Below are 57,671 nucleotides of genomic sequence, written 5' to 3' on the forward strand. Positions count from 1 at the left end.
GGGACTGCGACGAACCGTTCGACGGCGACATCGCCCCCATCGGCCGGCCCATCGACGGCGTCGACTGCCACGTACTCGACGAGACGATGCAGCCCGTGCCGGCCGGGGAGACCGGCGAACTGTGGATCGGCGGTGTCGCCGTGGGCGGCGGCTACCTCGACGACGCCCCGCTCACCGCCGAGCGCTTCCGGCCCGACCCCTTCACCGGCACCGGCCGCATCTACCGCACCGGCGACCTCGTCCGGCTCCTCGACACCGGCAGCCTGGAGTTCCGGGGCCGCCTGGACGACCAGGTCAAGGTGCGCGGAGTCCGCGTCGAACCCGGCGAGGTCGACAGTGTCCTGCGCGGCCACCCGATGGTCCAGGACGCCTCCGTGATCGCAGTCCCCGACGAGGCGGACGGAGTACGGCTCGTCGCGTACATCGCAGCCAAGCGCGCCCACGCGCCCGTCGTCGACGGCCTCCAGAGGATCCAGCTGCCCCAGGGCATCGCGGTCGCCACCGCTTCTCCGGACGAGGCGCTCTTCCTCCACCGGCAGATCTTCGAGCAGGACGAGTACGCGCGCTTCGGCGTGTGCCTCGGCAAGGACGACGTGGTCGTCGACATCGGAGCGAACATCGGGCTGTTCGGCCTCTGGGCGCACCGCCAGGCCCCGGGCATCCGCCTGGTCGCCGTCGAGCCCAACCCGGACACCCTTCCCTACCTGCGAGTGAACCTCGAACTGGGTGGTGTGACCGCAGACGTCGTCCCCGCGGCCGTCACGGACCGCGTCGGATCCGAGACGCTGACCTCCTTCCCCCGGCTCAGCTACCTGTCCGGGCTCGGGAAGCACCGTCAGGACGAGGCGGTGGAGCTGGTCCAGTCCCACTACCGCCAGTCGGGCGGCGCGGGAGCCGGTACCGAGGAGGAGACCGCCAGCCTGCTCCACGACGCCGAGGAACGGCTCCGGGCCAGCCTCCACGAGGTCGACACCACGGACCTGTCCAGCCTGCTGGACCGCATGGAGATCGACCGGGTCGACCTCCTCAAGATCAACACCGAGGGTGCCGAGCTGAGCGTCCTGCGCGGCATCCGCCCCGACCACTGGAAGAGCATCCGCCAGGTCTGTCTCGAGGTCGAACGCAGCAGCGTCGTCGGTGCCGAGATCCGTAGCATCCTCGAAGGCGCGGGCTTCACCGTGCACTCCGTCGAGGACTGGAGCGTCGGTACCGAAGCCGACGTCACCTACGTGTACGCCACCCGCGACACCGCTGGGGCCGCCGAGCCCGCGACAGCCCCGGCCGCCGAGCCCGACCGGATCGTGCTGACCGCCCGCGAGCTGCGCCGGCACGCCGCCGAGCGGCTGCCCGCAGCCATGCAGCCCAGCCAGTTCGTCTTCGTGGAGGAACTGCCCCGGCTGCCCAACGGCAAGCTGGCCCGCCGCGAGCTCCCTGCGCCGCCGACCGTCACGGGAACGGCCGGCACCGCGGACGGTGACGGCGCCGACACCGCCGTCGAGCGAATGCGCGAGATCTGGCGGGAGGTCCTCGCCGTCGATGAGGTCATGGACGACGACGACTTCGTCAGCCTCGGAGGCCACTCGCTGCTGGCCCTGCGCGTCAGCGCCCGGACCCGCAGGCTCGTCGGCACCGAGGTCTCGCCCGGCTCCTGCCTGCGCGCGCCGAGCTTCGCGGCCTGGGTCGCGGCGATCTCGCAGCCCGGCGCGGCCGCCGGAAAGGGGTAACCGGCCATGGACCCCATCCTGCCCCTCTCCGACATGCAGCAGTCCATGCTCGTCCACGAGGCGCTCGGCGACCGGCCCATGTATGCCATGCCGCTCTGCTTCCGCATCACCGGGGAGCTCGACACCGGACGGCTGGAGCAGGCCCTGCACCACGTCATCCGGCGCCACCCCGTGCTGTGCGCCACCTACGACGACGCCCATGCCGTACCGCTCCCGTCGACCGCACCACTGCCGGCGCTGCGCACGGCGACGGACGGCAGCGGCGGCCCCGGCGACGCGCACATGCCGGCAGAGCTCGCCGAGCTCTGGGAGGTCCCCTTCGACCTGTACGAGGAGCCACCCGTGCGTGCGGGTGTCATATCCCGCTCCGCCACGGAGCACTGGTTCGCCCTGGCCGTGCACCATGTGGCGGGCGACAGCTGGTCCCTGTCCCTGATGGTGCGGGAGATCGGTCTCGCCTACGCCGCGCTGGCACGGGGCGGCCCGGCCGGGCCCGCCGACGAGGCTTCGGGCTTCTTCGCCGACGCCGCGGCCGAACAGGACCGCGACCACGACCGCGACAACGCCTGGTGGCGTGGCCGGCTGGCGGGCGTACAGCCGCAGCCCTACCCGCGCCGCACCCCGCCCTGCGAAGATGAACGCGGAGCGTTCCTGGCGCTGCCCCTGGGCCTCGGCGCCGCAGAGACCCAGGGCATCCGCGGACTCGCCCGTTCGACCCGGGTCTCCCCGGCCGTGGTGCTGTTCACCGCAGTGAGCGCCGCCGTGGCCGCAGGCGGCCCGCCGTACGACACCACCGTCGGCATGCCCGCCGCGCGGCGCGACACCGAGGAACTCCAGGCCGCCATGGGTCCGCTCCTCAACACCCTGCCAGTACGTACCACTTGGACCGACCCGATGTCCCCGGCGGCCGTGGTGCTCCGCCACGCCGAGGCGATCGAAGAGAGCCTGGCGCACAAGGAGCTGCCGTACTCGCGGATCCTGCGCGCAGCCGGAATCCAGCGGCTCCCCGGCGGCGACCCGCTCTTCCTCCACCTCGTCAACATCGACACCGAGGTCCCGCGGCTGCCGCTGCCGGGCCTGCGGACTTCGACGGTGCCGATCCCGCCGCGCTGGGCCAATTTCCCGGCCCTGTGGGAATTCGGCTGGGGGAGCGTCGGCAACATCCACGGCACCCTGCGGGCCTCGGCCGACGCCTTCACCGAGGCGGACGCGCAGCACCTTCGGCAGGGCTTCCAAAGCACCCTGCGTCGGCTTCTCGACGCCGACCGCACCTGATCCAAGACCGCACCAGCACACGCTTTTCGCACCGTTCGCGACGAAGGGGATTCCTGTGTCTTCCTCAGCCTCCACGGGCTCCGCGCCCCGCACCCCGCGGGAAGAGATCCTGTGCGGCCTGTTCGCCGAGCTCCTGGGGGTACCGAGGATCGGCGTCGACGGAAACTTCTTCGAGGAGGGCGGCGACTCGCTCCTGGCGATGCGGCTGATCAGCCGCATCCGGGCCGTCTTCGGAACCCGCATCCACATCCGCAAGCTGTTCGAGAGCCCCACCGTCGCCGGTCTGGCCCGAACCCTGGAACAGGCCGACCAGCCCACCACCGCAGCCCCGACCACCGTGGCCCTGCAGGACGTGGTGGTCCCCGACCGGATCCCGCTGTCGCCCGCCCAGCGGCGGCTGTGGCTCGTCGCCCAGGTCGAAGGCCCCAACCCTCGCTACAACATGCCGCTGGGCGTCCGCCTGCACGGCCCGGTCGACCCTGCGGCCCTGGAAGCGGCCCTCGCCGACGTGGTGACCCGCCACGAACCCCTGCGGACTGTCTTCCCCGAGGACGACGGCATCCCGTACCAGCGGGTGCTGGACCCCGCCGACGCCCATGCGGCTCTCACCACAGCCGCCGTCCGCCGCGAGGACCTGGACCGGACCCTGTCGGAGGCGGCCGTCAGCCTCTCCTTCGACATCACCACCGATGCCCCGCTGCGTGCCTGGCTCTTCACCACCGAGGAGTCCGGCGGCACCGAGCACGTGCTGCTGATCCTCATGCACCACATCGCCGGCGACGGCTGGTCCCTGCGCCCCCTGCTGCGCGACCTGGCCGAGGCCTACGAGGCTCGCCTGGCCGGAGCAGAACCCGGTTTCACGCCCCTCGCCGTACGCTACGCGCAGTACAGCGTGCAGCAGCACGACGTCGCCGCCACCGCGGCCACCGACGGATCCGGTGCGGACGCCACGCCCGACGCCCAGCTGGAGTTCTGGCGCCAGGCCCTCGCCGGCGCCCCGGAGCAGCTGCCGTTGCCCTTCGACCGGCCACGCCCCGCCACCCGCTCGTTCCGCGGCGCAGGCGTCGACTTCGCCATCGACGCCGACCTCCACGCCCGGCTCGCCGGCTTGGCCCGAGCAACCGGCAGCACCCTGTTCATGGTGCTCCAGGCAGCCCTGGCCACCGTGCTCACCCGGTACGGCGCCGGAGAGGACATCCCCATCGGCACCCCGGTCGCGGGCCGCGCCGAAGAGAGCCTCGACGACGTGGTCGGCTTCTTCGTCAACACCCTGGTGCTGCGCACCGACACCTCCGGGGACCCGGCGTTCACCGCGCTGCTCGACCGGGTGAGAGCCGGCGCCCTCGCCGCGTACGCCCACCAGGACGTGCTCTTCGACCGGGTGGTCGAGGCCCTCAACCCCGAGCGCTCGCTCGCCTGGAGCCCCCTGTTCCAGGTGTCCCTCGCGTTCAACGGCAGCGCCGTTGCCGCCGGCGACCTGCCCTCCCTGCCCGGCGCCCGCATTCACGAGGTCCCGACCTCCGTCTCCAAGTTCGAGCTGGGCTTCAACATCCGCGAGCTGGAGGCGGCCGAAGGCGAACCCCAGGGCCTTGCCGGCTTCGCCGAGTTCGCCACCGACCTGTTCGACCGGTCCACCGTGGAGCGGCTCGTCGCCTCGCTGCTGCGGGTGCTGGAGCAGCTGCCCGATGGCTCCGGCCTGCGCCTGAGCGAGCTCGAACTGCTGCCTGCGGGCACCCCTGACTCCCTGCCCGAGCGGGGCGTCGGCGCCCCTACCGCCCCCGCCGCACCCTCGGTACCGGAGCTGTTCGCCCGCCAGGCCGCAGCGACCCCGGAGGCGGTCGCCCTGGTCTGCGGGCAGCGTGAGGTCACCTACCGCGAACTCGACGCGCGGGCCGACGCCCTGGCCGCCCGGCTCGTCGGCCAGGACGGGATCGCTGCGGAAGCCCCCGTGGCGATCCTGATGGACCGCTCCGTGGAACTCGTCGTTGCCGAATTGGCCGTACTGAAGGCCGGCGCGGCCTACGTGCCCCTCGACCGCCGCTACCCGCCCTCGCGGATCGAGGCGATCACCGCCGCGACCGGGGCCCGGTTCCTGCTGACCGACCGCGGCGATGTGGCCGCCCTCGGCCTCGACCCCCGCATCCGCGTGGTCCGCGCCGACGCCGCCGACGGACCGGTCCCCGTCCTGGACGGGCCCCTTCCGCCGGTGACCGCGCACCCCGACCGGCTCGCGTACATCATGTTCACCTCCGGCTCCACCGGTACGCCCAAGGGCGTCATGGCCACCCACGCCGGCATCACCGCGCTCGCCGCCGACAGCGCCTTCGCCGCAGCAGCCCACCGGCGGGTCCTGCTCCACTCCTCACCGGCCTTCGACGCCGCCACCTACGAGCTGTGGGTGCCACTGCTGAACGGTGGCTGCTGCGTCCTCGCGCCCCCTGGGGACCTCGACACCGAAACGCTCGCCGCCGCCCTCACCGGCCACCGGGTGGAAGCCGCCTGGCTCACCGCCGCCCTCTTCCACCACATGGTGGAAGCGGCCCCCGACGCCCTCGGCTCGCTCAAGGAGATCTGGGCGGGCGGCGAGGCAGTCTCCGCCACTGCCGTACGCCGGCTCCGCGACGCTCACCCCGGCGTACGGGTCGTCAACGGCTACGGCCCCACCGAGACCACCACCTTCGCCACCCGGTTCGCGGTACCCGCCGACGGCCCCGTCCCCGAACCGCTGCCCATCGGCGGCCCGCTCGACGGCATGCGCGCCATGGTCCTCGACCCCCGCCTGAAGCCGGCACCCCACGGCGCGACCGGCGAACTGTACCTGGCGGGGCCCGGGGTCGCCCGCGGCTACCTCGGCATGCCCGCGGCCACCGCCGAGCGGTTCGTCGCCGACCCCTACGGCCCGCCCGGCAGCCGCATGTACCGCACCGGTGACCTCGCCCGCTGGAACACTGCCGGAGAACTCGAATGCGTAGGACGGACCGACGACCAGGTCAAGATCCGCGGCCTGCGCATCGAACCCGGTGAGGTACGGGCCGTACTGGCCGAGCACCCCTCGGTCGCCGAAGCCGCCGCCGTCGTCCGCGAGGACCGCCCCGGGGACAAGCGCCTCGTCGCCTACGTAGTCCCCGCCGAACGCGGCCGGAGCGTGGACCCCGCCGCCCTCACCGACCTCGCCCGGCGCACCCTGCCGGACTACATGGTGCCCTCGTCCGTCATCGTGCTGGACTCCCTCCCGCTCACCGTCAACGGCAAGCTCGACCGCAAGGCCCTGCCCGCCCCGCATGCCGCCACCGCCTCCGCGGGCGCTCCCCGCACCGCCCGCGAAGAAATCCTGTGCGCGCTGTTCGCCGAGGTCCTGGACCTTTCCCGGGTCGGTGCCGACGACGACTTCTTCGGCCTCGGCGGCCACTCCATGCTCGCCATGCGACTGGTCTCCCGCGCCCGCACGGCGCTCGGGGTCCGCATCAGCATCGGCGACCTCTTCCAGGCGCCCACCGCATCCGCGCTGGCCGCGCTCCTCGCCGCGGACGACGGCACCACCACCCCCGCCGGCCCCCCGACGGCCGTCGCGGACCGGCCGGAGCACATCCCGCTGTCGTACGCACAGCAGCGGCTGTGGTTCCTCGGCCAGGTCGACGGCCCCAGCCCCACGTACAACATCCCCCTCGCGCTGCGGCTCACCGGCCGTGTCGACGCCTCCGCACTGCGGGCTGCGCTGGGTGACGTACTCGGCCGCCACGAGGCACTGCGGACCCTTTTCCCCGCACCCGACGGCGAGCCCCACCAGCTGATTCTGCCCGCCGGGCAGGCCGAGCCCTCCCTGGTCGAACTCCGGGTGCCCGCAGCCGCGCTCGACGAAGAGGTCGCCCGAGCCGCCCGCCACAGCTTCGACGTGACCACCGAGATCCCGCTGCGCGCCTGGCTGTTCGAGGCTGCCGGCACCGATGGGCAAGAGGGCACGGGCGAGTACGTGCTGCTCATCCTGCTCCACCACATCGCCGGCGACGGCCTGTCGATGCGCCCGCTCCTGCGCGACCTCACCCTCGCCTATGAGGCCCGGCTGGCCGGCGCCGCCCCCGCGTTCACCCTCCTGCCCGTCCAGTACGCCGACTACGCCCTGTGGCAGCGGCGCACCCAGGAGGGGCCGGGCCGCGAGGCCCACGAGCGCTCGCTCGCCCACTGGCGCCGGGCCCTGGACGGGCTGCCCCCGCAAATCGAGCTGCCGTGGGACCGCCCCCGCCCGGCCGTCGCCGGACACCTCGGTGCCACCGTCGAGCTCGACCTGCCCGCGGAGCTCCACCAGCAGGTCCTGGATCTGGCCCGGACCACCGGATCCACTCTTTTCATGGTCCTGCAGGCCGCCGTCGCCGCCGTCCTGACCCGCTCGGGCGCCGGCGAGGACATCCCGCTCGGTACCGTCGTCGCCGGGCGCGCCGAGGAGAGCCTCGACGACGTGGTTGGGTTCTTCGTCAACACCCTCGTGCTGCGCACCGACACCTCCGGCAACCCTGGCTTCGCCGATCTGCTGGCACGGGTACGCGAAGCCGACCTGGCCGCGTACGCACACCAGGACGTCTCCTTCGACCGCCTGGTGGAAGAAGTCAACCCCGAGCGCTCGCTCGCCTGGCACCCGCTGTTCCAGGTACTGGTGGCCCTCGACGACGGATTCCTCGGAGGAGACCTCCGCTTCCCCGGCGCCCGTGTGCGTATGCAGCCCCTTGGCACCGACACCGCCAAGTTCGACCTGTCGGTGGACTTCGAGGACCGGCGCGACGGGACCGGCCGCCCGGCCGGGCTGCGGACCGTACTCGAATACGCCACGGAACTGTTCGACCACGCCACCGTCGTCGCACTCGGACAGCGCCTGGTCCGCCTGCTCGAGGCAGCCGTCGCCGACCCGCACCGCCCGATCGGCCAACTGGACCTGCTGTCCGCGCAGGAACGGCAGCGCCTGCTGACCGACTGGAACGGCCCCGCCGTCGCCGAGAGTCCCATCGACCTGCCCGCCCGCATCCGGACCCTGGCCGCCGAGCGGCCGGACGCGCCCGCCGTCTCCGACGCGCACGGCAGCAGCAGCTACGCCGAGCTCGCCCGCGATGCCGCCGCCGTGACGGCGGCCCTCGCCGCCGCAGGCGCGGGACCGGACGAGCTCACCGCGGTCCTGTCCGAACGCAGCCCATGGTTCGTCACCGCGGTGGTCGGCGCCCTGGGCACCGCGGGCGGCTACATGCCGCTCGATCCCGGCACGCCCGTTCGCCGCGCCGCCCAGATGCTCGCCGACGCCGAGGTGCGCTACCTGCTGGCCGCGCCCGCACTCGCCGATCGCGCCCGGGAGATCGCGGCCGCCTGCGCCGGAGCGCCGGTCACCGTGGTCCTGCCCGACATGGCGCCGGCCCCGGCCGCTGCCCCGGTCGCCGCCCCGGTCCCCTCTCCCGAGGCCATCGCCTACTCGGTGTTCACCTCCGGCTCCACCGGCCGCCCCAAGGGCGTACTGGTCCCCCACCGCGGACTCTCCAACCACCTGCGCGCGGTGATCGACCTCTACGGACTCGACGAGGCCGACACCATCGCCTTCAACGCCCCGCTGACCTTCGACGTCTCCATCTGGCAGACGCTCACCCTGCTCCTCGCCGGCGGCCGAGTACACGTCTTCGACGAGGACACCGCCCGCGACCCGCAGGCCATGGTCGAGGCGGTGGCGGCCCACGGAGTGACCGTCATCCAGATCGTGCCGGCCGTCCTGCGCGCCATCCTCGACCTGTGGGACGCCGACGACCGCACCGCCGAGCACTGCGCCGGGCTGCGCTGGATGCTCGTCCACGGAGAGGAACTCCCGCCGGACCTCGTCACCCGCTGGTACAAGCGGTTCCCCGACGTCCCGCTCGCCAACGTCTACGGTCCCGCCGAGTGCTCCGACGACGTGTCCATCTCGGTCATCCGTCCCGAATCCCTGCCCTCAGGCGGCCGCGCCCCCATCGGTCGGCTCCTGTGGAACACCCGGGCGTACGTACTGGACGCACGGCTGGAGACCGTCCCAGTCGGCGTCCCCGGTGAGCTGTACGTCGCCGGAGCCGGCCTCGCCCGCGGCTACGCGCAGCGGCCCGCGCTGACGGCGGAACGCTTCGTCGCCGACCCGTACGGGGAGCCGGGCACCCGCATGTACCGCACCGGCGACCTGGCTCGCTGGAACGCCGCCGGCGAACTGGAGTTCCTCGGCCGCGTCGACCACCAGACGAAGATCCGCGGCTTCCGCGTGGAGCCCGGCGAGGTCCAGGCAGTGATCGAGGCCCACGACACCGTGGGGCAGGCCGCCGTGCTCGTACGAGAGGACAGGCCCGGCGACAAGCGGCTCGTGGCCTACGTCGTGCCCGCCACCCCGGCCACCGGCGCCGATCCGGCGGCTGTGCGCGCCCACGTGGCGGCCGCCCTCCCCGAGTACATGGTCCCCTCCTCCTTCGTTGTCCTGGATGAGATGCCGCTCACCGTCAACGGCAAGCTCGACCGCAAGGCCCTTCCCACCCCGCAGACCGCTGTCACCACCTCGGCCGGCGCTCCGCGCACCCCGCGCGAGGAAGCCCTGTGCGCCCTGTTCGCCGAGGTGCTCGGGCTGCCCGAGGTCGGGGTCGACGACGACTTCTTCGCCCTCGGCGGCCACTCCATGCTCGCCATGCGGCTGGTGTCCCGGGTCCGCACGGAGCTCGGCACCCGCCTCGCCGTGAGCGACCTGTTCCGCCACCCCACCCCGGGCCGGCTCCTCGAAGCCCAGGGCGGCGAAGCATCCGACTACGAGGTCCTGCTGCCGCTGCACACCCCGGCCCGCGCCACGAACGGCGGTGAACGCCCGCTGTTCTGCGTGCACCCCGCCACCGGACTGGCATGGAGCTACGCGCCGCTCGCCCGGGACCTGCCCGAGGAACTGCCCGTGTACGGCATCCAGGCACCCGGACTCACCGCCGGCGCGCCCGTACCGGAGGACTTCGCCACGCTCATCGACCTGATCGCCCGGCAGATCCGCACCGTACAGCCCGAAGGCCCCTACCGGCTGCTCGGCTGGTCCCTGGGCGGCAACATCGCCCAGGCCCTTGCCGCCCGCTTCCGGGCGTCCGGCGACACGGTCGAACTGCTCGCGCTCGTCGACTCCTACCCCGGGCAGGCCTGGCCCTACCCGGACTACGCCGACGAGGCCCAGTGGGACGCGTACGCCCTGCTGGCCACCCTCGCCGGAGAAGCCCTGGATCCGGCGGGCCACAGCGACGACTTCGGCAGCTGGCTCGCAGACCTGCACGAGGACGCCGCCGGCCGCCTGCCGATGCCGCGTGAGCAGTTCGACCGCATGGTCGACATCGGCGTCAACAGCAGCAGGCTCGCAGCCGCCTGGGACCCCGAGACCTTCGATGGTACGGCCCTGTTCTTCACCGCCACCGAGGGCCGCGACGCCGACGGCCCCACCCCCGAGACATGGCTGCCGCACGTCTCCCGGCTGGACACGATCCCGCTTGCCTGTGCCCACGAGGAGGCCATGGCGGACCAGCCTCGCGCGGTGATCGCACAGACCCTCATCGACTTCCTCGAAGCCGCCGCCCCCGCACCCAGGGGTACAGACGTAGACACGCAAGGAGCCAAGTGACACCCATGCACACGGAAACCCTTCCCACCTCCCTACCCGGCCACTGGCTGGCCCCTGAGGACCCCGGCTACGACGAGGCGCGCCGCATCTGGAACGGCATGCACGACAGGCGTCCGGCTCTCATCGCACGCTGTCGTGACACGGGCGAGGTCTCCCTGGCCCTGCGCCACGCGGCCGTGACGGGCCTGGACGTCACCGTCCGGGGCGGGGGCCACAACGTGGCCGGGACCGCGCTCGCGGACGGTGCCGTGCTGATCGACCTCGGCCCCCTGTCGGACGTCGAAGTGGACCCCGTTGCCGGGATCGCCCTGGCGGGGGGCGGAGCTCTGCTGCGCGACGTGGACGCCGCGACCACCCCGTACGGGCTGGCCTGCCCTGCGGGCGTCGTCTCGCACACCGGCCTGGGCGGGCTCGCCCTCGGCGGAGGATACGGCTGGCTCGCCCGCAAGTGGGGACTGACCTGCGACCACATCCTGGCCGCCGAGGTGGTCCTGGCCGACGGGACGGTCGTCGAGACCGACGAGGACAACCACCCCGAGCTGCTGTGGGCCCTCCGGGGCGGCGGCGGGAACTTCGGCATCGTCACGCGGTTCACGCTCCGGCTCAGGCCGGTGGGCCCGGTGCACCACCATGTCGGTGTCTACCCGCTGGACCAGGCCGTGCAGGCGCTGGCCGCCTACCGCGGGTTCGCCGAGCGGCAAGGGCCCGACCTGCACGCCGTCGGATGCCTGAAGTTCGCCGGCGACCAGGAGTGGATCCCCGTCGCACTACGCGGTGAGCGCGCCCTCTTCCTGACGGCGACCTGGTTCGGTGACCCGGCCGAGGGGCCGTCCCGCACCGCTTCCCTGTTCGCTGACGTCCGGCCCGCGGCCGAACTCACCCGTCTGTTGTCCTACGCGGAGCTCCAGGCCCTTGGCGATCACGGTGAGCCGCACGGCAACCGGTACTTCACCAAGTCCTGCTACCTCGCCGAGCTCTCCCCGAAGGAAGCGGAGGAGTTCGCGGGGATCGCGCTCGACATGCCCTCCCGCCTGTCCTCCGTCGACTTCGAGTACCTCCGCGGAGCGATCACCGACGTTCCCGACGAGGAATCGGCCTTCCCCAGCCGGGAAGCCCCGTACATCTGCACGGTCTCCTCACAGTGGACCGACCCGGGCCAGGACGCCGTGAACACGGACTGGCCGCGCCGCGCCATCGAGCGCCTCGCTCCCCTCAGCACCGGCGGGGCGTACGTGAACTACCTCCAAGACGAGCACGCCGGCCGGGTGCGCGAGGTGTACGGCGCGGCCCGCCACGCCCGCCTCGCGGCGGTGAAGAACACCTACGACCCCGGCAACGTGTTGCACCGCAATCAGAACATCCCGCCGACGGCGGACGAACAGCACAACCGCAGCAAGGAGTCCTGAACATGTCGATCCTGCAGCCGCCGTCCATCCACGGCAGCAACGAGCCGGACGCTTTCGTGCGCGCACTGCGCTCTCCGTGGTACGCCCTGGTCGCCGATCTGTTCCACACCGTGCGCACCGCGACCGCCGACTACGCGAACGGCAGGGGCCTGCGCAACCTTCCCTTCCCGCTGACCACCCGGACCGTCACCTGCCCCACGGCTCTCGGCAGCGACTCCGAGCCGGTCCCCGTCTCCGTCCTCGGCGTCGACACCTATCTGCCCGACTCCATGCAGTTCGCGCTCGAGTACGGCTGCCGACTTGCCCCCGGCGGCTGCTGGGACATCCAGCCCTCCTACCGGGGCGAGACGCCCGACGAAACCCACCTGAACCAGTACACGCACAGCGAGGCCGAGATACCCGGCGGCCTTGAGGAGATGACCGACTACGTCGACGGCTACGTGAAGGCCCTCGCCGCCGCCGTCCTGGACCAGCACGGCGATCGTCTGGCCACCGCCCGCGGCAACGTCTCCCACCTGGAACGCATGGCCGGCCACGGCGCCCCGTTCGAGCAGCTCACCTTCGCCGAGGCCGTCCGCATCGTCGGTGACACCGAAGGGTGCGTACACGACGCGGGTACCTGGCGAAGCCTCACCCGCAAGGGCGAGCGGCTGCTGATGGAACGGGTCAGCGAGTTCGTGTGGGTGCACCACTTCGACTCCCTGGCGGTTCCGTTCTACCAGGCCTTCGGGGACGAGAACGGGCAGACCGCCCGAAACGCCGACCTGTTCTTCGGCCTGGGCGAGATCGTGGGGGGCGGAGAGCGTCACTCTGACGTGGAACTCCTGCGGAAGTCCATGGTCATGCACGATGTCAACGAGCAGGAGTACGCCTGGTACGTGAGCATGCGCGAGCAGTTCCCCATGCGTACTGCGGGATTCGGCATGGGCGTGGAGCGCTTCCTGATGTGGGTGCTCGGCCACGGCGACATCCGCGATATCCCCCTGATCGACCGGATCGGCGAGACCCCTGCCTTCCCGGCCGCGGTGATCCGTCCCTAACGGCACAAGATAGGTTCATGAACACGACATTGCGTGGCTCGGTGCTGCGAATACGGGACTACCGGCTCCTGTGGTTCGGTGAGACCGCCAGGACGCTCGGAAACAGCGTGACCTCCGTGACCCTGCCGTTGATCGCGGTCACGGTGCTGGACACAGGTGCCACGGCGGTGGGCGCCCTGGCGGCTGTGGTCTGGTTGCCCTGGTTGCTGATCGGCCTGCCGGTAGGCGCCTGGGTGGACCGCATGCGCCGACGCCCCGTGATGATCGTCTGCAACACGGTGTCCGCGGTGCTCTGCGCCAGTGTCCCGCTCGCGGCCTGGCTGGACGCCCTGACCTTCGCGCAGCTGCTGATCGTCGCGCTGGCCCTGGGCACCAGCGCGGTGTTCTTCAACACCGCCAACCACGCCTACCTGCCCACCGTCCTGACGGAGGGAGATCTGCTCGAAGGCAACTCCAAGCTTCAGGCGAGTGAGTCGGCGACCAACGTGGCGGGCCCCGGACTCGCCGGCCTGATCACCCAGTTCATCGGTGCGGTCGCCGGACTGCTCCTCGACGCGTTCACCTTTCTGGTCTCCACGCTGTGTCTCACCTCGATCCGGGCCACGGAGCCGCCGCCGGCGCCTGATGCCCCGGCGGAGAGCCTGCGGAGCAGGATCGGTGAGGGGCTGCGGTTCGTCCTCCGTGACCGCTATCTGCGTCCCATGGTCATATACGGCGCCCTGGTCAACCTGGCCCTGATGGGCTACCAGGCGGTCCAAGTGGTCTTCCTGGTACGCACGGTGGGGGTCAACTCCGCCACCGTCGGAATGCTGCTGACCTCCGGGAGCATCGGCGGCATCGTGGGGGCCGTCGTCGCCGAAGCCGTCGGACGCCGCTTCGGCACCGGTCGCGGCATGCTGCTGATGCAACTCCTCACCTGCCCCTTCGCGCTGCTGATGCCCCTGGCCACCGAAGGGGCCGGCCTGGTCCTCTACGCGGGCGGAGCGTTCGTGATCGGCGTCGGGATTACGTCGTGCAACGTCGTCCTCGGCAGCTTCCGCCAGACGTACTGCCCGCCCGGGCTGCTGGGACGTGTCGTGGCCACCACCATGGTGCTCAATCACAGCACCATCCCCCTCGGCTCGCTGCTCGGCGGATTCATCGGCGACGCACTCGGGCCGCGCGCCGCCATGTGGATCATGACGGGACTCCTGGCACCCTGCTGGGTCATCCTGGCCTTCGGTCCGATGAGGCGGCAGCGCGACCTCCCCACCAGCCATCGGTCCGCCGGTATCCCAGAGAAGGACAGAACGTGACGACAGACGACACCTCCACCGCTTCCACGGTCCAGTACTACGACGAACTCGGATGCTGGGTGGTGTGGGGCCGGCAGGCGGCCCAGGCCGCTCTGGAGGACCCCCACCTCTCCTCGGAGACCCTTGAGGCTGCCAATCTCAGCTACCTGCCAACCGACATGCACGAGGAGTGCTCGCATCTCATCGAGACGATGCGCCGGTGGTTCGTCCTGCTCGACGGCAGCCGGCACACCACCGCCCGCCGTGCGGTCCAGCCGCTCTTCTCCCCGCGCCGCATCCGCAGGCTGGAGGAGACCATCGAGGTCATCGTCGACGAGGAACTCGACGCGTACGCAGCCTCGGAGAGTCACGACGCCGTTGCCGAACTCGCCGACCGGATCTCGGCCCGGACCATCGGCCTGCTGCTCGGCCTGCCCGGGAGCGACCACCTGAGCCTGCACCGCTGGGCCAAGGCGCTCACGGACTTCCTCGGCACTTCCTACCGCCGGGACTGCGCCGTCGGCGCCCAGGACGCGCTCCGGGAGATGGGGGAGTTCATCAAGAACGCCCCCGACGAGGACAGCATCTGGAGCCGGGCCAGCGGCAGCGAATGGGACCGTCTGGCTACCTCCTCCATGGTGATGTTCGGGGGGCTCGAGACCACGGTCGGCCTGATCGGCTTCTCCCTCTGGCACATGCTGGGCAACGGCCTGGCCCCCCGGATCGCCGCAGCGGACACTGACGAAGCGGCGAAGGAAGTGGTCGAGCGGGCCCTGGAGGTCTATGCACCGCTCGGCCACGTCGCCCGCATCGCCACGTCCACCACTGAACTGGGCGGCAGGACCGTCATGGAGGGAGACCTCGTACTGGTGTCCCTCACCGGCCGTGACCTCTTCGACACACCGCAGCTGCCGACCGCCCCCACCACGCATCACCAGGGAGCGGACCGTTCCGACCACGTCGCCTTCGGTTTCGGCATGCACTACTGCGTCGGAGCTCCCCTCGCCCGGATCACGGTCGCCCAGCTCCTCACCGGGTTTGCCAGGCGGTTCCCCGACGCGACGGTGAAGGAGGTCGCCTGGCGCAAGAACCGGACCTTCCGCGGATTCGACCGTCTGGTGCTCGACCTCGACGGCGCCTCCCGGTAGCAGCCGCCCCCTCCCCACCCGGACCCCAAGCAGAGGTACCCATGCAATCCATCGAGCCCACCGTCCTGGTCTGTCTCCCGTTCGCCGGAGCCGGAGCTTCCTTCTTCCGCAAGTGGCAGCCTCTCGCCGCTGATGGTCTGCGCATAGCCGCCGTCCAGCTGCCCGGCCGCGAGGAACGGTTCCTCGACGAGACCCACACCGACGCCTCCTCGGCGATGGACGAGGCCTGGGCGTGGCTGGAGCCCCAGCTGGACGGCGCGGAGCGCATCGTGGTCTTCGGCCACAGCCTCGGCGCAGTCCTCGCGTACGAACTGGCGCACCGGATCGGCGACCTGGGCGGGCTGCCGGTGGAGCGGCTCGTGGTCAGCGGATCGGCGGGCCCGTGGAAGCCCCGGGCCCGCCGTGCCACCGGGCTGAGCGACGAGCAGTTCCTGACCCGCGTGCAGGGCTTCGCCGGATACACGCACCAAGCCATGCAGGACGAAGAGATGCTCGAACTGCTGGTCCCGTTGCTCCGAGCCGACGTGGAGATGCATGAGAACTACCGCCCCTCGTACCAGGACCCCCTGAACGCGCCCATCACGGCGCTGCGCGGCGCCGACGACGATCTGGTCAGTGCAATGGAATGTGCCCAGTGGGTGGAGGCCACGACCGGCGGCTTCGTCAGCACCGAGCTCCCGGGCGGCCACATGTATCTCACCGAGAGCGCGGGGGACGTGCTCCGGATCGTCACCGAGGCCCTCCTGGAAGGTCCGGTGACGGCACGATGACCGGCCGCCTGGCAGGCAGGACCGCCTTGATCACCGGCGCGGCACGCGGCCTCGGCCGCGCCACGGCCGTTGCCTTCGCGAGGGAGGGAGCCGACCTGATCCTTCTCGACGTGGCGTCCGACCTGGCCGGCGTCCCGTATCCACTCGGCTCGGCCAGTCAGCTGGACCACACGGCAGCGCTGTGCAGGGAAGCCGGAGCGGCCGTGCTGGTGGCTGAGGCCGATGTCCGGCACAGTACCGAGGTCGAGGCCGCGGTCCGTACCGCGCTCGACCGGTTCGGACAGATCGACGTGCTGGTCAACAACGCGGGAATCGCCGCACCGTCGGGACGCCCCGTCCACGAGATCGACGAGCCGGAATGGCAGCTGATGCTGGATGTGGACCTGACGGGCGCGTGGCGGTTGATCCGCGCCGTCGGCGGCCACATGGTCCGCCAGAAATCGGGCAGCATCATCAACATAGCCTCCACCGCCGGCCTGGTCGGATACCGCCACTTCGCGGGGTATGTTGCCGCCAAGCACGGCCTGGTGGGTCTGACGAAGGCGGCAGCCCTGGACTATGCCCCGCACAAGGTGCGGGTCAACGCCGTCTGCCCGGGCTCGGTCCGGGACGACGATCACGCCGAAGGGCGCATGCTGGCCGAGATCGCACGCTCCCTCGACGTACCGGTCGCGGAACACGAGGAGATCTTCGTCGGTTCCCAGCCGATGAACGCCCTGATGGAACCGGAGGACGTCGCCTCGGCCGCTCTGTGGCTGGCCGCGGACGAATCTCGCCGCGTCACCGGCAGTGTGGTGACAGTGGACGGGGGCTTCACCGCCTACTGAGTCCGAGATGGGTGAGGTAGGCACGGGGCCAGGTGCCGGTGTGGTGGGTCAAGCGGTGGCGCGGGGGCCTGGCGGGCTTGGGGCTGGGGCGGTGGGCTGGTGTTTTCTCTGGTTTGCCGAGTTTGCTCCTTCCCACAGGGGCTGGTCGAGCAGGTCTATGGAGTGGCTGATTCGCTGTAGGAGCAGGCGGGCGGCGTCAGCGGTGCGTCCCTGGTGCGCGCCGCGCAGTTGAAGCTGACGTTTGACGTCCGACGGGCAGCATTCAGCAGCTCGGGCGCGAGGGTCCCGTCACGCCATGCAGTGATGAGATCCAGGTCGTGGACCAGGAAGTGGAGTTGCACGTCGTCTATGGAGTCTGTCCACAGGGGCTCGGTGGGCTTCGGCGACGAGTTCGGGGTGGTGGTCGAAGCCTGGCCACGGAAGGACGGGGTGGTCGTTCTTCTCGCCGAACTGCCGGACCTGGTCGATGTCGCCCAGGGCTGCGTGCGGCAGTGACTCGTTCGTCCAGGATCACAGCCGGGACTGCTGGGCGAGGCGCTGCCGATCATGGCGAGCTGACCGGTGAGGAACACCTTTCCCTCACGTGACCAGCTGATCCGCGCGTCGTCCAGTGACCAGTCGTACTGCACGTCGCCCGACAGTCCGAGGCGTTCGACCATCAGGGGCCGGAGAGTGCTGCCACGCTCGCGGGCCGCGAGCACGACTCCCTCCCATACGGAGTGGTCGTGCTTCGAGCGGTCGTTCACTCTGCTCCGCTGCTGGGCAGCCTCTCGACCGTCAACCGGATCACGGTGCCCTCAGTGACCGGCAACGGGCCCTCGTGGTCACCCCGTGCGGCTCGCCGATTCAGCCAGGGGTGGAGCCGGTCCCACGCCTGCGCGGTCGCCGCCGCCCCCAGAACCTCCACGGGCAGGTCGGCCAAGGGGTGGGAAATGCGGGGCGCGCCATGGCCCGCGTCCAGCACGACCAGGATGGGCGGGTCGTCCACTCGCCACTGTCCGGCGTCCACCAGAAGGGCCAGGGCCCGGCGCAACAGGGCCATCTCGATCCTGCCCCGGATCATGGGAATGGTCGAGCATGAGGTTCAAGGAGACGCGTTCACGGTGGTGGCGGAGTTCCCGTCGGAGTTATAGGCCTGCCTGCCTGCGCGGAGCGATGTCCTGTTCGAGTTGCACGACGCGCCGTTGTGCACCGACGGTCCGGTGCGGACCCTCGTGGACCTGGCGCTGGCTCCTGAGCATAGGCGCGGGCACGGAGCGTTGTACTCTGGGATCAACCGCGGCCGGATCGACTTCGCCCGGCTACGGCGGGCGCTGACCAGTGTCCCGCTTCCCCGAGCCGGCGGCGGTCGGCTTGCGCTGGCGGCAGACGTCTCCCCGTGGCTGCGGCCGGACGCCGACACCTGGCGGTTTCGAGTGATCGTGTCCGGTCTCCGAGGGTGAGGCGGGGCGTTCGTTGAGCTCGCGTTCGCCTTGCACGAGGGGTGTAGCGGGCGAGGCCGGTGTACTTCGGGGAAGCACGCGCGCAGGAGTCTGTTCGTGTTCTCGTTGGCCCCGTGTGCCTGCTTCAGCGGATGTTCTTGCTACCCGTCACGCTGGACACCGCCTGGATCACCGCCCGGTCCCCCAAGGGTGAGGTCGCCGCTTGGGCGTGGGCGGCCGGCTGGGCTGGGCCATGTCGGCCGCGCTGATCGACAGCACCGTCTCCGCCACCCAGGTCCTGATGCACATCGTGCCCCCGATCCCGGCTACGCCGGGGCCCTGTTTGGCCTGCACCTCTACACGTGGGCCCTGATCGCCTTCCTGGCCGCCGCGGTTGCCCTGTTCCTGACCCCTCGGGCCGAGCCCCTGGACGCTGGCCTCGCTTCCCCCGCCCTGCGCCGGGCGGGCGCCGTCACCCCGGCGTTCTCCCCGCCTTCGCCGCCAGCAACCTGATCGCCGCCTGCTGCTTCCTCCAGGCTTCCCGCACGGTGAGCTGCCCCTTCGCCGTCCGGCCATCAAGCCGGAGAAGGCCGCCGCTGTCCGCGCGGCCGTCGCCGATCTCATACCCGAGCACACCGAGGCCGGCCACGAAGACACCCCATTCCGGAGCCGCCGGTCACCCCCGACACGCCGGGCAAGGTCGCCAACCACCCGCTGCCAGCTCCTCGACGGCACCCACGGCACCACAACCCGCCTCGCATCAGACGTTTGGCTTTGTACTGAGGTTTTCAGGTTGTCGTCGGGTAGTGACGGTTGATGATCCCTGCGGTATGCCGGTGAGGTGAGGTATCCAGAGGGTGGGGGCCTGACTGCTGAGCGTCGGGCGTTTCGTGAGGGGATCCGGCTTCAGGCCGGCGAGCGGTTCGCGGCGGGTGAAGAGACCGCGGTGATCGCGAGGGACCTGCGGGTGAGTGCGCGGTCGGTGGAACGATGGCGCCGCGCCTGGCGCGACGGTGGCATGGCGGCCCTGCGCTCGACGGGTCCGGCGAACTCCCCAACCGTCACCGATGCCCAGTTCGCCGTGCTCGAGGAGGAACTCGGCAAGGGTCCGTCAGCGCATGGCATCGACGATGAACGCTGGACTCTGGTTCGGGTCCAGACGGTGATCCGCCGCCGACTGAGGCTGACCCTGTCGGTGGCGACGGTGTGGCGGCTGCTGGAACGGCACGGCTGGTCGTGGCAGGCACCTGCCCGCAGAGCCCTCGAACGCGACGAGCACGCGGTAGAGCGGTGGAAGCAGGAGGTGTGGCCCCAGGTAAAAGGCTCGCGGCGGCGTATGGCAGCTGGATCGTCTTCGAGGACGAAGCCGGATTTTCCATGACGCCGCCCCGCGCCCGCACTTGGGGCCGGCGCGGAAACACCCCCGAAATCAGGGTGAGAGGCAGGCCCCGCCGTCGCACCTCGATTGCGGCCCTGTGCTGCTACAAACCCGGCGAAAGGAGCCGTCTCATCCACCGGCCCCGCACCCATCTCCTGCTCAAGGGCGCCCGCAGGAGCTTCTCCTGGAAGGACTACCGCGACCTGCTCGTTCGTGCCCACATCCAGCTCGGCGGCCCAATCGTGGTGGTCTGTGACAATCTCAACACCCATCTGACCGCCGGGCTGAAGCAGTACGAGGCCGACCACGACTGGCTCACCACTGTCCGGTTGTCGCCCTATGCACCCGACCTGAACCCCGTCGAGGCCATCTGGTCACTCGTGCGCAGGGCCATGGCCAACACTGCCTTCGACGCACCCGATGATCTCGACCACAAGCTCCGCCGTGAGTTTCGCAGGATCCAACTCCGGCCCCACCTGATCGACGGCTGCCTCACCGCCACCGGCCTGACCCTCACATCGCCAACCCCACCCTGCACACCTCCGTAACTCAGGGAAGGGCACCGACTGCTTCGCCGTATGAACCCGGGGCGAGTGCGAGGCTGCCCTCTGGGACAGCCGGGATTGAGGCGGTCGCAGACCTGAAGCGTCGACAAGCGCGTACGGCTGGACTGGCGAAAGTGTCGGCGACTGCGGAGCGCGCCGGGTGTGCCGTGACGCCGGAGTGGGCCTCGCATGTCATCGTTTTGGCCCTGACGGCTTCGAAAGGGACGTGCATGCTGACGCTGTCACTCGCGACCATCCTCGAAGAGGCCGCCTCGGACAAGAACAAGCATCTTGAGGGCAACGTCAAAGACATCCAGGAGCTCCTGAAGCCGGAGAACCTTGCCGCGTTGCAGGAGGTCGCCAAGGTCTTCGCATTCCTGGCTTTCCACCCGGTGGCCGATACCGCGGTCGCCGACTACGTGCGGTCTGGCACGCTCGCCGACGACAGCGGACCGGACGTCCTCGCCTTGTTCACCCTCGATGAGCCCGCGCCGACCCCCGTGGCCGTCGACGACCGGTCCTTCTCCTCATGGCTTCACCTGGGAAAGGGTGTCCACCCGGCTTACCAGATGGTGCGCACGCTCTTCGAAGGCACGTACGTTCCTCCCCTGCCCGGTGTGCTGTTCTTCCACCACGACTGGGCGAGCCACGCCGGCGCCGTATACGTGCCGTTGAACACGGCCACGGAACAACACGAGGTACGCGTCCTCCTGCGCAAGGTCTTCGCCCTGGCCGCACACGAGGCCAACCCGACGGACGCCAAGGGAGCGCTGGACCGGCTCTGCGTTGCGTTGCTCAAAGAGCGCATCGAGTACGACAAGACGCGGGGAACATCGATGCAGGAGTGGCTGATCACCAGCTTCCGACTGGTTGCAGAGCACAGTGGGGACATCGTCAGTGTCGTGGGGTTGGCTCTGTGAACGTCACCAGGCTCCTGACGGCCGACCTAGCAGGCGAGGCCGAACCGCTGCTGGATCTGGTGAACGCCTACTTCCAGGAGGCAATGCTCTTCGGGCGGATGTGCCGGACCGACGAGTGGGACTTCGACGGCGGTAAGCAGCATTCCCGTGTGCGGTATTACTGCGAGGCCCGTGAGATTCCCTTCCTCAAGGTCACAGCGGTCTTGGAAGACACTATCGGTCTGCAGTTCACGGACGCCGCAGCACAGATTCCTTACCGCCATGTCGGCGCGACCTGGCCGCCTGGATGCCCGTTGGCCGGTCACGTCACCGTACCCTCCAAGCTGTCACCCTTCACCTGGCTGAGTACATTCCTCGTTCACTGGAATCTGGTTCCGGACGACGACTCCGCCCGGGAGGGCGAGTACTTTCGCGTGCTCCGGTCCACCCTTTGGATCTGCCACGAATCCGGGCTGCGCGCCGCTGTGGACTATGTGGCCGACCTGGTGGAGACCGGGCAGGTGGCGAGCGTGTTCTCCGCGATCATGGTGGTCGCCCAACTGATCATCGTCAGCGCGCGCACCAACTCCCCTCAGGAACTAGTGGCCTCTCTCATGGAGGGAAGGCTGCCGAGGAAGCCGGGCGAATGGCTGGTCTTCTATCCCACTCTGGAGAATGCCGAGCCTGTCCGCCTCACGGCGGACGGACGCGCGGCTGTTGAGTCGCTCGTCGTACGTGGCTGGAGCCAGGTCGAGAAGACACGCGCAGCGAGCAGTCTCGACGAGTGGCTGTCCTCTGTGGCCGCGTTGCAGGGATTGCTTACGCTGGTCATGCACAGCGTGGCGATGGCTGTGGCGAACCCGTCCACTGCTTTGCGTGCGGTTGTGTCCCAGTTCGAGGAGATGTCAGCGGACATCTCTGCTGCCACGGTCGACATGGAGGTCGGCCTTGAGGGCAACGCTGGCCTCCCACAGTTCCTCAGCTACCAACGCGACCTCGAGAAGCGTTTCCTGAACCGAGGAGATACGTCCGGACGGAGATTCCGGCGGGAGCGGCTCCTACTTCCCCTACCCATCTACGGATCCTCCGACAAACTTCCACCAGACTGGGGCGAACCCAGCTGGCGGATCGCACTCCCCTGGAAGTCATGCCACAGCTTCGTCGACGAACTACTTGCTGGGCCGGACCCAGCAGGCCCCCTTCCGCGGGGCAGCTGGGCCCGGCCACTGAAGGGCGATGCCCTACGGCAGGCGCTCACCCTCCATCCGGAGCATCCCCCGTATTGGAAAGCACTCGCGCAGGAACTGCGTTCGGTCGGCCGCCCGCGCGCCGCCAAGGCCGCCCTTCTTGTGTCCAAGCGAATGTCCCAGCGCACCGTCGAACAGGGCTGGGAGCCACGCTCATAGGAAGCAGCCTGTGCGGCTGTCTCCCCGGCTGTCCGATCCTGGTGCTACTCGTCATCCAGTGGGTCCTCGGCCATGAGCCGTGACACTCACCCGCAGGTCCCTCGCGATCACCGCGGTCTTCTCACCCGCCGCGAACCGCTCGCCGGCCTGAAGCCGGATCCCCTCACGAAACGTCCGACGCTCAGCAGTCAGGCCCCCACCCTCTGGATACCTCACCTCACCGGCATACCGCAGGGATCATCAACCGTCACTACCCGACGACAACCTGAAAACCTCAGTAACGCGGATGTCCTCACCTGGCCGAATCAGTTCATCGAGAGCGCCCTCTCCGTAGCCCGCCAGATCCTCGGGAGCCAGCCATGACCCAGCGGCCCGCCCCGCGCGCCGTCGACACAAGCGGCTGCACCGCCCGCCGAGCGAGCATCACCCACCTCCTCGACCGAGCCGGCCGCAGCGTCCTCAGCGTGAGCGAGGCCGAACTGCGCGTCGCCGAGCAGCGCGCCGGAGGTAACCGCCCCGGGCCGGGCAGCGTTACGGCGTCTCCATGCCCCACGGCGCCGGCCAGGTGTCGGGCCCACCGCCCCGCCATTCGATCATCGGCGACGTGGCGATTGCGGCGCTGCGGTCAGTCCAGCACCCCGAGCGCGGTATCGGGCCGACAGTGGGTGCAGGCCTCGATGCCCTCGGCGAGTGCCCGCCGGGCCTGATCCGCAGAGGCAGGCCTGCAGCGGGTCCGGGTGTCCCAGCAGCCGCCGACGTGCACGCGGACCTGGGGCCTGCCGGTACCGATGCCGCCTTCGATGAGCCAGTCCGGGGCAGGCGGCGGGGGGCGCCGGGCTTCCTCCAGGGCGAGGCGCTGCTCTTCTTCGGCGGTTCACCCGCGGGTCCGCTCCAGGTCGCGTAGCTGCACTTTCTCTAGGAACTGGAGCAGCTCAAGACGCGCAGCGGATAGATCGGACACATGTTCGAGTCTATCTCTCCAGCCCTCTCTACAACCAACCGAGCCAACCAGACGGCGGCCGCGCCAGCCACGCAGGTCAGGCGGGCGGCTCCGGGCTCCACACGGTGGGACCGCGGCCCTTCCACTCCATCCAGGGCGGCCACGAGTCCGGATCGGGCCGGCCCGCCCGGCGCACGAACTCGATGGCATCGTCGGGCCCGAGGACCGCCTGGGCGCGCTTTGGTGGTGTTTCGCCAGCTCAATCGGCTGTCGACCTGCGGTTGCCGCACCAGGATGCGCGCGGAATCATGTTTATCGGGGGTCTTACTCGGGGGGCATGACTGTGACTATCTCGGATGATGGAAAGCGTGTCGCCATGCCCGATGTGACAGAAAATAAAGACGCGTGTCCATTCTGCAAGCGCTACCCGGAACGAGGCGGCCTGAGCGGCCTCGCCGAGCATCTCCAGAAAGACTGCACGTCACTCACCCGGGACAGCGAAGACAATTCCCCTCCCGTCCTGTTTGGTGGGTGTGCCCTAATTGCTGTCGCTTTGGCGCCTGGAGGCGGCGGGTTCGGCGTATACGTATTCGTAGGCCAGGACGCCGACGGCAACTGTCTCTACGCATACGCCGGCTCGCCGCCGGGCTGATTGAACTTGGTGCGCTCCCTGGCCCCGCCGGTGACCGAACCGATCACCCGCGGCGAGTACGCGCTCCGGCTCCGCGCCGCCATCCGGGAGGCGTCATGATCGAGGACGCCGACGCTACCGCCGCCGAACTCCTCGCCCGCGCTGCCGAGGACTACCGCGCCGCGGCACCCGCCCGCGAGGCCACAGTGACCTAAACCTTCGCCGAGACCTACCTTGCCGCCCGCGCTTACCGCGTCGGCCAACGGGCCCTTGTGCTGGCCCTCGCCGCCGGACCCGCCGCAACCAACGAGGCCACCAGAGCTGGCCGCGCTGCCGTCTTCTGGCCCCGGACGATCAGCGAATGGCCAGTCGCGACGGACTGCCGACCTCCTGAGGGAGGGCGGGGCTGTCGTCTCTGGGCGCCTGCGCCCGCCTTCTGGAGCGGGTGCGCGGCCGGACTACAGGGCTCGTCGCTCGGCTGGGGTGGCCTGGCCGGGTCAACGGCGACGGCGCTTGACGAGCACCGTGATGCCGAGGCCCATGCTCACGGCGGCGACGGCTCCGAGTGCCGGCCACTTCCAGGGGATTGTCCCGGATTCCGCAGCCGCGGATTCGGCCCGGCGTGGTGCCGTAGCTGTTTGTGCAGCGCTGGGGGCGGGGGCCTTCACGGGAGCTGGGCTGGCCAGGGGGTCAATGTCAGGGGCGCCTGGGTTTCCCTCGTGATCGAGTAGCACCTTGCGGGGGCGGACGACTCCGTAGCCGATCTTGTCGGTGCGCTTGGAGCCGTCGAGGGGGGCGCCGGCGGTCTGGATGAGAACTCGGGCCACCTGGTTTGCGGTCCAGTCAGGGTGAGCAGACCAGATGAGCGCGGCTGAGGCGGAGGCCAGAGCGGTGGCGTACGAGGTTCCTCCGTCTCCCTCACACCAGCCGGTGTTGTTGGTGCAGCGCTTCACGACTGTGTTGCCGACGGAGGAAACGTCCGTGTCAGGCCCGTAGGAGGAGAACCCCATGGGGGCAGCGTCGTCGTCGACGGCCCCCACACCGATGACTCCAGGCAAGGCAGCGATGGGGTTGTTCAAGTTGTGAGCCTCCTCCGCTTCATTTCCCATGGCCGTGAAGATAAGTACACCCTTGCTCTGGGCGTACTCGACAGCCGGCCTGACCAGCTTCATGTCCGGCCCTTCCCAAACACCGAGGGACAGGTTGATGATCTTGGCTCCGTGGTCGGCCGCGTACCGAAGCCCCTTGGCCATTTCCCCGCCTACGGCAAAGGCCATGGGTGTGCCGATGCTGGTGCGGATCGGCAGGACCTTGGCGCCGGGAGCCAGGCCCTGCGGGCCGCCTGCCGAGCCGTCGCCGACGATCGCTGCGGTCATCGTGGTTCCGTGCCCGACGAAATCCTCGTGCGGCGGGTAGGAATGATCCGGTTACTCGAAAGGCGGTTCCATGAACGAAATGCCTGGAAGGACTCTCCCTTCCAGCCCTGGAACGTCTTTGACGCCGCTGTCGATGACGGCCACCGTGACGCCGCTGCCGTCCGCGACCTTCCACATCTCGCGGGCCTTCATCTTCGTGAGATAGCCCCGCGGGTCAGTATCGGCGGCCGCTGGCAGCACCGTGCCCGCGCTGACCGCCCACGCCGCGACGATCACGCCCACCGCCCACCGCCACGACCCATGCCGACGTATGGTGCCCTGCAATTTCTGCCCCCTTTTGTGTCCATGCGCTGCAATCTCGCACGGACCCACCCCATCACACTGTCCGTCCAGGACAGCACCTGACCTTCCGTGAACTCCGGCACAGACAGAAGCAGAAGGGGCTACCGGGCCGAGCCTCAGACATTCTTCCGGACGGCCTGCGGGGCTTACCCCTCGGCGTTCGAAAGTGCGGCCATCCCCTCCGTCTGGAGGAGGTGGCCGCGTTTTCGTACCGTCCGGCGCTGGGCGGTCCAGGCGGCCGTGGAACTGGCCGTCGAAGCAGGGCAGATGGCGGTGGACGCGTGGGCGCCGCAGTGGTCGGGCGCGGCATGAGCCCTGAGCAAGGCCGTGTGCCTTGCCGCGCACCGCCGCAAGCACCGGAGCCACCGCCCCACAGCTCCTGGTGCTGCGGAAGGTGATCCCCCGGACCATGTTGCCCTTGGCGACATCCAGCGGCGGTACGGGCGGTTCAGCACCCGTACTCGGCGAGCACTGCCTGGGTCGCCTTGTCAAGCGGGCGCAGCGGATGGGTGCTGCCGTCCTCGGCTGGGCCCAGGCGCAGCGTCGCCCCGCCGGCCACCGGGGTGACGGTCAGGACACCGTCGTCGGCCGTGGCCTGAACGGTGTCGTGCCGGTAGGGGCTGGCGGCGAGGCATCCGTTCGCGTACTCCCGGTCATGGCGGTCATATGGGCCGGCGAAGTAGTAGTCGGCCACAGGTGCTTGCCCATGCCACACTGCGAACGCCATCAAGCCAGAGAGGAGCCCGGGCACTACAGCCTGAGGGCCGGGTGCGGTGATCAGCTTTGGTCCGTGCCGGACGACCAGACCGATACCGGTGCAGGCGATGAGGCCGGCTGCACGAACACCAGAATGAAAGTTCTTCGTCGGCCTGCACCATCGCAACGGCCCGGCACCCGCCCCCTGCACAGCGCGGAGGACGACGGGGACCGCCACGCAAGCCGCCGCCCGCGCCGGCCTGGCGGCCCAGTGCCGACTGGAGTCAGCTGCCGCTGTTCGAGCAAATCCCGCGTGATTACAGCCGCCTCGACCCGACAGCCGTCGACCTGGCCAGCCCGTGGCTGGCCTGGGCGAAGTACCTCGCCCACCAGATCGCCGAGGCGCGGGGATGGGGGCGCAACATCCGCTTTGCCGTGAACCGCGGCCTGGCCCTGGTCCTCACCGAGCACGTCGAGGGCGATGTCATCCGTCACAGCGAGATCTTCACCCCGCTCCGGGCCCGCGACCTGCCAGTCGGGCATACCGTCACGGTCCTGGAGGAGATGGGGATCTTCCTGGACGACAAAGAGCCCTCCTTCGAGAACTGGCTCACCGAGCGCCTGGAAGGACTTTCGCCAGGCATCAGCGCGGAGGCCGAGCGCTGGACCCGGACCCTCCGCGACGGTGGCCCCCGCAGCCTGCCCCGGCGGCAAGGCACGGTTTGGCTCTACCTCAACCATGTCCGCCCAGCACTTCTGGAGTGGTCGAACCGCTACGACCACCTGCGAGAAGTCACTCGCGACGATGTCCTCGCTCACACCAGAACGCTGCATGGCCACCATCGCAGCGACCAGCTCGTCGCCCTTCGCTCACTGTTCGCCTGGGCCAAACGGGCAGGTCTCATCTTCCGCAACCCCACGAGCCGGATCAAGGTCGGTCAGTACGAGTACGGCGTGCTTCAACCGCTCCTCCCCGCCCAGATTGGCCGGTCCGTCGCGGCAGCCACCACCCCAGCGGCACGGCTCATCCTCGCTCTCTCCGCGGTTCACGCCGCCAGGGTGGCTCAGATCGGCACCCTCATGCTCGACGACCTCGACATCGGCAACTGCCGAATGACAATCGCAGGACGAGCACGCCCGCTCGACGACCTCACCCTGAAACTGCTGCTGGACTGGCTGGAGCACAGGCGCAGCCGGTGGCCCAACACGGCGAACCTCCATTTACTGATCAACAACCAGACCGCCACGAAGACTGGCCGTGCCAGTAACCACTGGATCAGCACCGCGATGCGCGGGCAGGGCGCGACGCTGGAGCGTCTCCGCGTCGACCGGCAACTCGAAGAGGCCCTCACCCACGGGCCCGATCCGCTCCACCTCGCCCAGGTGTTCGGGCTGGATGAGAAGACCGCAATGCGTTATGCAGACTCCGCGCGGGCGCTGCTGGAGCAAGCTGCCGAGCAGAAGCACCAGTGAAACCTGTTCGACCGGGACCCGAGATTGAAGCGAACATGGGCGGATGCCGTCGACCGAAGCAGCAGCCAGCGAACTACAGGACCGCGCCACTCTCTGGAGCGTGGGCGAGATCCCCGCAAGCGATGTCGTCAGCGCGGCCTGTGACGCGCTCGTCGCTGGCCTAGACAGCCCCGGACTTCGGGTGCTGGCAGCCTGCACACGCGCCGAGGCGGACTACGACGTGCACGACTTGCTCCCCGAAGCGCTCGATGAGCTCGGCCTCATCTTCTATCCAGCCGCCAGCGAGGCCGGCCAAGAAGCCGCCGCGCGAGCGCTCGCACGACGCATGCTGGCCGGCGAGCTGAAACCTTGGGAGCTCACTTTCCGGATCAACCAGCGTTACGGGCATGAGCTGCCCCTGACAGCACGGCTCGCCGCACTCGATGACGAGTACGCCTTCCTCGAATACGGCGACGACAAAGCAGTAGCGCAGATCGATGCTGAGGTCACAGCCGAAGCCCGCCGCCTCGCCACAGTCCACCCCTGCGTTCCCGCCGAACCCACGGACATCCCCACCTGATGCACACGGACCGACCCGCGAGTTCCCACTGAACAGGCTTCAGTTTCCCTGAACCCACGGGGCTCTCCGGCCTTGGGACTGGTGGGCTCGCATGTTGAGGTGTCGCGTATTCGTAGCTGACGTCGTCAGCCCCATGACGCTGAGTGAGCCGTCAGGGGCTGCCGATCGCGGTGGGATGATCGCGTGGTGAGTGATGCGAGGGTGTTGGCCGCGGAGGCCGTTGAGTCACATGTCCGGGCGTTCTTCGAAGGGCACTCCGTGGAGGTCGTCGACTACGACCTCGGGCCGGAACGGCGAGAGGTGGTGCCCGAGCTGCGAGTTCTCGTTGTGGGGCCCGGTCCCCGCAGCGACAGCTGGGCCTATGTGACCGCCGGGTGCTGGGTCGCGATGGAGAAGGACGGTCACGGCCTTGAGTTCGTCATGACCGCCCACGTCCGCGACCAGCGGTTCATCGAACTCATGGCGATGATCGCCTACTGCCACTGCGGAGGACATCAGCTCGACCTGGAGCACAGCATGCCGATCGGGGAACCGTGGGTGCCGGGGTCAGCCTGCGATCACCTGCTGATCAGCCTGCCCTATCTCCACGGACCAGACCTTGAACACTGCCCCGTTCCCGGGGGCCACGCCCGCATCCTGTGGACCCTGCCCCTGACGACAGCCGAGATCGAGTTCCGCAGGCGTCACGGGCACGAGGCGTTGGAGCAGCTCTTCGACGAGGCAGAGATCATCCCCACCGATCCTTTCAGGGCGTCGGTTGCCTGAGTTTCCATCCGCCGGCGGTCACCGATTGTGGTCGCCAGGGGCGTATCGGCTCCAGGTTCCGCCAGCTTCGGTGATCAGCCGGGTGGCGGTCTTGTCGTGATAGCCGAGTGCCTTCGCGATGACGGGGCCGGGGCCTGCAGGACGAGCTGACGGATCGCGGAGGCTCTGCCGCGCTGTGGCGGGACGCCGATCTCACGCAGATGGGTTTGGAGGCTGACCGGGTTCATCGGCTGTCCGGGTTGGCGGCCGGGGAAGAGCCAGTGGGAGCTTCTGCTGCTGGCGTAGGGCAGATGCTGGCGGGACAGGATGTACGCCCGCATCAGCTCGGCGACGGGCTCCGGCAGCGGGGACGGTGGGTCTCCTAACTGGACGGTGACGGTGGTCTGGTCGTCGGTGACGTCGTTGATTGTGAGGCGGCCGATGCGGCTGACGGGTTGCGCATAGAGGAGAACGAGCGCGGCGGCGACCCTGGCACGCAGGGGCAAGGAGTCGTCATTGAGATCGTTCCATCCTGATTCCGCAGGTCACAGGGCTGGTGTGGGCCGGGAGTGACGGGCTCGCACCGGTCAGGAGCGTGATCGTTGCGGGGAGATCATCGGTCACCTCTGGACTTCGGTGTTGGCGAGGACGAGGAGGGCTCGCTGGGGGATTTGAGTGCAGTTCCAGGAGCATGCGGCCTGGGAGCGGAGTCGGAGCTGGCGGTGGCGTGAGCGCTTTGCCTCCCCCCCCCTGATCACTCCGGTGTGGCTAGGTGCATGATGTGCCTGGACATGGGGGGACGCATGACGCAGACCACGCCGCCGAGATGGGGGCTGACATCGCCGGGGGCTCCTGGGAATCCGGGTGTGCCGCCGCAGGGGTTCATGCCCGTGCGGCCCCCGGACGGCGGGAACGGTGCGGTGTTCACCGTCGGGGCTGTGGCAATCGGGGCCGAGGCCGTGATCGCCGCGCTGGTCGCCGTCCTGATCATCTTGCAGTTCGAGTCCCACGGAGGCGAAGGCGGCCTCGGATGGCTGTTCGGCACCGTATTCGCGCTCGTGCTGTTGGCAGTCATGTCGGTGATCGCAGGGCTGGCCGGTTCGGCGATGGCGGTGCTGCCTCTCGTCCTCCTCGGGCGTGCGGTGGCCCGCCGTACGGGTCGGCGCGACAGCTGGCAGCTCACCCTGGCCACTGTGGCGGTCGTTGCCGTCACTCTGGCGCTACTCATCGGCTCCTGCACGCTTCTGGTCGGCTTCGGCGGCCTGCTCGTTTATCCCGTCCTTGCCCTCAGCCTCATCGTCGGGCTGGTACCCGCGACCCTGTGCGCCCGGGCGGCGGGGAATCCCGGAAAGCCCGGGGCCCGATGGCGGGTGCTCGGGGGCGTGGCGCTGGGCGGTCTGGGGCTGCTCGCGGTGACGCTTGCGGTCGGGGTCGCGGCGTACAGCTCGGGGATCCTCAAGATCTACGAACCGCCCCGGCTCACTGAAGCCGACATGGTCGGCACCTGGACGGACGGCGGCGGCGGAAGCCTCCGCTTCGAGGCGGGTGGCACGGTGACGGCAAAGGGCGTCAAGGAGTACGAGGCCACAGGTGAGCAGTCCGGTGCCTCCAACTGCACCGGGAAATGGCAGCTGACCGAGAACGAGGGTGTCGGCCGGCCGTTCGAGCTCAGCATCGCGGACTGCGAGAGCCTGTCCTTCGGCTGGGACATCGGCGGTACGGAGGAACACCCGACGGTCTTCACCTGGATCGGCGAGCCGGATTCGGGTGAGCGGTACATCCTTACGCGGCAGCGGTAAGCCATCCGGTGCTGAGGTCTCGGGCCTGGCCGGGTGTCGGTGTGCGGTCATGCCGCCCTCGATCCGTGGCCTCCACCGCCACATGGGTCCCAGCCGACTGCCCCGAAGCTACGCCGTAAGCACCACGCAGTACGCCAGGAACGTGGGAAACGATCTCCACCAACGTGGGATGGCCCTAGCTGTACCAGCTCTGTCACCGCTCATCAGCGACTTCCGTCGGTGTCCCACCGGGCTGTCTGCTCGAAACGAAACGCCCGGGCCCGTTGGGCTCGCGCTGCCCGACCTTGCTCTCCTCAGATGGCGGCGGCCTCAATGATCAAGTTTCATTCTGAAGTCGCAGGTCACGGGCCTGGCGTGGGCTGTGGCTGGCGAGCTCGGGCTGGCCGGGGGGCGAGATCGTTAGCACGTGATCGTCCGTCACGGGTGAGGTCTGGCGTTCCGGGGCGGGCTCGGCGGCCGGCCGCGTAGGTTCCGCGGCATGGCAGATGTGCTGACGTGGACGGTTCAGCAGCGGCTTGAGCTGGAGGAACGTGCAGAGGTGTTGCGCAAGGAGCTGGCCGAGGTCGAGGGGAGACTGGTTCGGCTTGAGGCCGCCGAGGCGGTTTTCGGGGAGTGGGCCGAGGCGACGGACGGCGGACGGAGGTCTTCGGGCATCGTGGACCCGGACCCGGACCCGGACCCGGACCCGGAGCCTGTGGCGGTGACGCCGGGTGCGGCCGGGATGCGGCTGGTCCCCGAGCGTGTGGACGGGATGGGGATGGAGGTTCTGACCTCGGACTATCGACGGATCATGGAGATCGTCGCCGACGCAGACGGTCCAGTGATGGCCAAGGACGTCGCGCGTGCGCTGGGCCGCGAACTCACCCCGGCGAAGGTCGAGCCGGTCCGGGGCCAGCTGCGCAAACTCGCCGACCGGGGGTGGCTGTCACGGACCGGAGCGGGCCGGTACTTGCCACGCTGACCTGCCGGAGCAGAGCGGAAGGACCGATTCTTTTTCCGTAACGCGAGCGCCCCCGGCGGGAGTTGGGTCGTGTGTGAAGACAAACCAGCCCGCCGAGGGCTCTCGCGATGCTGTCTACCAGGTCCGGCTCCCGTTGTCGAAGTCGACCATCGATCTTGTCGCCGGTCTCATACGGCAGCGCCGCAACCGGCTCGGCACCCGATGGCGCAAGCTCGATCCCGGCAGCCAGGCGATCGTCGTCCTGGCCGTCCTGCGTCACGACCAGCGGCTCGTGGACATGGCCGGCGGCAACGCCGTCTCGGCCCCCACCGTGCGCCGCTGGGTCGAGGAAGCGGTCAACCTGCTCTCCGCGCGGGCTCCGCGCCTGGACCGCACCCTGAAGAAGATCGCCAAGAAGGGCGGGGTGGTCGTCCTCCTGGACGGAACCCTGGTCCGCACCCGCCGCCGCACCGGGAGAGACAACAGGATGAACTACAGCGGGAAACACAAGGCCCACGGCCTGCTGTTCCTCGCGCTGACCGACGTCAAGGGCAACCTGATCTGGATCTCCCCGGCCCGGCCCGGACGCTCCAGCGAGATCACCGCTGCCCGCCACGACAAGATCACCGCCCGCCTCCGCGAGGCCGGACTCGGCGCCCTGGCCGACCTCGGCTTCGTTGGCCTGGACGACCAGCCCGAGACCGACCCGGTAATCATCACCGGCCGCAAGGCCACGAAGAACCACAAGCTCACCGACGCGGAGAAGGAAGCGAACCGCCTGCTCAACCGCGAACGCGCCGCCGTCGAGCACGGCTTCGCCAACCTCAAGTCCTGGCGCATCCTCACCAAGGTCCGCATGAACGCCCGCCACGCGACCACCCTCCTGCGGGCCCTCCTGGTCCTCACCAACACCGAAGTCCAGAGGTGACCGACGATCTCCCCGCAACGATCACCCTCCTGACCGGCACGAGCACGTCACTCCCGGCCCACGCCAGCCCCGTGACCTGCGAATTCAGGATGAAACGATCTCAGTTGGGCAAGCCGAAGTGGGCTCCTTGAGGGGGCACTTCGGAGTCTCCTTCGGTACCCACTTGGGTGCCCGGCACCTGCCAGGGTGGGAAACATGCAGGTCAGCGTGCGAATCGGCGTGAAATCCGCGCCGTCACACCCCTCTTCTCCCCCTCTTGTTGTCCGTATGGGAGGAGATCATCGGGTTCCAGGGGGCCCGGCGCCCTCCACGACTGGACTGGTCCGGCTCGCAGCCGACCCGTGTAGCTGGTCGCGAGTGGCGAAGGGGTGGAGCTGATGGCGGGCAGGCGGCTGACGAATCCGGCGGGTTCTTCGAACGATCTGCGCGGGGATGTGCTGCGGGTGCTCGGTGTGCTGAAGGTGGCCACGGCCGACCAGATCCAGCGGATCGCCTCACCGCACCTGACCTACCGGCACACCACGAAGCCGACCGCCTCCGAGCGGAAGACCGCCCGTACCGCCTCGCACGCGGGCGCGCTCTCCGATCTGCGCAAGCACGGTCTCGCCGAGAACGGCGGCACCACCCGGGCGGGGGAGTCGCTGCGCAACCTGACCACCAAGGGCCTGGAAGCCGCCTCCTACGAGCTCGGGCGCCCGCTGACGGAGATGGGCTCTACCGCTCGCGGTGCGGGCTCCAGCGGGGCCACACACCCCATGGCCGTCAACGAGACCGTCATCGCGCTGCTCCGCCCCAAGCCCGACCTCCGGCTGCTCACCGCCGAGCCGGCCGAAGCCAAGGCGGCCGCGCAGGCCGCCGTCGACGCCCCGGCCGGTGTCGGCACGATCGCCTCGTACGCGACGGAGGTCCCGCTGCCCGCCACCGGGACGTGGGGTGCGCCGGGCAAGGGCGGCGCCCAGGCCGACATCGTGCTCACCGCCCCCCAGGACGGGATCCCGCTGTTGTTCATCGAGGTCGACAACTGCCACGAGACCGCCGAGGAGATCGCGGCCAAGCTGCTGAAGTACGCCAGGTTCTTCAAGCGGCAGATGAAGGACACCGACGGCAAGGACAAACCGATGTGGCGCACCCGCTGGATGGCCCGCGTCGCCGAGCGAGGCGAGGCCCCGCACCCACCCGTACTGATCGTCTTCAACCACATCGGCGCCCGCGACCCCAACCGCACTGTCCCGCGGCTGCAGGAGCTGACCCGGCCGCTGTGGGCGGGCGAGCCGGCCGACGGGTTCAGCAGCTACGACCGCAAGATCCCGATCATCGCGACCGGCCTGCGCAACCTGTGCGAGCACGGCCCCAACGGCCCGCTCTTCCTTCGATTCGGCCGCACCCACATGCAGCCGCTGCGCGACGCGATCGGCAACCCGCGCCGCGATGCGGTCCTCGCGCTCCGGGCGGAGCGGGCCCTGGTGCAGCACGCCGAGTACCAGGAGCAGCTGCGCCGCGCGGCCGAGCAGAAGAGGGCCGAGCATGAGGCCGGCCGCCCCGTCTGCGCCGGCTGCGGGACGAAGTTCGACAACGACCGATGGGAGAACACCCGCCTCTCCCCGGAGCCGGGCCACCGGTGGCACCCGACGCTGTGCGAGCCGTGCGAGGCCAAAACGGTCGCGGCAGAGGACCAGGCCGAACGCGACCGCCCGGAGCAGGAGGCCGCCATCGCCGAGACGGCCGAGAAGGCCCGCGGCTGGCGCGCCCGCTTCCGCCCTGGGCAAGCCCCCTGACGCCCCGGGCAAGCCCCTTGGCGCCCTGGGCAAGCCTCCCGCTGACAGCGTGGGCAAGCCTTAGGTGACCCTGGGCAAGCCGGTTTGGCAGTGTTGCAGCGCCGGGTCCCTCCGGTCGAGCTCAAGCCGAGGGAGGCGGCGGGCTTCCCTCCGTCCGATACCTGAGAAGGGGCCCTGGGCCGGCTGCCCTGCGGCCCGGGACCGCGGGGGAGAGGTACCCCCGTTCGCGGGCTGCTTTGATCCAGTCCGCGATGGTGGGCTCCGGGCGTTCGAAGAGATCCGCCAGGCGCCGGTGGAGTCCAGGCCCGTTACCGGCCTCGCGGAGGTAGGCGTGGGCCAGCTCGTGAAGGAGGGCTCCCTCCAACGGGGGCCGGCCGCGCTTTGCCGGCTGCGCGAGGGCTCCTGCGTTTTCCAGGGCCCGCACGGACGCCGGGGCGAGGTCGCCTGGCTGACGGTCTGCAGCAGGCGCGATCCCGATAGTGGTTACGCCCTCGTCCTTCCAGGAATGGCTGGCCAGTTCGGCTTGGGCCCGGGCGACGATCTGACCCAGTGGGATGCGCCGCAGGACGTCGCCCGTGATCGGCACGGCAACGGCTGTCGAAGCTTCTTCGCCGGCAGGTCCGACGAAGTCTCCGAAGTCGTCCCAGTACCCCCAGTCCGGGCGCCACAGCTCGAGCTCGATCACACCGAGGCCGGCCCCCTGGTTCACCAGGACGCCGTGCACGGTGACGGGCAGGTCGGTTGCCTTGTAGAGGAAGTCGGCTACGTACCCCGCCCCGCGCGGCCGCTCCTTGACGAACAGGGTCATGGAAGGGCCGGGCACGGCGCCCTCGGGGATCTCTGAGAGGTCAGGGTAGGCGTCCCACGGCTCCGTCACAGTGGCGATGAGGGACCCCTTCCACAGATCCATTGCCTGCCTGCCTCGCGAGCGCTCGTAGGAGAGGTCTCGGACGCGGGGGGGGGGGCCTGAGGTGGCGCTCGTCCTCAGGGGCCTCGGGGTTGATGAAGTCGTCGTCGCGGAACTCAGGCTGCGGCATGTCCTCAGGCTAAAGACCGCCGGTTTGCAAGCGGGAGGGAAAAAGCGGATGAGAAGCGGCGCGAGACAAGTCACCCTCCGACGCCATCAGCTGCCCGAGGATCTTGGGACCCGATCCTCGACGGCGCCCGCGTCGATGGCCGAGCTCGTGCGGCTCGGCGCCGGGGGCCGCCCCACCCAGCCCGGCCCTGGCCGACTTCGTACAGGAGACGCTCGACTTCGGCTGACGACGGCGGGGCCGGACAGGATTACCTTGTCCGGTCCCGCGGTGGCTATTGCGTGTTCAGGCGCTGCTTCCACGCCGGCCTCGACAGCCGCCTTGCCGATCGCCTGGCGAGGGCGGCCTGGGCGCGGGGAAGGTCGCCTCCGAAGGCGCTGGCCTCGGCTTCCTCCTCGGCCGCCCCCTCGCCCTGGTCCGCACCCGCCTCACCATGGACCTGCGCGGACCCCTGCGCACCGATGTGAGCTGGCAGAACCTGTTCGAGCCGCCGGCCTCCGAGCTGCCCACCTATCCGTGGGCGATCCGCCTCGGCGAAGCCCAGCAGAGCGATGACGGCCTCGTCGGCTACGTCCTGGACGACGACTACGACCATTTCGAGACCATCGTCGCCCCCGCACCGGGCGCAGGCGACTACCTGCGGCCCATCGGCAACAACCCGGGCCTCGAACTGGACTTCGGCATGCACAACACCGCCGTCGCCACGGTGCTCCTGGACGCGCGCGCCGCCGTCCACGCCACCACCGACATCCTCGCCACGAAGAAGGTCTTCGTGCCCCAGCAGTTCACCGACCAGGCGATCACCCGGATGACGGTCAATTTCCGTACCGGCCCGCTCCTGGCCGCCACCACCCACCTGCGCGGCGACCAGGGAGAGAGCGAAGAGACCATCCTCATGCCGACCCCGGCCAGTGGACTCGGCACCTGGACCTGGACCGAGCCCCACGGCGACACGTGGCAGAACCTGCCCATCCTCAGCCCCGACCAGTACGACCTGCCGCCGGCCGAACCGGAGGTCCGCTCCGGCTTCCTCAGTCTCGACAACGCCGTCGCCCACACCCGCAGCCACCACTGACCCCCCCCGTCCGGCCCCGTCCAACCCCGCCCCGGGGCGGGGCGGGCCCGCACCCGAAGGAGCCCTACATGAGTGTGGTCGTGCAGACCCAGAGCGTGGAGACCACCGCCGCCGCGGTCGATGATCCGTTGCTGTCCTACAGCATCACCACCACGCCGAGCCCGCTGAAGGCATCACCGGAGAACGAGGACTACCCCGAGGAGACGGGGGAGGTGATCATCGCGGTGGCCCGGCAGAGCGGCACCCCGGCCAACGTCGAGTGGATCAAGGTGAAGGTACCGGCCGGGGACAGGGCACCCGACCTCGCCACCGACCTCAACAAGATCACCTACCGGATCAGCCTCGACGGCTGGACCTCGCGCCTGGACGCCGCAGCCAAGGAATTCGTCTTCACACCCCGCAGCACCGCACCCATCGGTCCGGATGACGGATTCACCATCCAGCTCTCCGGCATCCCCATGAACCGCACCGTCGGCACCGCGCCCATCACCATCACCGAACGCTCCCACACCGGAAACGCCGCGCCCCAGAACCGGCCCACCGTCTTCAACCTCGGCAAATTCCCCGCCGACTTCTACCTGCGCAACTTCCTGTGCGAACCCTCCGTCATCCAAAACGGCGGCGACGTGCGCCTCACTTGGGAACGCTCCGCCAACGCCACCTACGAACTCCTCTACGGCGACGTCAACATCTGTGTCACCGACCGAAGCACCCACAATGTCGAGGGCATCAAATCGGACACCACCTTCTACCTCCGCGCCACCGCAGGCGACGCCACCAACCCCGTCGTCCGGATCGTCTCCGCCCAGGTCACCGTCAACAAACCCGACCTGGAAATCGGCAACCTCACCGTGCACGGCGAGGTCCTCGGCCCCCTACGCGTCGGGTCCGTCTACGCCAAATCCGTCTCCGGCAGTCTGCGTCCCGATGCGGACAGTTCCCTGTTTAGCCGGGCGAGTGTCATCACGACCAACGTTCCCTACGAGAGGGTGGCGCCCTCCGCCGGACTCCTGGTCGGCCACAACATCGGCGGCGACGGCAGCGACGGCATGCTGAACATCGAAGTCGGCAAATCCGACAAGATGAGGCGCACCGAACTCGGACCCGATCAGAGTGCCACCATCTATGTCAGCAGCGGCGACACCATCAAATTCACCTTCACCGGTCGCGTCACCCACGAGACCATCTGGTACGCCGCTGGCGGTGGGGGACTCTGACACCGGCACCCCCCCCGGAAACCGGCCCCACGATCTGCCGCAGCCCCCGCTGTCGTACGGGTCCAGCGACCCCAGAGCGGAGCGCCCGCGGTTCTGTGTCCTGCGTCAGGCGGACGCAGTGTCAGTGACAGCGGGACGGCCGCTTCGCGATGGGGCTCGTCCCTCCTGCCCGGGGCGGTCGATTGCTACAACACGGCCGGGGTGTTGGCGACGGCCGGGGGCGCGGTGGGGAGGATGGGCAGGACTGCGAGGGCGAGCGCGGGCAGGCCGTTGCGGAGCAGTTTGTTGATCATGCTTCGGCTTGTAGCCGGATCTGCTGTGGGTCTGGAAGGGGGTGTCGGGGCAACTCGCCCGGCCGGGCGGGTTGATTCACCGGGGAAACGGATCTTCTTCCCGGCGTTCAGGCAGAGCTCCGTCGGCACAGCAGGACCAAGACATGTACCTGTCGTGTCGGGGGCCTCCGGGGCCGGAAAGGGTCTCGGAGGCCGTCCTGGAGGGACTACTGGGGCTGTTCCTTCTCGGGGGGCTATGGCCCGTCCGGCTTGATCGGAGAGGGCTGCTCCGGGGTGATATTCGCCCGCATGGCCCTGTCGGGCCGGTGGCCTGCTGCCCGGTAGTCGGCTTCGTCGGGATGAAGCTGTACCCGGGTCTGGCGCCAGGCCACGTCGAAGGAAACGTCCCCGCCAGAGGCCCGTACCGCGCGCCAGGCGTGCCAGCTGGTCCGCGGCGACAGCAACCACCGCCACAACGTCGTACTCACGGGCACCACCGGCCGTCTGGAGGTGAGGCTAGCCGTCTGTTCACGAGCCACCTGCCGGAGCCGGTTCGAGACTGCCGGCGAGCGCCTCCACGCGGTCTGCGTGGTCGTGCCGGTCCAAGGCGCGCATGCCACCGGCCAGAATGGTGTGGATCATCATCTTCTGGGCGGGCTCGGGAAAGGTACTGAGGAACTGGCGCACGACGTCTACCAGCGCGTACTCCACACCGAGGTGCTCGACGGGGCGGTGCTCGGCCAGGCGCTGGGCGAGTTCCTCGGTGACCGTGACAGTAGGTGCTTTGGTCCAGTCGCTGTTTCTTTCTTCGAGCCAGTGCGCGAGGAGCGTCGCAGGTTGTGAGAGATGAACGGCAAGCGCCTCGGTCCTCTGGCGGCGCAGTTCATCGGCGATGGTCTGCTTGCGCTGTGCCTCCAAAAGGGCCGATACGGCGGCGCGGTCCTCGGCGAGCAGGCCCACGTTGGCCTTCGCGGTGAACAGCAGGCGAGGGACGGCCGCCAGGGACCGTTCCCGTCCCAGTTCGGCCGCGCACACGTCCTGGACCGTGGCGAGGTCGAACGCATCACGGACCCGAAGCGCGTCCGCCGCGGCATGGCGCAGTACGTCCCGGATAGCGGCGATGGCATGGGCGGCGTCCATACCGTCCGGCGGGTCACTGTTCACGGTCGCGGTGATCACCACGTGGAAGGCGATGCCTTCGTGCTTGCTGGCCAGGCGCGCTTCGATGTGGGCGAGTTCGCTGTTCAGGTCCTTGCGGGAGATCCCCGAGCGCCTGCTTTTGAACAACGCCATGTCACGACCCCGCGTGGCCGGAGCCGCGCCTGTGCCAGGGCTGGAGCTGGGAGGGCATGCGAAGGGCCTTGCGCAGCGAGACGACTGCCTCGTCGTAGGCGACTCCGGGTGCCCCGAACATGAGGTCGGAAATGGGTGAGCTGCCCAGGTGGCGCTGGATGACCTCGTCGAGGATGTCCTTGATCATGGGCAATTCGACATGTCCGTCGGCGAAGGCGTGTGCCCAGTTGTGGAGGACCTGACGGGACTCAGCGTCGACCTTGGAGTTTCCGAGGGCGGCACTCCACTTGTCGATGAGCGCTTCCTTGACGTCGGGGTGCTGCTCGGCGGATGACAGCATGACCTGGAGGATCCAAGGGTCCTTGCGCGGGTCCACGAGCGCGAGGAAAGCGCGGTGGGCAGCCAGGCTCCGGCCCTCCGCCGACCATTTCCCGAGTGCCGCCCAGAACCGGGGCAGCTGGCCTTGGGCCCGGGCAGTCGCACACAGGGCGGCTTCGGCGGTCTGGACGGCCTTGTCGCGGTCGGAGCGGCCCAGGACGTGCTTGAGGCGGACCAGGGCCTGGCTCGGGTAGTGCTCGGCGAACTCTCCCTGGCAGACCAGAGCCACCACGCGGGCCACCGGCTCGGAGGGTTCCTGGGCCCAGTCCAGGAGTTTGGAGCGGACCTGGGGTCCAAGAGCGGGGGCCTCGGCGGCCCGCGTGAGGACCCGGGCGATCAGGTCCAGGTGCTCGGCCCGGCTGTCCTTCCCGATCCACTCCTTGATGGTGGTGATCGCCCTGAAGTCGTTCTCGGCGATCGCGAGTTCCACCAGCAGGTCACTGATCGTCTGCAGCCTGCTGGGGCCGGCCTCGGCGGTGATGAGCTCATCGAGCCAGTCCAGCAGGGGCTTGTGGATATCGGCTCGCTGGTGCCACAGGTGGACCAGCACTGCGCGGGCGTAGCCCGCCTTGTGGTCGAGGCTGACCTTGCGGGTTACAACTTCGACCCCGACCTTGTTCAGGCGGCTCGTCAGGTCGGGGCCGGTGAGGATCTCCCTGACGGTTCCGACGCTGTTGTCCTTCAGGAGTGCGCGGGCCGCGTCCTGGACCGTCAGGGCGTCCTCGCCATCGAGGAACAGGGCGGCGATCAGCAGGGCCCGGTCCTCGGGCTTGTCCTCCGTGGCCGTGAACACGTTCTTGACGTCCGTGCGCCATTCCTGGAACGCCGACTTCGCCGTCTCCAGCCCCTTGAGGGACTCCTCGACACCGGCCAGTGTCGCGGCCAGCCGCACCGCGTCCGCAGGAGTCGAGCCCGCGTTCAGGAGCATCGCGGCCGGGCCGGGGCTGCCCACGGTGGGCCGCTGCAGCCAGTCGGCGCACACCGGCTTCCCGTACAGCGCCTTCAGGTGCGCAATGGCGATCTCGTGGGCGGACGGCCTGACCCTGGCAGTGACCTGCACACGGTCGAACGCACCGGACTGCTCGCCGGGCCACCCGTCCTCGTTGGCGATGACCACCAGGTACGAGCCGACCTCACGCAGCTTCTCGGCATGGGCCAAGAGCTGCTTAGCCACGTCACCGGGGGCTTTCCAGGCATCGATCTCGGATGCCACATCGAGGAGATACCCGGTCGCCTCCTGCGTTGGCATGAGTTCGATGTCCGGGCTCTCGGGGCGCTCCCAGTCGGGGTGCACCTCCTGCAGGTCCAGCGGGTTGGCACCCGAGCGCCGGCGTGCGTCGGACATCTGCCACAGGGCGCGGATGCCGGCGGTCCGCTTGCCCATGCCCGGAGCGCCCGCGACCACAGCGAGAGCCGGCCCCGGCCCCGCCAGCAGCACTCTGGCGTCCTCGGCAGTGGTCACCCGCTCGTGCTCGGGTCCCGCATCCACCCAGGCCAGACCGACAGCTTCGACCTCCGCGGACGGGATGGGCGTCACCGTCAGCGGCGGCTTGCTGTGCATGGTCACGTCGCGTCCGGCGACGACGATCTGGGAGTTCCTGTTGTCGCTGATCTCGACGCCAGGCGGCTTCGGCTCGGCGTCGGGCGCCGGATCCGGCTCGCCGACCGGATCCGGCAAATCGGCGGTCGGCGGATGCTCGGGTGCGGCAGCCGTCGGCGGGCCGAAGGGAGGCGTTGAGGACGGCGAGTTCCCCGGCGTGGACGGCACCCCGAACCTATCCGGCTCTTCCGGAAAGCCGCCGCGGTGGTTCTCCTCGGTCACTGCTGGGCCTCCGGACGGTAGTGGAGGGTGTTGCCGATGATGGACCCGCGTGAGACGACGATCTGACTGTTGGTGTTGCCCCGAACGGTCAGCGTGCCGTCTGCCGGACCGGACGCCCCGGTAGTCTTTTCGATCAGGGCTTGGAACTCGGCGGCAGCGTCCGGGTGGTTCCGCAAGAACGACTCCAGCTGGATCCCCAGCGTGGTGCGCAGGGCGCTCTCCACAGCCGGCTGATTCGCATCATCGGTCCGGCTCAGCAGCTCGTAGCCCGCATCGAGCTGTAGCACCTGCCCCGGAGCCCCCTCCTCGTCCCTGCTTCCGAAAAACCGGGCCAGGACATCACGCACGCCCTGCCAGGTGGACCTCGCCATCTCCGAAACCAGCGCCGCAGCCCCCATGGCCGCTAGATCCCCCGCACTCATGAGCTCGGACACACTCTCCCCCTGATAACCCAATCGTGGATTTGATGGCCCAGAGTGCGATCACTTCCCTTTGCCTGCAATCAGAAATGCACCGTCGTCCGAAAATCAATGATGAAGCTGCCGAGAGATTTAAGCCGAGATGTGAGGGTGATCACCCAGAGACGATCATGGAAAAGGCAGTAGGCGGGGGTCGGTGGGCCGTTAAACGGGGCATTATCGGCCATAGGCGGCGGTAGAAATGAATGGCCTGAACGACTTCCCGACCGCCAACCTCTGGCCAACGCCAGCATGTAGCAGATCCGCCTACATAATCGAAACAGTTGACTATTCTCCGCGTGTCATCACATCAGATCGAATTACGGGGGGGGCGCCTTTCTGTCTTTCGTACCTGTCGGGCGGCAGCCCCAGCGGGCCCTACGTCAAGCCGATTCGGGCACGAAGCCGCGCCACCCCAACTCGGCAGGAGAACGCCGTTGAGGTACGTGCGGCTGTCACATGAGCGGCAGATGTGGAGCGACCGGAGCGCACGGTGACCGATCTGCACCCCCGTGAGGACCGCACGCGGTGTTCACCTCACCCAGAATCGCTTCGGTCGGCATCACGGAGCAGGCGAAGGCACCCGGCCGCCCGTACGTGACGGCAACGCGGGATTACAGCGGCATCGCGTACGGCTGGGCCATGGAGGACGGTCTGTCCTCACCCGGCGTACGCCGGAGCCGGCATGCTCCGCTGGACAGGAAGAGGTTCGAGATCCGGTGGGCTGCTTCGCGCGCGGCCGCCTCATGACCTCGGATCTCGATCGTGATGACGCTCCGTCGCTCGTGGCCTCGGCAACCCGGCGGCCGCACCACGAGTTCCGCGGGCGCGTCAGGTGCACTCCTTTGAGTGCTCGGTGAGTACGCCAGTAGTCAGTGCGGCGTTCGGGTGAGACTGCGGTTCAGCATCACGGTGGCCAGGTTCCGTCTCCCCATCGGTGTGGTTGAATCCGCAGCGGCGGGCCCGGCGGGGCCCCAGTCCCTGTGCGCGACCCGACATCGAGCACACCGTGGGAGAGCCAACTCGGCTGGCACCGCCACATGCTCCGTACGATCTCGTGGACCTCGTGCCGCGCGCGCTGTGTCGGGACAGCTGAGCGCTGTGAGGGGCTCCGAGTCATGAAGGCCACCGTCGTCGAACGCCGTGCCGAACTGCTGCGCCTATACGCCGGGCTGCCCTGGAAAACCGCCCTGGCGCGGGTCGAGGCTGCTGCGCCCGGCTCCCTGCTCATCCCGGAGCCGGATGCCGGCCAGCTGGTGCTGGAAGCGCGTGTGATGGCCGCTCTGGCCTGGCGGCAGATCACCACGCTCCACCCGTGGGGCATTGAGTACGTCGACCCGCGCTCCGACCGCCTGCTGATCTGTTTCGAGCCCGACGTGGCCGGGCGGCGCAACGCCGAGGCGACCCAGGAACTAGATCTGGCCAAGGCCCTGCTGCCGCGCGCCGACGAATACGACCAGATCATGGGGGTGCCCGGGGCTCGCACCCACATCAAGGACGGGAGAGTGGTGCTGCGCCTGCCAGGCACGACTGCCTCCGTCGTACTGCTGGGCCTGGACCCCGAGGAATGGCGGCGGGCGGTCGAGACCCAGGACCTGGAGATGAGGACCTGGGGGATGACACCGTGCCACCAGGGGCGGCCTGACAGCCTGCACCCGGTCGAGCGCCCCTACCGGCGGCCGGGCCGCAGGGGCACCGCAGCGTCCGACTGGTTGCTCAGCGGTCTGCTGCGTCGGGCCGGCCTGATCCGTTCCCTGGGTGTCCCGCTGGTGGTGACCGGCTGGCTCAACTGCCGTGAACGCGGCGGGGGTGAGCGCTGGATCATCGATCCCACCTTCGCTGAAGGCCACGGCCCCGCCGGCCACCGTCGGCTGGCCGCGCTGCTGTCAGCACCGGACCGGGGCCTGCCCGTCACCATTGTGGACGAGCACTGCAACTGCGACCTGCCGCCCGGATACACCGACCAGTGCACCACCACCATCGCCTCCGTACGGCCGGAGCGGCCGGGGGCGCTGGAAGTGCGCACGATCCACCGCCGCGGTGACCGCCTGAGGCGCATTCAGCAGGACCGGCCAGCCCTCTATGCCGTCCAGAAGAAACTCACCCACTCCTTGCCCGCCACCGTGAACCGCTGGCTTGAGTCCGTCCGGCCGCCAACTGCGGGCGCAACCGGAACGGCTGTCAGTGCCCCTCGCTGAGACCGCACACCAGGCCCTGGCGAGCACCGGTCCGGGGACGAGCGTAGCTCGGCCGTGGAACCGTCCCGGCTTCGGCTCGCGGCGGGTCACGGGCTGGAAAGAATTGCAGTCATCCGGCGTGGGCGGAGCCCACTTCTGCCCTTGCTGGGGCGTCCTCAAGGTCGGGCGGACGTCAGGGCACGGTCTCCTTGAGACCGATCCGCATTCCACCCTGAAGGCCTGCCCACCCGCAAACGACACGCGGTACGCGACATCGAGTAATTCCGGCCTGCCGGTGCTTCGAACCTGGCTGCCGGGGCGGCGGTTAGGCCGGGGCCTATTGCCCGTCGCAGCGCAGTCCACTCAGGGGCTCTGGCTCACCCTCGATGGGCGGTGGCGAGGTTGGAGCGGGCGAGGAGGGTGTCGGGGTGGTCGTCTCCGAGGACTCGTTCGTAGTCGGCGACCACCCGTTCTGCGAGTGTGAGGGCGTCTTGGTGTCGGCCGAGGTCGCTGTAGGTGGCGATGACGCAGGAGCGGGCGAGGAGGGTGTCTGGGTGGTCGTCTCCGAGGACTCGTTCGTAGTCGGCGACCACCCGTTCTGCGAGTGTGAGGGCGTCTTGGTGTCGGCCGAGGTCGCTGTAGGTGGCGATGACGCAGGAGCGGGCGAGGAGGGTGTCTGGGTGGTCGTCTCCGAGGACTCGTGCGCAGTCGGCGACCATCCGTTCTGTGAGTGTGAGGGCGTCTTGGTGTCGGCGTAGGTATCGATAAGTGGTGGCGAGATTGGCGCGGGCGCCGAAGGTGTGGGGGTGGTCGGGTTCGAGGTGTCGTTCGCGGTCGGTGAGGACCTGTTCGGCGAGTGTGAGGGCGTCTTGGTGTCGGCCAACGTCGTTGTAGGCGCTGGCTAGGTTGGCGCGGGCGCGGATGGTGTCGAAATGGTCCTCCCCGAGGACTCGTTCGTGGTCGGTGAGGACCTGTTCGGCGAGTGTGAGGGCGTCTTGGTGTCGGCCGAGGTCGCTGTAGGTGGTGGCGAGGCTGGAGCGGGCGAGGAGGGTGTCTGGGTGGTCGTCTCCGAGGACTCGTTCGCGATCGGTGAGGACCTGTTCGGCGAGTGTGAGGGCGTCTTGGTGCCGGCCTAGGTATCGATAAGTGGTGGCGAGGTTGGCGCGGGCGAGGATGGTGTGGGGGTGGTCGGGTTCGAGGTGTCGTTCGCGGTCGGTGAGGACCTGTTCAGCGAGTGTGAGGGCGTCTTGATATCGGCCAAGGCCGTTGTAAATGATGGCGAGGTTGGCGCGGGCGCGGATGGTGTCTGGGTGGTCGTCCCTGAGGACTCGTTCGCGGTCGGTGAGGACCTGTTCGGCGAGTGTGAGGGCGTCTTGGTATCGGCCGAGATCGTTGTAGGCGCTGGCGAGGTTGGCGCGGGCGCGGATGGTGCCAGGGTGGTCAGGTTCGAGGAGTCTTTCGCAGTCGGTGAGGACCTGTTCGGCGAGTGTGAGGGCGTCTTGGTATCGGCCGAGCTCTCGGTAGCAGCCGGCGAGGGCGGCGCGGGCGCGTATGGTGTCCGGATGGTCTGGGCCGAGGACCTTGAATGCCTGTTGGGTGAAGGGGGCCCAGTAGTCCAGAGCATCACGGTGCAATCCGCTCGCCAGGAGACTCAGGCCACCCATGAAGATCACCACGTGGATTTCGTTCTGCCAGAGGTGCTCCTCTGCGTTGCGCCGCAGGACTGCGGTGTTGGCACGTAGAACTTGCGCGAGATCGCGATGGATGTGACGGCCGGGCTTCCAGATCTCAGTCAATGCGTGGGCGACGGTCACGGCAAGCTGCGGCCGATGGTGGCATGGGGTGGTTTCGCGGACGGCGCGGGCGGTGAGGGCGTGCATGCGGATCTGGCGAAGCGGGGTGTGCGGGTCGGAGGTGATGAGTGCGTACCGGCGGAGGACCCGCAGTGCTCGGATGATCTCTTCGGTAGCGGTTGCCGTGCTGCCATCCCCTCGTGTCGTGTTGAGGAAGTCGGTAACGGCCTGGGTAGTCCAGATGGCTTCGGGGTGACCGTCGGGGTCGAGAAGCGCCAGCAGACGCAGGAGGGGCTCGACGAGTCCGACCGGGCCGGCTTGTTGGGCGGCGGCCAGGGACAGGAGGAGCGCGGCTGTGATGTGCTGGCCGTAGAGCTCGGTGTCCGCCCAGTCGGGTAGGACGTCATCCAGGACCAGCGCCTGATCATCAAGGCGGGCTAGGTACGCCCCGCAGGCTAACTCCTCGGCCAGCAAATAGGCGGCCGCATGCCCGAGGGCCAGGGGGAGGTGTCCCAGCATGGCGGCGAGTTCAGCCTGGCGCCCGTCGAGCAGGTGACCGCCGCCGTCGCTGGCCAGCCGCTCCTCCAGGAAGGCGACTGCCTCGTTGTGAGTGTAGACGCCGACGTCGATGCGGGTTCGGCCGCCGCCGGTCAGCCGCGGATCGTGCAGTCGGGTTGTTGCCAGTGTCCACCCCACCCCCGGCCGTACCGGTGGCCACCATGGGCCGACAGCGACGGGGTCACTGATGTCGTCCAGGACCACGAGCCACGAGGACGAAGTCGTCGCAAGCCACTCCAGCAACGCCCGGGCGTCGTACTCAGGATCCTCCCCGGTAGCGCCCGCCGCCCCGACACGTAAGGCGGCCTGGCTGTAGATGGTGACGATCTGCTGTGCTTCGCTGGCCGGAACCCACAGCACCAGCCCGGTCCCCTCGGCGACAGCCTGGTGCGCATACTGCGTCGCGAGCTGGGATTTGCCGACCCCGCCCATTCCCGACAACACCTGCGCGGACGCTGGCCGGGCCTGCGTCAGTACGACCCCGCCACCCATACGTACAGCGTCGATTCGCTCCCGCAGCTCCGGGCGAGACTGGAACGCTGACGCTCGCAAGGGTAGCGCTCCCACGAGCAGTCCCTGCCGCCCGGCCTGCGCAGAGGCCGATTCGCCGGCCAGGCTTTTCCGTGCGGCATGTGATGTGGCCTGCGGGGTATCCGTGCCTTCGGCCTGCCGACGCAGTTGCTGCAACTCGACTGGATTGAGCTTCAAAACCCTGGCGATCTCTGCAATGGTCCGGGCCTTCGGCGCCACCGGCCGATTCAGAGCGTTACTCACCGTCGTGCGCCCCAGTCCCGCGTTGCGGGCCAGCAACGTCACCGTCAGCCCCGAAGCCGCCAGAGCATCCGTGAACCGCGCCTGCAACTCGCGCAGCGCCTGCTGGCACCCGCTTGACGTGTCCTGCTTCTTCTCTGTTGTGCCCATCGCGCCCGGCCCCCTGCACACGTCCCTGTTCAAGGATGTTCATCTTCACCCACCCGAACCCCGGCGAACAGCAGATCCGAGACGGTCAACGGCATCAAGCGACCTACTTCTTGGGAGTCCAACATGTCCGGTCTTACCACGCTGCTGCTCACCATCTGCCTCGTCATGGTCTTTGCGGTCATCGTCGCGGCAGCCGCAGGCAAGCTTGCTCGGCTTGACGGAGCCACCTATCCCGCAGCGTGCCTACGCGCGGCTGCCGCGTTCGCCGCAGTTCTCACCCTCGCCGCCGCTATCACCGCTGCGCTGGCCGCGGTGATGGTCTGACCAGCCCCCTCGGTAGCCGAAGAAGCGGCAGGGGCACATGCCCCTGCCGCTTCTTCGTACGCTTGCAGGTGGGCCGAGTTTGCCGTTTAACGTCCGGCCAGCATCAGCAGCCTGGGAATCCGTGCAACCGTCACTGTCGCTCGGCAGCGAGCGCCAGGTCATGGATCATGAAGTGGAGTTGCACGTCGTCCATCGACTCCGCCCACAGTCCCTCGGCGTCGAGCACGGAGGCCGCGACCATCCGAGCCTCAGCAACGAGTTCGGGGTCGTACGTGAAGTCTGGCCATGGAAGGACGGGGTAGTCGTTCTCCTCGCCGAACTGCCGCACCCTCTCCATGTCGCCCAGGGCGGCGTGCGGGAGTGACTCGTTCGCCCAGGACCACAGCCAGGTCTGCTGGGAAACGCTGACGCTGCCGATCACTGTGAGCCGGCCGGTGAGGAACACCTTGCCGTCGCGCGACCACGTGATCTGCGCGTCGTCCATCGACCAGTCGTATTGCACGTCTCCTGACAGGCCGAAGCGCTCGGCCATGAGCGCCTGTCGCGAGCGGGCACGCTCCCGAGCCGCGAGCACGACCGCCTCCCAGCTGGAGTGGTCATGCTTCGAGCGGTCGTCCACGTTGCCTCCTCGTGCATAACTGTTGGCACGATCATGCCACCCCGGCCTGGGGCCAGGGCCCCCGGGCCTGGACTTGCCAGTGTCCGGACGGACCACGCGTCGTTCATCCGGTCCGTCGGGCTTGGTTCCCTTCTGGTGATGCGCGGGCCGGGCGTATGCCTCCCCTGTGGCTAGGACTCTGCCAACGTCGTGGCGGGGTGCTGTATGGCGGTTCTTCGACCCGGGCGGTGGCTCGGGTCGCCTCAGGGCAGCCGCGTACCGAGCGGTGGGTCCTTAGAGGTCATTTTCACCTGCACTGGCCTTATATGTGCAGATTCCCGGGGTGCCGGATCGTGATGCCGGTGACGTCGTGGAGGCGGTCGATGTCTTTGGGGCGTGTGAGGTGGCCGATGGGATGGAAGACGACCTGTTCCTGTCTCATCCCAGGATGTCTGGCCTTGGCGGTCGTGTGCTTCCACCGTCGTGGGTGTGCGCCTGGGCGCACTCGGTCTGTCGCGGTACGCCGGAAGCATGGCGAAACGGCGCCCTTACCCGAGTGATCTGTCCGATGCCCGCTGGGAGTTGATAGAGCCGGTGCTCTCAGCCTGGCGGTTCGAACGCCGTGGCCGGGCACTGGACTTCGGCCGGCCGCCCGAGCATGACCTGCGGGACATCATGGACGCGATCTTGTACGTGGACCGCACCGGCGTGCAGTGGCGTTACCTCCCGCACGACTTCCCGCCCTGGAACACGGTCTACGGGTACTTCGCCAAATGGGCCGACGAGGGCGTGTTCGCCCAGCTCAACGGCCTACTCAGGCAGCTGCTGCGGGAGAAGGAAGGGCGGGGCGGCGAACCGTCGGCCTGTGTGATCGACGCCCAGAGCGTCAAGACCTCCACCAGCGTTCACGCCGCCGACCAGGGTATCGACGCGGGTAAGAAGATCGTCGGACGTAAGCGGAGCATCGTCACCGACACGCTCGGTCTCCTGCTGGCCGTGCTGGTCACCGCGGCCCGCGTGCAGGACTCGGTCGCTGGCACCCGGCTCCTGGACCAGGTCGCTGCCGAGCACCCCACCGTCCGCAAAGTCTGGGTCGACGGCGGCTACCGCCAGCACCTCGTCGAGCACGCCGCGACCCTGGGCATCGACATGGAGATCACCGCCCGCAAGCCCGGGACAAGGGGTTTCACTCCGATCCCGAAGCGGTGGGCGGTCGAGAGGACCTATGGCTGGCTCATGCTCCACCGCCGCCTGGCCCGTGACTACGAAACCCTGCCCACTCGCTCCGAAGCCCTGATCAACCTCGCCATGGCTGACCTCATGGCCCGCCGCCTCACCGGCGAGAACACCGTCTCCTGGCGCGACCCGAAAAGGTCCACCAAACGGCCCGTCCCGGGATGAAACATCGGACGAAAACGACCTCTTAATCGGGAATAAGTCAACTCCGATCGGTGGGGGTGTGGCGGCAGGCGGCGTAGGGACGATCCACAGCGGTCAACAGGGAGTTGGCCGGGAAGGGATACAGCCATGTCCGAAGAGCAGGTCACGCCCGAGGTAACCGACCTGGGGGGCAATCCCTACGTCGGACATCACCGACCTCGGCGCGATCCCGCAGACCCAGGTCACGCCTGAAGACGGTCTGCTGAGCGTGCGTTACACCGACGGCGCACCCGTGCTCGTCGTCAGCGGCGGGGACGCCATCCCGGCACAGCTCATGGTCGTGGACCAGTCCGGCCGGGTCGTCGCGTCGTACACGGGCGCCGTGACCGCGCCGGCCGTCCGTCCCAGCGGGCGGACCATTCCGACTTACGCACTCAGCAAAGACCCCGCGAACCTCGCCAAGCTCCTCATCAATGGGGCGTGAGCTCCGTGTAGCTCACGGACTGGCCTCCGCCCCGGTGCAGCGCGCCGCCGCTGTACCGGGGCGGCGCCACGTCCGGCGGTACCCCAGCAGGATTCTGGGGTTCGTCGGCCGGGCGTGGACGACAGTTTGCGGGGTTCGCCAGCGGTCAGGTCGGAGACCACGGCGGGGGCCGGTACGCGGGCGGCGGCGCCACCTCCAGGCGGGTGACGTGGGTGGACGGCCAGGGGGCCTCTGGGAGCGGGGACCAGCTTCAACGCGGGACTGCTGTGCATCCTGGCGGGGGAGGAGCAGGCCACCACGGTCGATTTCGTCCCGACCTCGCCGCCGGCGCGCAGGAGAACCTGAAGAGGGTCGGCCGGGCGCCGACGGATGGCGGCCGGGCGCCCCCTACGACGTCGTCCTGGCCACGTTCTCCGTCGACCACATCTCGCCCGAATGGCTGTCCGGGCTCCGGCCAGGAGGCGGCCACATCGCGACCCTCTGGACGTCGGCCCTGGTGCAGTTACGGCACCCTCGAAAACGGCCCGCGTCACCAGTACTCGTCGAGAGGTCCGCCGCATCCGTGCCGTCAAAAGGGACAGCGTCGGTCAGCTCGAACCGCTGTTGCCGACCGTCGTCGGGAGGTCTACCGCATGCGCCATCCCGGAGCCTCCGACCGGCTGCCCCACGACAGTTCACGGACGATCACGACGTCCCCGCCACCTGCGACCACGCCGTGTCCCGGCCTGCTGGTGCTGCTGCGCGGCGGCCAGGTTGTTGCGGCTGGTGAGGGTGTCGGGGTGGTCGGGGCCGAGCATACTTTCGCGGGCGGCGAGCGTGGTGGCGTTGAGGTCCGCCGCTTCCTGGTGTCGCCCGAGGGCGTTCAGGGCGTAGGCGAGGTCGCTGCGGCTGGAGGCCCTCGCCCCGATCCGCAAGCAGATCAAGAAGGCCGCCGGCCAGCTCAAGGGCCTCAGGGACCGGGGCTGGCATCCGGGGTACCCGAAGGGGTGTCGGTTTCTGCCGTGACCGAGACTCCTTCCCGAGCGAGTGCCCAGCCAATGCCCTTGGCGGATGGAGTTCCGGCGAGGGAACAGTGCCGTGCCGTGGGGCGCGGGTTGGGGGGCGGAAATCTGGGGCGCGACGTGATTTTAGGGAAATTGGTTCACCCGTGAGTGTGACGTCTGTTCGGGTGATCCGCATGGATTCCCGGCCATGACAGTCGTTTTCCGCCCAGCTCGGTCTGGTTGATGTTCCAGTGTGAGCGGAATTGCTAGAAATCTGTTCTGTCTTGTCGTCGCCGACGGCTCCGGGCGCGTCCGGGCGCGATATACGGTGCGGCGATGCCGTCTGATGAAAGAGCTAGGACGGCCGGGGGAGGCGTGTTTCGCTGAGCCTGATCCCCCGGTGTGCGGGACTCCGGGGCGGGCATGCCCCGAAGTCCCGCGGGGGTTCGACCATCGCGTACCCCGTCAAAAGGAACGACATGATCGAACGTGCAAGTAGGCCCTTGCGGCCGGTGATCCCCCGATTTAGCATTCCGGTCCCGCCCCCGCTCGAAACACATTTCCGCGCCTTCTTTTCCGGTGTGGTGCGTTGGTCGTCGCTGCTGACGACGCTGCTTGTCGTCGGGGTGGTGACCGGGCAGCTGGACGAGTCCGCGGTACTGGCAGCCACCCCGCTGGTCCTCAGCGACCGGACGGCCCTGCTGTTCAGGGTGGCGCTGCGCCGCTGATGTCCCGGCCGCCGCCTCGTCTTGTGGGGCGTGTCGCGCTGAAGTGCGGGGCCGGGGCCGCTGCCAGCGGCCCCGGCCCTTTTCTTCCGTAGCCCCTTCGGCCCCGACTCGTTCCGGCCCGAGTGCCGGCCTGTACCTGCACCCATCCAGCGGCATCAGATCCGGCCAAGTCCACGGTCCGCCAACCGGACCATCCCTTGGCACCCGAGCAAGGACTTTCCATGATCACGGCATTTTCCGGCCGCGTTCCCCATGCTTCCCCGGTCCTGGAGGCATGCGGGACCGGGGCGGCCGCTCGAACGGGGCGCAAGGATGTCCGGGCCGCCGAGCAGACAGCCCGCACGGCGTTCAAGGCCCGATTCGATTCCGCCTACCGCCAGTACGCGGCCGTGCGCCTCGGAGACGATGACGCGGGGGACGTCGTCGAGGCGGTGTGGAAGCAGATCGAGCTGGGCTGGGCAGGCCTGCTGCGGTGTCCCTCGCCGGCGGGCGGCGCCTGGACACTGCTCTCCCGTGCTGTCCACGCCAGCCCGGCCAGGCCCCCCTCCCCGCTCGACAAACTCCCGCGGCCGGCAGCCGACGCCTTCCTACTGCGGCACTGCGTGGGCCTGGAAGCGGACCGGGCGGCCGAGGCGATGGGTATGGAACCGGCCGCGTTCGAATCGCTCTACCGCAGTGTCGTGCCCCGCCCCGGCAGCGGAAATCCCTCCGGCATATTTGACCGCTGATCACGGGACCGGCGCACTCGCGTGCGCCCTACCAGCACGAATACACACCCGAAGAGATCTCGCCGGTTTTCCGAAGAACGAATCCACCCCGCGGCGTGGGCAGGTATTTTCACAAGGGGCTCGCCCCCTATGATGAACGCTTTTCCGCCCACGAACCCGCCAACCCCGCTACCCGCCAGCGGGGCAGGCCGCCGTGCCCCAGGGGGAGCCTGTGCCCATCGACGTCACCAAACCTAGTCTGGCCCGCATGTACGACCACCTCCTCGGGGGACAGGGCGGCTACGCGTCCGACCGTCGTGCCTGCGCGGACCTGCTGGGCCTGGCACCGCGCCTTCGCGAACTCGCAACCATCAACCGGGCCTTCCTCGGCCGCGCGGTGCGCCACCTTGCCGCCCAGCACGAGGTCCGGCGCTACCTCGACCTCGGCTCGGGCATCCCCCGCCGCCCCCACGTCCACGAGATCGCCCGCGAAGCCCGCCCCGACACCCACGTCGTCTACGTCGACAACGACCCCGTCGCCCTGGGCCAGAGCCGCTTGATCCTGGCCGAGGACGCCACCGCCGCGACCGTCCTGTGCGCCGATATCCGCGACACCGCCCGGATCCTGCGCCATCCCCGTGTCGCCCGCCTCCTCGAAGCCGGCCTGCCCGTCGCCGTCCTCTTCGGCTGGGTCCTGGAATGCATCCCCGACCGCGAGGACCCCTGGTCCCTGATCCGCGGCCTGACAGGGCGGCTGCCCAGCGGCAGCTACCTCGTCATCTCGCATCTCACCCACGACGACCCCGACATCCGGGCCGAGATCGGCGACTTCCTAAGGCACACGCTGGGTCGGCACTGGGGCAACATCCGTCCCCGCGACGACGTCGCCCGCTTCTTCGCCGGCCTCACCATGCTGGGACAGAACGCCCCCGGCGACGTGGCCCGCTGGAACCCGGGTCATCCCCCCCAGCCCGAGTCCGGCGCCCCCGCCGGCTGGGTCCAGTACGGGGGAGTGGCCCGCGTACCGTGACAGCCCCGCTCCCGTGCAGCCATGACGGACCGCGGCACCGCCCCGCAGCTTCGCCTCGAACCGGCTGACCTGTTCCTGGATGAACCCGAGACTGTCCTCCGCGTCCAGCGACAGGTTGGACAGCATGTTCAGGTTCGCGTCATGCTGGTCGACCCTGGCCTGATCCGTGTACAGACGGCTCACCTCTGGACTGCTGCCCTCCAGGTAGAGAATCGCCGGAGGCGCCGCAGCCTCACCGGACTCCGCCTGCTCCGCGGGAAACCGGAAGAGAGACATCGTCATCGCCTTCGGCAGCTCGTGCGCCCACTGGCTGCGGGGCAGCACCCGCAGATGGATCCACTCCCGGCTCCTGGCCAGCTTCTGCAGCTCCAGCAACTGCTCCAGCATTGGAGCCTCACCCGGGATCGGCGTCGTGAGCACGTGCTCGTCGATGATCATCGAATAGTGCAGCGCGGTGCCCCACTCCAGCAGCTCCTGCCGTTGATGACGCTGCCGCAGACGCTCGGGAACCCGCACCAGCAGCTCGGGCCGCCCATCGCACGCGCGCTCCATCACCACCCTGCTGTACTGCCGGGTCTGCACCCGCCCCGGCACGAACACTCCCGCGAACGAGATGATCTCCGAGGCACGCCGTTCCAGGCGCAGAATGTCCTCGAACGCCGGCGACGCCGAGAAATCACCGTCCACAACGGCAACCTCCCCGCCGGGCCGGGACCGCTCGTTCTCGATCGCAGCAGCCTGGCTCCGCCACGACACCGCGGTCACCTCATCGACCCCGTAGGCCCTCACCAGCGCCTCCGCCACCGAGGTAGTGACCTTGGCCCTGAGCTTCCCCTGTTCCAGTCGGCTCAGGACAGTGGTTGAGCTCACCGCACCCCGCTGGACGGCCTCGGCGCCTGTCCACCCGAGGTTGTCGCGCGCTTCCCGCAGCTCAAGGCCCCACAGGCGGCGAGCCAGAGTCGTCCCGGACTGGTGCCTGTCGAGCCCCTCCGGGTCCACCAGCCGGGCGAGCGGGTGGGACGGCCGATCGGCCACGCGAATCTCCCTTGCAGACGGTGGTGAACTCTCACCACCGTCGCAGTCTGAGTTCCTCGCGTGGCCCTCCGCAACCGGATCCTCGTATCAGCTGGTCATCCAGTCGAACTCGCCCTTGCCGACCCCGTCCAGGAACGCGGCCAGCTCAGCGCTGGTGAACTGCACCATCGGCCCGTCCGGTAAACGCGAGTTCCGAACCCCCACGTTCCCGTTCGCCAGCCGGGCCACCTCGACACAGTCCTCATACCCGTTGCACGCGGCCGACTTCTGCCACGCCACCCCCACCGGCACCGCATCACCCATCCCGTCCACACCAGCTCCTTCACACCGTAGTGATCTTCTTTACGCCCCCGATCCCGCGCACACCGAAAACCGGAGCCATCCCAGGCGCAGGAAAACGTGGAAAACGCGGAAAGACCCTGATGGTTCGGGGGTGTGGCGACGAGGTTAGCGCCGCATGCCCGCTGTGGCCTGTCCCTCTAAAGGGGCAATTTTCCCATCGGATCATCAGCTCAAGGGAAAACTGGAAAGCGAGTTCCGGACAACTGGAAAATTCGCCGCAGATAAGCCTCTGGCATGACCCACACCCGCCGAGGTTCCCGACGACGCCCCGAACGGCGGCGAGGGTCGGGAGCGGCGAGCCTCACTCCAGACCGTCCACGGACGCTGCTCAGTGACGAGGAAGGCAAGCGGGCTGCTCCGGCCGTCGCACGCCAGGTGGATTTTGCTGGTCAGTCCGCCGCGGGAGCGTCCAAGGCCGCGTTATTCGAGTCCCCTTTGGTGGCGGCGTGTTGATGGGCCAGCACCGGGCCTGGCCCCGGGACCCGGATCCTGCCGGTGACCGCTTCGGCCTTCGTGCGCGGGGACGCGGGAGAGCGCCGTGCGATGTCGTGGCGTACCGCGTGGCGCCTGACACGTGCCGGGCGCCCGCCGATCATCTGACCTTCCCGGGCCAGCCGGGTGGGGTCAGCCGGTGGTGGCGATCCGGTCGCGAAACTCGCTTACGGCCGACAGGGTCTGGTGGGAGGTCATGGTGGCGACGAGGTCCTGAAGAGGCCTGGCCATGCGCTGGGAGCTGATCTGGTCGGTGAGGTCCAGGGCCTGGTGCGCGGTGCCGCATGCCTGCTCGTGATGGCCATCACGCCCTTGCGCATCGGCCTGACGGGCGCGGTAGAGGGCGTGGGTGCGGACCGCGCCGCCGTCGAAGGCGCGGGCGGCGGCCGCGAAGGTGGGTTCCGCGTCGCCGGGACGGTTCATGTCGAGCTGGGTGGAGGCGTGTGAGCCCTGGGACTCGGCGAGGGTCGTCCGTACGCCCCCTCCGGCTCATTTGCGTCCCGGCTCTGTTCGGCGAGGTCGGCCCAGTAGCGTGCTTCGTCGAGGTGCGAGCAAGCGCGGGCCCGCCGGGCGTGGACGAGGGCCTCGACCCTGGGTGGTGGCTTGCGGCGCACCGCACCCACGGCTGCGGTCACGATGGACTCGGCTTCGACGGGCCGGGAGGCGCTCCGGCGGGCTCTCGGAGTGGCCGTTCAGGCAGTCACGAGGGCTTGACGGACTCCCATGGTTCCGCGCGTAGGAGAGCCGGGGTTCAGACGGTCAGGCCTTCGAGCCGTTCGGGGCCCGGTAGGTACCTGGGATCGAGCCGTGTGAAGTACTCGGTAGCCATGACCGCGTTCCGTTCCGACGCCGGAAGTCGGGCCAGGAGCCTTGGGAGGGACCTCGCCCGCTTCGTCTCGCTGCGGTGAGCCATGATTGCCGCGTTCTTCCGGTCCAGCCAGGGCCGGACGTCGACGGCTACGTGCGCCATGTCGTCCGTCACTGTGCGCAGGCGCCTTCCGGCCGAGCCAACAGCGCGTCCAGCACCGCGCTCTCCGAGCGGGGGTACGCGGCGCCGTAGACAGCGCCGGCCCTCCACGGACGGCCCGCTGCCGGGCGGACGCCCTCGATGCCCGCGGCCAGTGCGGCTTGGCGGACGACCTCGTGGGTTCGGACATGGTCGGGGTGACCGGACCCGAATGCGTCGTGGGTCACGATCACCTGAGGCTGCACTGCACGGATGTGGGCGATGAGACGATTCACTGCTTCTTCCTGGATGGCGTCGCAGAGACGGGCCCGGCCGGGAGAGGACTTGGATACGCGCAGGTCGGCGTACCCGAGCATGCGGGGCTTGCCCGCGCCGAGAAGGTGAAGGGCGTCTGCGAGTTCGGCGGCACGCCGGGTGTCTGGAGCCCAGGTGGTGGTGACGACTGCTGTGCGCGCTCCGGCGGCTGCGTGCTGGGTGAGGACTCCGCCGGCGGCGAGCGCTTCATTGTCTGGGTGTGCGAATACGGCCAGCAAGGACGGCAACGAGGAGCGTGTCACGGGTGAGCCCTTCGGGAGCGTTGCAGGCGGGAGCCGCCGGGGCCGCGCCTGGCCCGGCTGTGACTGCGCGGGGCTGCTTGAGCAGCATGGTGATCATGCGGCC

45 protein-coding genes and 6 pseudogenes (2 of these 51 running past the window's edge) are annotated in these 57,671 nt (G+C 69.2%); 30 read left to right on the plus strand and 21 right to left on the minus strand.

Annotation, left to right across the window (positions count from 1 at the left end):
• The 9 genes in view from SLAV_RS38825 to SLAV_RS38865 are tightly spaced (at most 55 nt apart) and all read left to right on the plus strand, a layout consistent with a single transcriptional unit that may run on beyond the window.
• Positions 1–1,724, plus strand: the 3' portion of a protein-coding gene (locus SLAV_RS38825) for an amino acid adenylation domain-containing protein (RefSeq protein WP_051841442.1). It extends 928 nt beyond the left edge of the window; only the last 1,724 of its 2,652 coding nucleotides appear in the window; the start codon falls outside the window, past its left edge; the stop codon is at positions 1,722–1,724.
• Between the two features lie 6 nt (positions 1,725–1,730).
• The gene (locus SLAV_RS38830) at positions 1,731–2,999 is read left to right on the plus strand and encodes a condensation domain-containing protein (RefSeq protein ID WP_030239996.1); all 1,269 of its coding nucleotides are present in this window, start codon (positions 1,731–1,733) and stop codon (positions 2,997–2,999) included.
• Positions 3,000–3,054: 55 nt separating this feature from the next.
• Entirely contained in the window at positions 3,055–10,626 is a 7,572-nt protein-coding gene (locus SLAV_RS38835) for a non-ribosomal peptide synthetase (RefSeq protein WP_051841441.1), read from the plus strand.
• Between the two features lie 5 nt (positions 10,627–10,631).
• Positions 10,632–12,032 carry an FAD-binding oxidoreductase gene (locus SLAV_RS38840; protein WP_037688838.1) on the plus strand — a complete coding sequence of 467 codons (1,401 nt, stop codon included), beginning with the start codon at positions 10,632–10,634 and terminating at the stop codon, positions 12,030–12,032.
• Positions 12,033–12,034: 2 nt separating this feature from the next.
• Entirely contained in the window at positions 12,035–13,072 is a 1,038-nt protein-coding gene (locus SLAV_RS38845; RefSeq protein ID WP_063760376.1) for an amino acid--tRNA ligase-related protein, read from the plus strand.
• 17 nt (positions 13,073–13,089) lie between these two features.
• The gene (locus SLAV_RS38850) at positions 13,090–14,367 is read left to right on the plus strand and encodes an MFS transporter (protein WP_030239987.1); all 1,278 of its coding nucleotides are present in this window, start codon (positions 13,090–13,092) and stop codon (positions 14,365–14,367) included.
• Positions 14,364–15,494 (plus strand): cytochrome P450 family protein, encoded by a 1,131-nt coding sequence (locus tag SLAV_RS38855; protein ID WP_030239984.1) that lies wholly within the window; start codon positions 14,364–14,366, stop codon positions 15,492–15,494. Before SLAV_RS38850 ends, SLAV_RS38855 begins: the two co-directional genes overlap by 4 nt.
• Before the next feature lie 41 nt (positions 15,495–15,535).
• Positions 15,536–16,264 carry a thioesterase II family protein gene (locus SLAV_RS38860; RefSeq protein WP_030239982.1) on the plus strand — a complete coding sequence of 243 codons (729 nt, stop codon included), beginning with the start codon at positions 15,536–15,538 and terminating at the stop codon, positions 16,262–16,264.
• Positions 16,261–17,091: an SDR family oxidoreductase gene (locus SLAV_RS38865; protein WP_030239980.1), complete on the plus strand. Its 831-nt coding sequence runs from the start codon at positions 16,261–16,263 to the stop codon at positions 17,089–17,091. The genes SLAV_RS38860 and SLAV_RS38865 overlap by 4 nt, the downstream gene beginning before the upstream one ends.
• Before the next feature lie 288 nt (positions 17,092–17,379).
• Here SLAV_RS38865 and SLAV_RS43470 read toward each other — a convergent pair whose 3' ends face one another.
• Positions 17,380–17,583 (minus strand): hypothetical protein, encoded by a 204-nt coding sequence (locus SLAV_RS43470; protein ID WP_341869043.1) that lies wholly within the window; start codon positions 17,581–17,583, stop codon positions 17,380–17,382.
• A gap of 250 nt (positions 17,584–17,833) precedes the next feature.
• Positions 17,834–18,154 (minus strand): hypothetical protein, encoded by a 321-nt coding sequence (locus SLAV_RS38875; RefSeq protein ID WP_030239978.1) that lies wholly within the window; start codon positions 18,152–18,154, stop codon positions 17,834–17,836.
• 76 nt (positions 18,155–18,230) lie between these two features.
• On the opposite strand from SLAV_RS38875, the pseudogene SLAV_RS38880 reads away from it, so the two are divergent.
• The 4 genes and pseudogenes from SLAV_RS38880 to SLAV_RS38900 all read left to right on the plus strand — a co-directional run.
• Positions 18,231–18,494, plus strand: a pseudogene (locus tag SLAV_RS38880) (transposase); the annotation flags it as partial.
• Positions 18,495–19,353: 859 nt separating this feature from the next.
• Positions 19,354–20,438, plus strand: a protein-coding gene (locus SLAV_RS43805; RefSeq protein ID WP_425276215.1) for an IS630 family transposase whose coding sequence is annotated in 2 segments (ribosomal slippage) — positions 19,354–19,800 and positions 19,803–20,438 — 1,083 coding nt in all. Because the reading frame shifts where the segments join, the coding sequence is not laid out codon by codon here.
• A gap of 227 nt (positions 20,439–20,665) precedes the next feature.
• Complete coding sequence (locus SLAV_RS38895; protein WP_158740940.1) at positions 20,666–21,355, plus strand: hypothetical protein; 690 nt, start codon at positions 20,666–20,668, stop codon at positions 21,353–21,355.
• Positions 21,352–22,740, plus strand: a complete 1,389-nt coding sequence (locus tag SLAV_RS38900; protein WP_030239970.1) for a hypothetical protein — start codon at positions 21,352–21,354, stop codon at positions 22,738–22,740. The genes SLAV_RS38895 and SLAV_RS38900 overlap by 4 nt, the downstream gene beginning before the upstream one ends.
• 81 nt (positions 22,741–22,821) lie before the next feature.
• Here SLAV_RS38900 and SLAV_RS43810 read toward each other — a convergent pair.
• From SLAV_RS43810 to SLAV_RS38920, 5 genes and pseudogenes are all read right to left on the minus strand, one after another.
• A pseudogene (locus tag SLAV_RS43810) lies at positions 22,822–22,956 on the minus strand (IS630 family transposase); the annotation flags it as partial.
• A gap of 409 nt (positions 22,957–23,365) precedes the next feature.
• Entirely contained in the window at positions 23,366–23,587 is a 222-nt protein-coding gene (locus SLAV_RS42945; protein ID WP_100660731.1) for a DUF6233 domain-containing protein, read from the minus strand.
• Positions 23,588–24,808: 1,221 nt separating this feature from the next.
• Positions 24,809–25,705, minus strand: a pseudogene (locus SLAV_RS38910) (S8 family serine peptidase); the annotation flags it as partial.
• A 33-nt stretch (positions 25,706–25,738) separates the two neighbouring features.
• A complete protein-coding gene (locus SLAV_RS38915; RefSeq protein ID WP_051841439.1) occupies positions 25,739–25,969 on the minus strand; it encodes a hypothetical protein in 231 nt (76 codons plus the stop codon).
• A gap of 508 nt (positions 25,970–26,477) precedes the next feature.
• The gene (locus tag SLAV_RS38920; RefSeq protein ID WP_030239966.1) at positions 26,478–26,723 is read right to left on the minus strand and encodes a hypothetical protein; all 246 of its coding nucleotides are present in this window, start codon (positions 26,721–26,723) and stop codon (positions 26,478–26,480) included.
• Positions 26,724–27,160: 437 nt separating this feature from the next.
• On the opposite strand from SLAV_RS38920, the gene SLAV_RS38925 reads away from it, so the two are divergent.
• The 3 genes from SLAV_RS38925 (at position 27,161) to SLAV_RS38935 (ending at position 29,522) form a co-directional block, all read left to right on the plus strand.
• On the plus strand, positions 27,161–28,198 hold the full coding sequence (locus SLAV_RS38925; RefSeq protein ID WP_051841438.1) for a site-specific integrase: 1,038 nt from the start codon (positions 27,161–27,163) through the stop codon (positions 28,196–28,198).
• Positions 28,199–28,241: 43 nt separating this feature from the next.
• Positions 28,242–28,757 (plus strand): hypothetical protein, encoded by a 516-nt coding sequence (locus SLAV_RS38930; RefSeq protein ID WP_078950666.1) that lies wholly within the window; start codon positions 28,242–28,244, stop codon positions 28,755–28,757.
• A 186-nt stretch (positions 28,758–28,943) separates the two neighbouring features.
• On the plus strand, positions 28,944–29,522 hold the full coding sequence (locus SLAV_RS38935; protein ID WP_030239961.1) for a suppressor of fused domain protein: 579 nt from the start codon (positions 28,944–28,946) through the stop codon (positions 29,520–29,522).
• Between the two features lie 74 nt (positions 29,523–29,596).
• Here SLAV_RS38935 and SLAV_RS38940 read toward each other — a convergent pair whose 3' ends face one another.
• The gene (locus tag SLAV_RS38940; protein ID WP_051841437.1) at positions 29,597–30,007 is read right to left on the minus strand and encodes a site-specific integrase; all 411 of its coding nucleotides are present in this window, start codon (positions 30,005–30,007) and stop codon (positions 29,597–29,599) included.
• A gap of 432 nt (positions 30,008–30,439) precedes the next feature.
• Here SLAV_RS38940 and SLAV_RS38945 point away from each other — a divergent pair, with 432 nt between their 5' ends.
• The 4 genes from SLAV_RS38945 to SLAV_RS38960 all read left to right on the plus strand — a co-directional run bounded on the left by SLAV_RS38945 (position 30,440) and on the right by SLAV_RS38960 (position 34,943).
• The gene (locus SLAV_RS38945) at positions 30,440–31,300 is read left to right on the plus strand and encodes a hypothetical protein (RefSeq protein ID WP_159038046.1); all 861 of its coding nucleotides are present in this window, start codon (positions 30,440–30,442) and stop codon (positions 31,298–31,300) included.
• Positions 31,301–31,778: 478 nt separating this feature from the next.
• Entirely contained in the window at positions 31,779–32,261 is a 483-nt protein-coding gene (locus SLAV_RS38950; protein ID WP_051841436.1) for a hypothetical protein, read from the plus strand.
• 73 nt (positions 32,262–32,334) lie between these two features.
• Positions 32,335–33,168 (plus strand): transposase family protein, encoded by an 834-nt coding sequence (locus SLAV_RS38955; RefSeq protein ID WP_051841435.1) that lies wholly within the window; start codon positions 32,335–32,337, stop codon positions 33,166–33,168.
• Between the two features lie 377 nt (positions 33,169–33,545).
• Positions 33,546–34,943 carry a replication-relaxation family protein gene (locus SLAV_RS38960; protein ID WP_037688880.1) on the plus strand — a complete coding sequence of 466 codons (1,398 nt, stop codon included), beginning with the start codon at positions 33,546–33,548 and terminating at the stop codon, positions 34,941–34,943.
• Between the two features lie 121 nt (positions 34,944–35,064).
• Here SLAV_RS38960 and SLAV_RS41920 read toward each other — a convergent pair whose 3' ends face one another.
• Positions 35,065–35,853: a hypothetical protein gene (locus SLAV_RS41920; RefSeq protein WP_208754730.1), complete on the minus strand. Its 789-nt coding sequence runs from the start codon at positions 35,851–35,853 to the stop codon at positions 35,065–35,067.
• 557 nt (positions 35,854–36,410) lie between these two features.
• Here SLAV_RS41920 and SLAV_RS42950 point away from each other — a divergent pair.
• Entirely contained in the window at positions 36,411–37,052 is a 642-nt protein-coding gene (locus SLAV_RS42950) for a hypothetical protein (protein ID WP_234333894.1), read from the plus strand.
• 68 nt (positions 37,053–37,120) lie between these two features.
• The gene (locus SLAV_RS38975) at positions 37,121–38,269 is read left to right on the plus strand and encodes a hypothetical protein (RefSeq protein ID WP_051841434.1); all 1,149 of its coding nucleotides are present in this window, start codon (positions 37,121–37,123) and stop codon (positions 38,267–38,269) included.
• An 800-nt stretch (positions 38,270–39,069) separates the two neighbouring features.
• On the opposite strand, the gene SLAV_RS38985 is transcribed toward SLAV_RS38975, so the two are convergent.
• The 3 genes from SLAV_RS38985 to SLAV_RS38995 form a co-directional block, all read right to left on the minus strand.
• Entirely contained in the window at positions 39,070–39,834 is a 765-nt protein-coding gene (locus tag SLAV_RS38985; RefSeq protein WP_030239940.1) for a hypothetical protein, read from the minus strand.
• Between the two features lies 1 nt (position 39,835).
• Positions 39,836–41,890, minus strand: a complete 2,055-nt coding sequence (locus SLAV_RS38990) for a hypothetical protein (protein WP_030239937.1) — start codon at positions 41,888–41,890, stop codon at positions 39,836–39,838.
• A 140-nt stretch (positions 41,891–42,030) separates the two neighbouring features.
• Positions 42,031–42,468 (minus strand): hypothetical protein, encoded by a 438-nt coding sequence (locus tag SLAV_RS38995; RefSeq protein WP_100661224.1) that lies wholly within the window; start codon positions 42,466–42,468, stop codon positions 42,031–42,033.
• A gap of 1,142 nt (positions 42,469–43,610) precedes the next feature.
• Here SLAV_RS38995 and SLAV_RS39005 point away from each other — a divergent pair.
• Entirely contained in the window at positions 43,611–44,690 is a 1,080-nt protein-coding gene (locus SLAV_RS39005; protein WP_030239928.1) for a hypothetical protein, read from the plus strand.
• Between the two features lie 356 nt (positions 44,691–45,046).
• Here the strand turns inward: SLAV_RS39005 and SLAV_RS39010 are convergent, their stop codons facing one another.
• Positions 45,047–47,974 (minus strand): tetratricopeptide repeat protein, encoded by a 2,928-nt coding sequence (locus tag SLAV_RS39010; protein WP_100661225.1) that lies wholly within the window; start codon positions 47,972–47,974, stop codon positions 45,047–45,049.
• 90 nt (positions 47,975–48,064) lie between these two features.
• On the opposite strand from SLAV_RS39010, the gene SLAV_RS39015 reads away from it, so the two are divergent.
• Complete coding sequence (locus tag SLAV_RS39015; protein ID WP_030239925.1) at positions 48,065–48,265, plus strand: hypothetical protein; 201 nt, start codon at positions 48,065–48,067, stop codon at positions 48,263–48,265.
• A gap of 130 nt (positions 48,266–48,395) precedes the next feature.
• Here the strand turns inward: SLAV_RS39015 and SLAV_RS39020 are convergent, their stop codons facing one another.
• A complete protein-coding gene (locus SLAV_RS39020; RefSeq protein WP_030239923.1) occupies positions 48,396–48,884 on the minus strand; it encodes a DUF6882 domain-containing protein in 489 nt (162 codons plus the stop codon).
• Positions 48,885–49,394: 510 nt separating this feature from the next.
• Between SLAV_RS39020 and SLAV_RS39025 the strand changes: the two genes are divergently transcribed.
• Together SLAV_RS39025 and SLAV_RS39030 are read left to right on the plus strand one after the other, a co-directional pair.
• Positions 49,395–50,264, plus strand: a complete 870-nt coding sequence (locus SLAV_RS39025; RefSeq protein ID WP_078950674.1) for an IS5 family transposase — start codon at positions 49,395–49,397, stop codon at positions 50,262–50,264.
• Positions 50,265–50,511: 247 nt separating this feature from the next.
• Positions 50,512–50,727, plus strand: a complete 216-nt coding sequence (locus SLAV_RS39030) for a hypothetical protein (protein ID WP_030239913.1) — start codon at positions 50,512–50,514, stop codon at positions 50,725–50,727.
• Between the two features lie 674 nt (positions 50,728–51,401).
• Here SLAV_RS39030 and SLAV_RS42955 read toward each other — a convergent pair.
• Complete coding sequence (locus SLAV_RS42955) at positions 51,402–51,671, minus strand: tetratricopeptide repeat protein (RefSeq protein WP_030239911.1); 270 nt, start codon at positions 51,669–51,671, stop codon at positions 51,402–51,404.
• 620 nt (positions 51,672–52,291) lie between these two features.
• On the opposite strand from SLAV_RS42955, the gene SLAV_RS41395 reads away from it, so the two are divergent.
• The 3 genes from SLAV_RS41395 (at position 52,292) to SLAV_RS42960 (ending at position 54,175) form a co-directional block, all read left to right on the plus strand.
• Positions 52,292–52,438 carry a hypothetical protein gene (locus SLAV_RS41395; RefSeq protein ID WP_158740934.1) on the plus strand — a complete coding sequence of 49 codons (147 nt, stop codon included), beginning with the start codon at positions 52,292–52,294 and terminating at the stop codon, positions 52,436–52,438.
• Between the two features lie 221 nt (positions 52,439–52,659).
• Positions 52,660–53,166, plus strand: a complete 507-nt coding sequence (locus tag SLAV_RS39045; protein WP_030239906.1) for a hypothetical protein — start codon at positions 52,660–52,662, stop codon at positions 53,164–53,166.
• A gap of 211 nt (positions 53,167–53,377) precedes the next feature.
• A complete protein-coding gene (locus SLAV_RS42960; protein ID WP_158740932.1) occupies positions 53,378–54,175 on the plus strand; it encodes an SAM-dependent methyltransferase in 798 nt (265 codons plus the stop codon).
• An 84-nt stretch (positions 54,176–54,259) separates the two neighbouring features.
• Here SLAV_RS42960 and SLAV_RS40690 read toward each other — a convergent pair.
• The 3 genes and pseudogenes from SLAV_RS40690 to SLAV_RS41925 all read right to left on the minus strand — a co-directional run.
• A pseudogene (locus tag SLAV_RS40690) lies at positions 54,260–55,210 on the minus strand (helix-turn-helix domain-containing protein); the annotation flags it as partial.
• An 87-nt stretch (positions 55,211–55,297) separates the two neighbouring features.
• Positions 55,298–55,513, minus strand: a complete 216-nt coding sequence (locus SLAV_RS39055) for a DUF397 domain-containing protein (protein WP_030239899.1) — start codon at positions 55,511–55,513, stop codon at positions 55,298–55,300.
• Positions 55,514–55,882: 369 nt separating this feature from the next.
• A pseudogene (locus SLAV_RS41925) lies at positions 55,883–55,966 on the minus strand (IS5/IS1182 family transposase); the annotation flags it as partial.
• Positions 55,967–56,065: 99 nt separating this feature from the next.
• Here SLAV_RS41925 and SLAV_RS42965 point away from each other — a divergent pair.
• Positions 56,066–56,152 (plus strand): annotated as a pseudogene (locus SLAV_RS42965) (glycosyltransferase family 2 protein); the annotation flags it as partial.
• A 24-nt stretch (positions 56,153–56,176) separates the two neighbouring features.
• Here SLAV_RS42965 and SLAV_RS41930 read toward each other — a convergent pair.
• From SLAV_RS41930 to SLAV_RS42970, 3 genes are all read right to left on the minus strand, one after another.
• Positions 56,177–56,467 (minus strand): hypothetical protein, encoded by a 291-nt coding sequence (locus SLAV_RS41930; RefSeq protein ID WP_051841432.1) that lies wholly within the window; start codon positions 56,465–56,467, stop codon positions 56,177–56,179.
• Positions 56,468–57,022: 555 nt separating this feature from the next.
• A complete protein-coding gene (locus SLAV_RS39075; protein ID WP_335341817.1) occupies positions 57,023–57,568 on the minus strand; it encodes a PIG-L deacetylase family protein in 546 nt (181 codons plus the stop codon).
• A gap of 93 nt (positions 57,569–57,661) precedes the next feature.
• Positions 57,662–57,671, minus strand: partial view of a hypothetical protein gene (locus tag SLAV_RS42970; RefSeq protein ID WP_234333907.1) — the end only. It continues 134 nt past the right edge of the window; only the last 10 of its 144 coding nucleotides appear in the window; its start codon lies beyond the right edge, outside the window; the stop codon is at positions 57,662–57,664.

Origin of the sequence: Streptomyces lavendulae subsp. lavendulae (assembly GCF_002803845.1) — a bacterium.
Taxonomy (GTDB): Bacteria; Actinomycetota; Actinomycetes; order Streptomycetales; family Streptomycetaceae; genus Streptomyces; species Streptomyces lavendulae.

Excerpts from the sequence above, each read along its gene's own strand:
- SLAV_RS41930 (WP_051841432.1), bottom strand. The coding sequence starts at position 56,467 with ATGAACCGTCCCGGCGACGCGGAACCCACCTTCGCGGCCGCCGCCCGC.
- SLAV_RS38875 (WP_030239978.1), bottom strand. The coding sequence starts at position 18,154 with ATGATCCGGGGCAGGATCGAGATGGCCCTGTTGCGCCGGGCCCTGGCC.
- SLAV_RS38895 (WP_158740940.1), top strand. The coding sequence starts at position 20,666 with ATGCTGACGCTGTCACTCGCGACCATCCTCGAAGAGGCCGCCTCGGAC.
- SLAV_RS42950 (WP_234333894.1), top strand. The coding sequence starts at position 36,411 with ATGGACCTGCGCGGACCCCTGCGCACCGATGTGAGCTGGCAGAACCTG.
- SLAV_RS38930 (WP_078950666.1), top strand. The coding sequence starts at position 28,242 with ATGCCGTCGACCGAAGCAGCAGCCAGCGAACTACAGGACCGCGCCACT.
- SLAV_RS39025 (WP_078950674.1), top strand. The coding sequence starts at position 49,395 with ATGGCGAAACGGCGCCCTTACCCGAGTGATCTGTCCGATGCCCGCTGG.
- SLAV_RS38960 (WP_037688880.1), top strand. The coding sequence starts at position 33,546 with ATGGCGGGCAGGCGGCTGACGAATCCGGCGGGTTCTTCGAACGATCTG.
- SLAV_RS38850 (WP_030239987.1), top strand. The coding sequence starts at position 13,090 with ATGAACACGACATTGCGTGGCTCGGTGCTGCGAATACGGGACTACCGG.
- SLAV_RS38845 (WP_063760376.1), top strand. The coding sequence starts at position 12,035 with ATGTCGATCCTGCAGCCGCCGTCCATCCACGGCAGCAACGAGCCGGAC.
- SLAV_RS38830 (WP_030239996.1), top strand. The coding sequence starts at position 1,731 with ATGGACCCCATCCTGCCCCTCTCCGACATGCAGCAGTCCATGCTCGTC.
- SLAV_RS38865 (WP_030239980.1), top strand. The coding sequence starts at position 16,261 with ATGACCGGCCGCCTGGCAGGCAGGACCGCCTTGATCACCGGCGCGGCA.
- SLAV_RS39045 (WP_030239906.1), top strand. The coding sequence starts at position 52,660 with ATGATCACGGCATTTTCCGGCCGCGTTCCCCATGCTTCCCCGGTCCTG.
- SLAV_RS39005 (WP_030239928.1), top strand. The coding sequence starts at position 43,611 with ATGAAGGCCACCGTCGTCGAACGCCGTGCCGAACTGCTGCGCCTATAC.
- SLAV_RS41920 (WP_208754730.1), bottom strand. The coding sequence starts at position 35,853 with ATGGATCTGTGGAAGGGGTCCCTCATCGCCACTGTGACGGAGCCGTGG.
- SLAV_RS39055 (WP_030239899.1), bottom strand. The coding sequence starts at position 55,513 with ATGGGTGATGCGGTGCCGGTGGGGGTGGCGTGGCAGAAGTCGGCCGCG.
- SLAV_RS38860 (WP_030239982.1), top strand. The coding sequence starts at position 15,536 with ATGCAATCCATCGAGCCCACCGTCCTGGTCTGTCTCCCGTTCGCCGGA.
- SLAV_RS38975 (WP_051841434.1), top strand. The coding sequence starts at position 37,121 with ATGAGTGTGGTCGTGCAGACCCAGAGCGTGGAGACCACCGCCGCCGCG.
- SLAV_RS38950 (WP_051841436.1), top strand. The coding sequence starts at position 31,779 with ATGGCAGATGTGCTGACGTGGACGGTTCAGCAGCGGCTTGAGCTGGAG.
- SLAV_RS39015 (WP_030239925.1), top strand. The coding sequence starts at position 48,065 with ATGTCCGGTCTTACCACGCTGCTGCTCACCATCTGCCTCGTCATGGTC.
- SLAV_RS38985 (WP_030239940.1), bottom strand. The coding sequence starts at position 39,834 with ATGGCGTTGTTCAAAAGCAGGCGCTCGGGGATCTCCCGCAAGGACCTG.
- SLAV_RS38840 (WP_037688838.1), top strand. The coding sequence starts at position 10,632 with ATGCACACGGAAACCCTTCCCACCTCCCTACCCGGCCACTGGCTGGCC.